This is a genomic window from Demequina sediminis, assembly GCF_039545075.1.
GTDB lineage: Bacteria > Actinomycetota > Actinomycetes > Actinomycetales > Demequinaceae > Demequina > Demequina sediminis.
In genome coordinates, this window is record NZ_BAABRR010000005.1 from 169,592 (window position 1) to 213,336 (window position 43,745).

Consider the following 43,745-nt stretch of genomic DNA (forward strand, 5'->3'; position numbering starts at 1 on the left):
GTGTTCCCGCCTCGCGCGCGATCGCACGCTGACCAGGGACGGCGCGTCAGGCGGCGTCGTCGGTGAGGCGCTGGCTGATGACCGTGGTGACGCCGTCGCCGCGCATCGTGACGCCGTACAGCGAGTCGGCGATCTCCATGGTGCGCTTCTGGTGCGTGATGACGATCAGCTGCGAGTCCTCCTGCAGCTCCTTGAAGATCTCGAGGAGGCGTCCCAGGTTGACGTCGTCGAGCGCCGCCTCGACCTCGTCCATCACGTAGAAGGGGCTGGGGCGCGCCTTGAAGATCGACACCAGCAGCGCGACCGCCGTGAGCGAGCGCTCGCCGCCTGACAGGAGGGACAAACGCTTGACCTTCTTGCCCGCGGGACGCGCCTCGACCTCGAGGCCCGTCTCCAGCATGTTCGAGGGGTCGGTGAGGACGATGCGTCCCTCGCCGCCGGGGAACAGGCGCGGGAAGATGCGCTCGAATTGGGCGGACGTGTCCGCGAAGGCCTGCGCGAAGATGGTCTCGACGCGCTCGTCGATCTCCTTGACGATCTGCAGGAGATCCTCGCGCGAGCGCTTGATGTCCGCGAGCTGGTCGGTGAGGAACTTGTGACGCTCCTCGAGCGCGGCGAACTCCTCGAGCGCGAGCGGGTTGACGCGCCCCAGCTGGTTCATCGCGCGCTCGGCCTGGCGCAGGCGCTTCTCCTGGGCCTCACGCACGTAGGGCGTCGTGCGGGGTTCGGCGCGATCGTCGGACGCGTCGTCGTTGCCCGTCTCGTCGTCCGTGCGGTCGTCGTCGACGACCGGCACCCCCACGTGGGGGCCGTACTCCTCGATGAGCCGGTCCGGATCCATCCCCAGCTCGTCGACCGCGCGCTGACGCAGCTGCTCGAGACGCACCTTCTGCTCGGCGCGCGCGACCTCGTCGCGGTGTGCGTCATCCGTGAGTCGCGAGTACTCCGTCGCGAGCTCCTCGACGGTGCGGCGCACCTCGGCCAGCCGACCCGTGCGCTCGGCGCGGTCGGCCTCGACGGCGGCCCTGGCATCGTCCGCGCGCTGCACCGACACGTCGATAAGGGCGAGGGCGTCGCGGCTGCCCGCGATCACCTCGCGCGCCGCGACGGCCTGGCGCTCTCGGCGAGCAGCGGCCTCCTCGGCGCGCACGCGCGCCTCGCGTTCGGCGACCGCGGCGCGCTCGAGGCTCTCGGCGCGGGCCGCGAGGGCGCGGGCGCGCTCCTCGCACGTGCGCAGCGCGAGACGGGCCTCGGTCTCCTTGGCACGGGCGACCCTTGCGGCAGCCTCGTCCTCGTCGCGCCGCTCCTGGGCCTGGCGCGTGTCCGCCTCGAACTGCTCGGGCTCGGCCTGCGCGGCCGCGAGGCGCTCGGTGAGGCTCGCGAGCTCCTCCGAGTCGATCTCCATGCGCCCGTGCGCCTGCTCGAGCTGGACCGCGTGGCGCTCGGCCTCCGCCTTCGCCGCGCGCGCCTGCGCCCCCAGCCGGCCGAGCTGCTCCGCGACCGCGGCCATGCGCGCATCAGCCTCGTTGAGGCGGGCGAGCGTGCGCTCGTGCGCTCCCCTGGTCTCCGCCTCGGCCTCCTCGGCGGCTCGCAGGCGCTCCTGCGTGCGCTCGACCTCGATCGCGGCGGCGTCGCGTCGCTCGCGCGCGTCGTCGAAGGCGGCCTGCACATGGATGATGCTGGGCGCGTCTCCTGCGCCCCCCGACGCGTGTCGTCCGCCCAGCAGGTCCCCGCGGCGCGTGACAGCCGTGACCTCGCGATGAGCGGAGACGAGCGCGCGCGCCGCGGCGAGGTCGTCGACCACGGCCACGCCCGAGACCAGCGCTTTCACCGCATCGACCAGGCCGGAGGGCCCGTCGACCAGGTCGGAGGCCCACGCCGCGCCGGCCGGAAGCTCGATGTCGGGGTTGTGCGCCGCCGCCGTCGCGTCGGCGACCACGAACCTGGCTCGCCCGGCGTCCTCGTCGCGCAGCCACCGGATCGCGTCGACCGCGTCCTCGACAGAGTCCGCGGCGAGGGCGTCCGCGAGCGGACCAAGCGCACCCGCGATGGCGTCCTCGGCATCGTCCCTCACGTCGATCAACGAGGCGACCGTCCCGCGCACGGACTTCACGCCGCTCGCGAGCAGGGCGCCTGCGCCGTCCTTGCGGACCAGCGACAGCTCGAGGGCCTCGCCGCGCGCGGCCCACGTGTCGCGCTCGCGCATGGCAGCGTGGAGCGCGTCCTTGAGCTCGGCGAGCACGGCCTTGGCGCGCTCCCACTCCTCGGTGGCGGCCTCGTGCTGAATATCGAGGTCGTCCTCGCCCGCCTCCACGGAGGCCACCGAGGTCTCGACGACCTGGAACTCGCCCGTGGCGTCGTGCGCACGCTTCTCCGCCGCGGCGAGCTGCTCCTGCAGGCGACCGATCTCCGCCTCCGTCGACTCGACGCGCGAGCGCTTGGCCGCAACCTGGCCGGCGAGGCGTGCGACGCCCTCGCGACGGTCCGCGACCGAGCGCAGCAGGTTCGCATGGTGACGGTCCGAGGCGAAGGCCTGGGTCTCGGCGTCCTTGCGCGCCTCGATCGCGGCCTCGAGCTCGAGTTCGGCGGCGGCGACCTCGGCATCGAGCTCGACGCGTGCGGCGCGAGCGCGCTCGACCTGCTCGTCGAGGTCGACAAGGTCAGTGGGCGGGGCGGCGTCGATGGCCGTGCCGAGCATCCGCACGCGCTCCTCGGCGAGCGTTGCGAGGTTGCGCAGCCGCTCGCGGATCGCGCTGAGGCGATAGAACGTGTCGTTGGCCTTGGTGAGCGCAGGGGTGGCCTCGGCGGACAGCCGCTCGAGTTCGGCGAGCTGCGCGCGCGCCTCGCCCAGCGCGCGATCCACGGCGGCGCGGCGCTCGAGCAGCGCGGTCTCGTCGGCGTGGTCCTTGTGCATCGACTCGGTGAGGGTCGCGAGGTCGTCCGCGAGGAGCCGCGAGCGCGCGTCGCGCACGTCGACTTGGATGCGCTGCGCCTGGCGCGCGACCTCGGCCTGCTTGCCCAGCGGCCCCAGCTGGCGCCGGATCTCACCCGTCAGGTCCTGGACGCGCGTGAGGTTGGCCTGCATCGAGTCGAGCTTGCGCAGCGCCTTGTCCTTGCGGCGGCGGTGCTTGAGGATGCCGGCGGCCTCCTCGATGAAGTGGCGGCGGTCCTCGGGGGTCGCGCGCAGGACGGCGTCGAGTTGGCCCTGACCCACGATCACGTGCATCTCGCGGCCGAGTCCCGAGTCGGACAGCAGGTCCTGGATGTCCATGAGACGGCACGGCGACCCGTTGATCGCATACTCCGAGCCGCCCGAGCGGAACAGCGTGCGGCTGATCGTGACCTCGGTGTAGTCGATCGGCAGCGCGCCGTCGGTGTTGTCGATCGTGAGCGAGACCTCGGCACGGCCCAGCGGCGCGCGCCCCGACGTGCCGGCGAAGATCACGTCGGCCATCTGCCCGCCGCGCAGCGTCTTGGCGCCCTGCTCACCCATGACCCACGCGAGCGCGTCCACCACGTTGGACTTGCCCGAGCCGTTCGGGCCCACGACGCACGTGACGCCCGGCTCGAACTCCAGCGTGGTCGCCGACGCGAAGGACTTGAATCCCCTCAGCGTCAGCGTCTTCAGATGCATGGGTGCGAGTGTAGGGGAATCACCTCAGCGGTCAGGTGAGGCACCGCCGAGGGGGAAGGGTGGGCGATCGTGTCTTGCGGACCCCGTGTGTGGCCCTCTAGGTTCCCACGCGGTCGAGCTCGGCGTCCTCGACCTCAGGGTGCTTGTCATGCGCGGTGGCGAGGAGCACCTGTCGCTTCGCGCCCCAGTAGTCCATGATCGCGAACAGCAGGCCGGAGACCACGAAGGTCATGTGGAGTCCGATCCTCCACGCAACGGACGTGTAATCGGCGTCCTCGCCCTTGCCGTCGATTGCCACGAAGTCCTTGAGGAGCAGGATCACCGAGATTGCGACCAGAGACCCGATGAGCTTCATCTTGAGGCCCGAGAAGTCGACGTGTCCCATCCACGACGGACGGTCCTCGTTGCCCTTCGCGGCCTCCATCTTCGACACGAAGTTCTCGTAACCGGCAAAGATCACGATCACGATGAGGTTGCCGAGTAGCGCGATGTCGATAAGAGACAGGATCGCGACAGTGATGTCGTCGGCTTCGGTCTCAAGGGAGAACTCGGCAATGAGGTGCCACAACTCGGTGAAGAACTTCACGCTCACGAGGCCAAGCCCCGCGATGAGACCGACATACATCGGGGCAAGGAGCCAACGGCTCGCAAAAAGGCCGCGTTCGAGGGCGTGCTCGAGGGACGTCATCATGGGGACTCTCTCTCCGGGACTGAAAGTGGCTGCTACGGCGTCAGATGCCGGGGAACCAGATGCCGATCTCACGCTCGGCGGACTCGGGTGAGTCGGAGCCGTGCACGATGTTGTGGATCACCGGCAGGTCCCACGTGCGCGCGAGGTCGCCTCGGATCGAGCCGGGAGGCGCGGTGGTGGGGTCGGTAGGGCCGGCGAGGACGCGGAATCCTTCGATCACGCGCTGGCCCTCGGCAACCACCGCGAGCACGGGGCCCGAGAGCATGAACTCGACCAGGGGGTCGTAGAAGGGCTTGCCGACATGCTCGGCGTAGTGCTCGGCGAGCAGTTCGGGGGTCGCCTTGCGCAGTTCGACGGCGACGAGCGTGTAGCCCTTCGCCTCGATCCGCCTCAGGACCTCCCCCGACAGGCCGCGCTTCACGCCATCGGGCTTGACCAGGATGAGGGTGCGTTCCGTCATGGCGGGAAGCCTAGCCTGCGCGCGCGCAGGGGTCTCCCCCGGTGGCCGGCGGTGGGTCCCTGGCTGGTTTGCGGCGGGTCCCTGGCTGGTCGACGGCGGGTCCGGCGCCCTCGCGCATCGCCTGGCGCGATTTCCGGCCCCGAATGGGCCTTGGCGCATCGCCTGGTGCGATTCTGGGGCTGAGTCGGGCCGGGTGTGGGCCGGGTCAGCCGGCATGACGCGGGGTGGAGCGTGGCGCGGGGTCGGCCGGGTCAGCCGGCATGGCGCAGGGTGGAGCGTGGAGCGGGGTGGGCCGGGTCAGCCGGCATGGCGCGGGGTGGAGCGTGGCGGGGCGGGCTGGGGTGAGTTCGATGGAGAAATCGCACTACGCGATGCGCGAGGCCCGTTTCGGTCCCGAATTCCGCAAGATCCTCTGCGCTAGGCCCACCACGGCCCCACCGCCGCCCACCACGGACCACCACGACCCACCAGGACCCCGCGGGATGCGTGACAGGATGGACCCGTGATCACGCTCGACGACTTCGACACGTTTCCCGACTTCCCCGTCGAGGGGATCCTCTTCTACGACATCTCGCCCATCCTGGCGAGCCCCGAGCGCTTCCGCGAGGCCTGCATCCAGCTGATGCCGCCCGCTGGCGCCCAGGTGGACGTCGTGGCAGGCGTGGACGCGCGCGGCTTCATCTTCGCTCCCGTGGTGGCACAGACCCTCGGGGTTGGCATGACCATGGTCCGCAAGAAGGGCAAGATGCCCGGCGTCGACCTGCTCGAGTCCTCCGCGAGCATCGAGTACGGCTCGACGGACCTCACGGTGAGCGCCGGCCCGATCGAGGGCCGCCACGTGCTCGTGATCGACGACGTCCTCGCGACCGGCGGCACCGCCCGCGCGGTCGCAGAGATGCTGACGCGCGGCGGCGCCGCCTCCGTGCGCTTCAGCTTCCTCATGGAGCTCGCCGGCCTCGACGGCCGCGCCGCTCTCGAGGGCTTCGAGGTGACCTCGGCGGTCGTGGTCTAAGAAGCCGCCGGGCGCGTCCGGCTCCGACGGCTAGCGCCGGTAGCCACCCGACCACCGCACCGCGAGCAGCACGAGCGGCACGAGGATGAGCGCCGCGAAGGACACCTCAAACGCGATGAACCCCTGGCTGATCTCCAGCGTGGGTGGGTCGAGCGAGCGTAGGTAGCCCGCGTGCGTCGCAATCCCGGTCACGAGGATCGCTCCCGACGCGACGATGATCCCGATCAGCAGCCACGGCGGAAGCTGGCTCGTACCAGGGTGCTCGCGCACGAACCGCGCCCACCGCGTGAGCGCGTAGAACACCGCGACGTTGAGCAGGATCAGCCCGGCGAACAGCAGCGCGTAGACCGCCGGCGACGGCCTGCCCTGGTCGGCGAACGCGTACAGCGAGGCATGCTCGAGCTGCCAGAAGATGAGCGCCAGGCCCAGCACTCCCAGCGCGAGCGCACCCCCCATGCGCCACAGGAAGCCGCTCACGCCTGCGCGTCCTCCGCAGCAGAGTCACCCGCGGTGGGCCCACCTTCAGCAGACCCCTCGGCGGCAACCCGCTCGGCGCGCTCACGGTCGATCCGCCCGCCCAGCCGCAAGCCCGTGATCCATAGCGCGAGGAACATCACGCCGATCACGGCAATGGTCGACTCGGCCAGCCCCGCGACGAGCATCGGTACCTGCAGGACCCAGCCCAGCCATCGTCCCCACCGGCGGCCCTGCTTGCCCGCCGCATAACCCAGCAAGATCACGAATCCCAGCCCGCCGCCCCACAGCAGCCAGGCCGGCAGGTCGAGTTCGCCCGCGCGGGTGAGGCCCCACAGGACCAATACGGCGAACAGCGCCGCGAGTGCCTGCAGCGCGAGCACCGCCTGCGTGAACACCAGCGTCGCGGAGCGCTGCGGCCGCGCGGTCATCGCGCGCGCCCCGATCCCTTGCGGCGGTCGGCGCCGGTCAGCACGCGCGCCTCGGCGACCAGCGTGATCGACCCCACCACGAGCACCCCCGCGCCCAGATCGTTGTCGCGCTCGGCGCGCTGCACTGCCGCGTCGAGCGCGTCGGGAACGGAGTCCGCGATCGTGACGCGGTCCTCCCCGAAGACCTCGGCGGCGAGACGCCCGAGGTCCTCCACGGGGATCGCTCGCGGAGAGGACGATGCCGTGACGACCACGTGATCGAGCGCGCCTTCCAGCGCGGCCAGGATTCCTTCCGCGTCCTTGTCCTCCAGGATCGCGACCACGCCGACGAGCGTCTCGAACGCGAACGACTCCTCGAGCGCGCTCACGAGGGCCTCGACACCGTGCGGATTGTGCGCGGCGTCGACGAGAATGAGCGGCGCGGTGCGCACCGCCTCGAGCCTGCCGGGCGACGTGACCTGCGCGAAGGCGGTCTCGACGGGCTCACCCTCGAGCGAGGCGGGCGCCCCGCCGTCCGCGAGCAAGAGCTCCACGGCCGCGAGCGCGAGCAGCGCGTTGTGCGCCTGGTACGGCCCGTAGAGCGGCAGGAACAGGTCCTCATAGGTCGCCGCGGCCGTGCGCAGCGAGACCATCTGTCCGCCCACTCCCGGCTGGCGGTCGACCACCTCGAGCTCGACTCCCTCGCGGAAGGCACGCGCGCCGCGCTCGGCGATCGCGGCGTCGAAGACGGGCGTGACGGACGCGGACTGCTCGGCGATGACCACCGCGGCGCCGTCCTTGATGATGCCGGCCTTCTCCGCCGCGATGTCCGCGAGCGAGTCGCCCAGCCACTGCTGGTGATCGAGGCCAACGGGCGTGATCACCGCGACGTCTCCGTCCGCGACGTTGGTCGCGTCCCACACGCCGCCCATCCCCACCTCGACCACGGCCACGTCGACGGGCGCGTCGGCGAACGCGGCGTAGGCGAGCACGACGAGCACCTCGAAGAAGCTCATGCGCGGGCCGCCGGCCTCCACGGAGCGCGCGTCCACCAGGTGAATCAGCGGCGCGACGTCGAGCCACAGCCTCACGAAGTCCTCGCGCGCGATTGGCTCGCCGTCGATCTGGATCCGCTCGCGCACCGTCGTCAGGTGCGGCGACGTGAACAGCCCGGTCCGCAGGCCGTGCTCGCGCACGAGCGACTCGGTCATGCGTGCCGTGGAGGTCTTGCCGTTGGTGCCCGTGAGGTGGATGACCTTGAAAGCGTGCTGGGGGTTGCCGAGCAGGTCGCAGGCCTCCCTCACGCGGTCGAGGGTCGGTTCGAAGTCGTGCTCGGGGTTGCGGGAGACGATGTGCGCGTAGATCTCGCGCTCGGCCTCCTCGAGGCTCATGCCACCGAGGTCAAGGTCGCTCATGGTGGCAAGTCTGTCACGGACCGGCGACGCGCCCCCTCATGTCAACCAGTTGACAACCGGCATGTCAACATGTTGACATGGACGCATGACCGAGCCCACCACCTTCCTCCTCCATCGCGTGGTCGCGGAACTCGACGCCTACGCCGACACCGTGCTGCGCCAGGACTACGGGGTCACCTTTGCGACCTTCAACTTCCTCGCCGCCGCCTCAACGCTGCCGGGGCTCGACGTCACGGCCCTCGCGCGCTGCGCCGGTATGTCGAAGGCGGCCGCGAGCAAGCGCCTCCCCACGCTCGTCAGGGACGGCATGCTGACCGCGAGCCCCGACCCTCACCACGGGCGCCGGCTGCGGATCGACCTCACGCCGCGCGCGCTCGCGCTGGTCGAGCACGCCACGGAGCGCCTCGAGCGTGAGTTCGCCGCGATGCTCGCCTCGCGCCCCGACCTCGACGAGTCCGTCCTGCGCGACCAGCTCGAGGGTCTCGCCCACGCACTGGAAACCCTGCCCGACCCCACCCCCACCTCAGGAGAGTCATGAGCACCATCGCCGTCGTCATCGGACACCCGCTCCCCGGCACACTCACCTCGCGCCTCGCGCACGCGTATGCCGAGGCCGCCCGCGCGCACGCTGACGTCACTGTGTTGGACCTCTCCCAGCACTCCTTCGCCCTTAACCCCGCCACCAGGGAGGATCTTCGCGCGCCCGGCGGCGGCATCGGCCACCTGGACGAGCCCGTCACCGCGATGATCGACGCCCTGCGCGACGCCGACCACCTCGCGTTCTTCTACCCGCAGTGGTGGGGCACCTATCCGGCGGTCTTCAAGGCGTTCGTCGATCGCGCGATTCTGAGCGGCGTCGCCTTCGAGTACCGCGACCGCCTGCCACGGCGACTGTGGACCGGCAAGACCGCGCGCCTCACCACGACGATGGACTCGCCGCGATGGTGGAATGCGATCATCTATCGCGACGCCATGATCGCCTCGATGCGGTGGGCGACCCTATGGTTCGTGGGCGTCAAGACCGTGGGCGTGCGCCGCCTTCCCGAGGTCAGGCGCGCCTCCGACGCGCGCCGCGAGCGCTGGATCACCCAGGCGGCACGCGACGGCGAGCGTGACGGCAGGCGCGTGGCGGCGCGCACGCGCGCTCGCACGCAGGGGAACGATGCCGGGGTCGCCTACGCGGAGACGGCGCCCGAGTTCCCCGCGTCCTCCGTCGGCTGAGGCTGAGCCGCGGCGACACCCGTGTCCTCGACAGGCGCCCCGTCCATCACGGCCTGAGCGTCCACCGTGCGCGGCAGGTGCGTCTCCTGGAGATGGCGGCGGGCCTCGGCCACGAGCGTGATGGACCCGGCCACGAGCACTCCCGCCTCGCCCGGAGCCTCAGACGCGAGGGTGGTCGCCATCTGAATCGCATCGGGCACGCTGGGGGCGACGCGCACGCGGTCCACGCCGAAGACCATGCGGGCCTTCTCCGCGAGCCGCTCGGCCTCCGCGGCGCGGTGCGAGCGCGTCTGGGTGATGACAACCTCATCCATCACGCCGGCGAGGCCCGCGAGGATGCCTTCCGCATCCTTGTCCGCGAGCACCGCCACGACACCGACGAGGCGGTCGAAGTCGAAGGTCTCGCGGAGGGTGTCCGCGAGCGCCGCGATCCCGTGCGGGTTGTGGGCCGCGTCGACGATCACGGTGGGCTCGGCGGACACCACCTCGAGCCGTCCCGGCGAGGTCGCGCCCGCGAAGCCGCGGGCAACGGCGGGCAGGTGGAGGGCGCGCGGCACGCCGGCGCCCAGGAACACCTCGCACGCGGAGAGCGCGATGAGCGCGTTCTGCGCCTGGAACTCGCCGTGCAGCGGCACGAAGACGTCGACGTAGTTGCGCGAGGCCGTGCGCAGCGTCATCACCTGACCACCTGGCACCACGCGGCGGTCCGAGACGGCCATGTGCGCGCCCTCCCAGAAGATCGATGCCTGGCGCTGAGCGGCCGCGGCGACGATCACCTGGGCGGCCTCGTCGCGCTGGAGCGCGCTCACCACGGTCGCGCCGGGCTTGATGATGCCGGACTTCTCGTGCGCGACGCCGGGCAGCCCGCCCGTGAAGTACTTGTCGTGGTCGAGCGCCATCGGGGTGAGCACCGCGACGCGCCCGTCGGCGACGTTGGTCGCGTCCCTGAGTCCGCCGATCCCCACCTCGAGCACCAGCACGTCCACCCGAGCGTCCGCATATGCGGCGAAGCCCAGCACGGTGAGCACCTCGAAGAAGCTCATGCGCGGGCCCCCGCGCTGAATCGAGGCCTGGTCGACAGCGTGAATCGCGGGCGACACCTGCTGCCACAGGCGCACGAGCGCGTCCTGCGCGAGCGGAGCGCCGTCGATCATGATGCGCTCGCGCAGCGTCGTGAGGTGCGGCGACGTGAACAGTCCCGTGCGCAGCCCGTGGGCGCGCAGCAGCGACTCGAGCATGCGGCTCGTCGAGGTCTTCCCGTTGGTGCCCGTCACATGGATGATGTCGAGCTCGCGCTGCGGGTCGCCAAGCAGCGACAGGGCCTGCGCGACTCGCAACAGCTTGGCCTGATGATCGGCCTCGGGGGTGCGGGCGAAGATGTGCGAGTCGATCTCGCGTTCGGCCTCGGAGAGGCTCAGTTCGGGGAAGACATCCGTTGTCACGAGGGTCAATTGTGCGGCACGAAATTGGGTGCTCGCGACACTTTGGTCACGCGTGTGCGGCGCCGATGCGCGATGGCAGGTTGAGCAGGCATCTTGCGCAGGTGGGAGGGCGGTCTGGGCGCGCCTGACGACACGCCGATGCGCGACACGCCGCGCGGTCCAGGCGCGCCGGCGGGAAGCGCTCTCGGGAGGCCCCGCGCGACGAGGCGGGCTACGGTGATGCGAGGAGGTCACCATGTCCGCACTCGTCATCTGTGGAGCCCCGGCAGCGGGCATGCCCGGCGCCCCATCGCGACTGGTCGACCCCGACTCCCCCGCGGTGCGCGCGACCGATTCGGGGCTCCTCAGGGGCGACGGGGTCTTCGAAACGGTCGGCATTCACGGGGGCCGCCTCCACGACCTTGAGCCGCACCTCGAGCGGCTCGCTCAGTCCGCGGCCATGCTCGACCTCCCCACGCCCGATCTGGGAGTCTTTCGCGAGGCCGTGGCCACCGCGGCGCACGCCCTGCTGGCGGACTTCGCGGAGCCTCCGGCCACCGCAATGTGCAAGATCGTCTACACCCGCGGCGAGGAACACGCGCCTCCGCCGGGACGCCCCACGGGCTTCGTGCTCGCGGAACCCTTTCCCGATGTCTCACACGACCGCGCCGAGGGAGTCTCGGCAGTGGTTCTCAACCGCGGCTACCCGCGCGGCGTAGGCGAGCAGGCGCCGTGGCTGCTCGCCGGGGCCAAGACACTGTCGTATGCCGTCAACATGGCGGCGCTGCGCCACGCTCACGCGCGCGGGGCCAAAGACGCAATCCTCGTCACGACGGACGGCTATGTGCTCGAGGCCCCGCGCTCGAGCGTGCTCGTCAGGGTGGGCCAGCGCGTCGTCACTCCCGCCGTCGAGGGCGGCCTGCTCCACGGCACCGCGCAGCGCGCGGCCTTCGCATCGCTCGAGGCGCACGGATTCGCGTGCGAGTACCGGGACGTGCACATCGAGGAGCTCACCGAGGCCGACTCGGTGTGGCTCACGGATTCGGTGCAGCTCATGCGGCCGGTGCGCGAGCTCGACAGGCGCGAGCTCCCCATCGACGCCGCGCTGACCGCGACGGTCAACGAGGACCTCCTCTCGCACCCCTGACGCACGGCGCTCGCCTCAGTTCCCCCACACCCCCGCGGCTCCGCCACACGCCCACACCCCCGCGGCTCCGCCACACGCCCACACCCCCGCGGCTCCGCCACACGCCCGCGCTCCGGAACCGCGCTGAGCGGGCCCTCGAGCCGCGACACGCCGCCGACACGCCGAGCGGCGTGTGGCGGAGCCGCGGAACGGTGTGGCGGAGCCGCGGGGCGGGCAGGGGGCCAGCCGCTCAGGCCTTACGCACCTCGACCGCGAGCTCTCCCTCGGTCACGGCGACCGACACCGCGAGCACCTCGCGCGCGATGAGCTCCCGGTGCGCCTCGACCGCCGCAACGCGCTCGGCGGGCACGGTGACCGCCAAGTCGATGCGGTCGGACACGTTGAGGCCCGCGTGCTTGCGCTCGTCCTGGATCGAGCGGATGAGGTCGCGCGCGAATCCCTCGGCCTCGAGCTCGGGCGTGATGTCGGTGTGGAGCAGCACGAAGCCGCCGCCTGCGAGCACCGACGCGGCAGGGGCATCGTCCCCCTCCCCGCCGATGACCGTCGCGAGCTCGTACTCCCCCTCGACCAGGGCGATCCCGCCCGACACGACCTCGCCGGAGGCGGACTCGGTCCAGTCGCCGGTCTTGGACCCGCGGATCGCGGCCTGGACGTCCTTGCCGATGCGCGGGCCGGCGGCGCGCGCGTTGACGGTGAGGCGGCGCTCGACCGGGTTGGCGCGCGTGAACGCCTCCTCCGTGACCAGCACGACCATCTTGACGTTCAGCTCCGACGCGATGAGCGACACGTAGGGCCGCAGCGCCTCCGGGTCCGCGACCGCGACCTCAAGCGCCATGAGCGGCTGACGCACGCGGATCTGGCGCGCCTTGCGCAGCGCGTGGGCCGCAGACACGACCTCGCGCACGCGATCCATGACGGCGCCCAGCGAGTCGTCGGCCCAGGCGGCACGCTCGACCGGGTAGTCGGTGAGGTGAACGGACCGCTCGCCAGTGAGCCCGCGGTAGATCTCCTCGGTGACCAGCGGCAGCAGCGGCGCGGACAGGCGCGACAGCGTCACCAGCACCGTATAGAGCGTGTCGAACGCGTCCGCGTCCTCGCCCCAGAAGCGGTCGCGCTGCGTGCGCACGTACCAGTTCGTGAGCAGGTCCATGAAGGAGCGCAGGGACTCGGACGCGCCGGGCACGTCGAACTCCTCCATCTGCGCCGTGACGTCGCGCACAAGCTCCGCGGTCTTGGCCAGCACGTACCTGTCCATCACGGGCAGGGACGCGACCCTGGCATCGTCCACCTCGCGACCCAGCACTCCCTCTCCCCCGCGGGCGGCGCCCGCGTAGAGCGTGAAGAAGTAGTAGGTCGACCACAGCGGGAGCAGCACCTGGCGGACGCCCTCGCGGATGCCCTCCTCCGTCACGATGAGGTTGCCGCCGCGCAGGATGGGCGAGCTCATGAGGAACCAGCGCATCGCGTCGGAGCCGTCGCGGTGGAACACCTCGTTGACGTCCGGGTAGTTCTGCAGCGACTTGGACATCTTGCGGCCGTCCGAGCCCAGCACGATGCCGTGCGAGACGCACGTCTTGAACGCGGGGCGGTCAAACAACGCGGTGGCGAGCACGTGCATGACGTAGAACCAGCCGCGGGTCTGCCCGATGTACTCCACGATGAAGTCGGCCGGGTGGTGCCCGTCGAACCACTCGTGGTTCTCGAACGGGTAGTGGACCTGCGCGAACGGCATCGAGCCCGAGTCGAACCACACGTCGAACACGTCCGCGATGCGGCGCATGGTCGAGCGCCCGGACGGGTCGTCGGGGTTGGGGCGCGTGAGCTCGTCGATGAAGGGACGATGCAGGTTGGGCTCTCCCTTGGCGTCGCGCGGGAGGCGGCCGAAGTCGCGCTCGAGCTCCTCGAGCGAGCCGTAGACGTCCGTCCTGGGGAACGCGGGATCGTCCGAGACCCACACGGGGATGGGCGTGCCGAAGTACCTGTTGCGCGAGATCGACCAGTCGCGCGCGCCCTCGAGCCACTTGCCGAACTGGCCGTGCTTGATGTGCTCGGGCACCCACGTGATGCCCTCGTTGAGCTCGACCATGCGGTCGCGGAACTCGCTCACGCGCACGAACCACGAGCCCACCGCGCGGTAGATGAGCGGGTTGCGGCAGCGCCAGCAGTGGGGGTAGCTGTGGTCGTAGGTCTCGTGGCGCAGGACGATTCCCGCCTCCTTGAGGTCCGCGATCACCTTGGGGTTGGCGTCGAAGACCTGCAGTCCCTCGTATTGGGGGAACTCGGCGGTGAAGCGGCCCTTCGCGTCGATCGGGATGACCGGCTCGATGCCCACCTCCTGGCACACCGCCATGTCGTCCTCACCGAAGGCGGGCGCGAGGTGCACGATTCCCGTGCCGTCCTCGGTCGACACGAACGCTGCAGCGATCACCTGGTGCACGTTGGCGTTCTCGGCAAAGTTCGCGAAGGGTGCCGTGTAGCGCATCCCCGCGAGGTCCGAGCCCAGCAGGGTTCCGACGATGCGCGCGTGGTCGGGTCCGGGCGTCTCGCCCTCGGGCGCCAGCGGGCCGAGCTCGCGCGCATACGCCGCGACGCGAGCCTTCGCGAGCACGATTCTGCGGCCCACGAACGCGGAGCCCTCCGCGGGCTCGACCACCACGTACTCGATGTCGGGGCCCACGGCCGCGGCCAGGTTCGACGGCAGGGTCCACGGCGTGGTGGTCCACACCACCAGCTCGGCGTTCTCGAGGTCGCCCTCGCCGCCGATCAGCGGGAACGCGACCGTGAGCGCGGGGTCCTGGCGCATCGCGTAGACGTCGTCGTCCATGCGCAGCTCGTGGTTCGACAGCGGGGTCTCGTCGCGCCAGCAATACGGCAGCACGCGGAAGCCCTCGTACGCGAGGCCCTTGTCGTACAGCGACTTGAAGGCCCAGATCACGGACTCCATGAACGTCACGTCGAGCGTCTTGTAGTCGTTCTCGAAGTCCACCCAGCGGGCCTGGCGCGTGACGTACGCCTCCCACTCCTTGGTGTACTTCAGCACCGAGCTCTCGCACGCCTCGTTGAAGGCCGCGATGCCCATCTCCTCGATCTGCGACTTGTCGGTGATGCCCAGCACGCGCTCCGCCTCGAGTTCCGCGGGAAGCCCGTGCGTGTCCCAGCCGAACCTGCGCTCGACGCGCTTGCCGCGCATCGTCTCGAAGCGAGGCACCACGTCCTTGGCGTAGCCCGTGAGGAGGTGGCCGTAGTGCGGCAGGCCGTTGGCGAACGGCGGGCCGTCGTAGAACACGAACTCGTTGTTGCCGTCCGCGGTCTGGGCGGGGCGCTGATCGATCGACGCCTGGAACGTGCCGTCCGCCTCCCAGTACGCGAGCACGTCGGTTTCGATCGAGGGGAAGTGCGGCGAGGGAGGGACCTCGGCGTGGGTGTCAACGTCGGAGGTGCGGTGCAGCGGGTATCGGGCGGTCATGCGGTCCTCGTGGCTGTCGATGCGGGCGGCGGGGCTGCGAGGACGCCCCGTCCGCAAGGACGATGCGCGGTACCACCCCGCTTGCCGCGGTCACCCTCGCGGGTGGACGGCCACTCAAGGACGCTGTGACGGGCTGCCCGTGCGGTTCTACTGAGGCTCGCGCCCGTTCTTCCGCAAGCTCGCCGGTGATGGCCGGGTCGATGCTGGTGTGGTCAGTGTACGCGAAGGGCCGGAAGCAATCCCAGCCCCGCGCGGTTGTTCACCACATGGCGGAGCAGCCGGACAAGCTCGAGATCCTCGACGTGCTGTGGGCGTCGGAGGCGGATGGCACGCGCCTCCCGGTCTTCAGGGACGATGCCGCGGGTCGCCTGCGCGCGTCAGAGCAGCATCGTGCCGCGGCCCTGGTGGACGCGCTGCCCACGCGCGGAGGGGCGCGCGGCGGGGTGCGCGGCGGGGTGCTGGACGAGGCCGCGGTGGACGACGCCTTCCTGGCGGTGCACCTCGAGCTCGCGCGGCTCAGCGAGTTCGTTCACGTGCCCCAGCGCATGGCGCAGTCGCTGCGCCCGGTGGTCGAGAGGCTGCGCGAGAGCGCCGAGGGGCCCGTGCGGGTGGTCGATCTGGGCTGCGGGATCGGCTACGACACGCGCATCCTCGCGGCGACGGGCGCGCTCGGACCCGGCGTCGAGTACGTGGGGCTCGACTTCAACGCGCTGCTCGTGGACGCCGCGCGGCGCCTCGCGCACCTCGAGGACATCGACGTGCGCTTCCTCGTGGGCGACGCGCTCGACCCCGAGCTATCGATGGAGGACCCCGACCGCACGCTGGTGGTGTCCTCGGGGGTGCTTCACCATCTGGGGCGCGACAACCTCGCCCCCTTCTTCGCGCAGACCGCCCGCTCGGGTGTGGCCGCGTTCGCTCACTTCGATGTGGATCCGGGGCCGTGGGCCAACGTGGGCGCCTGGGTGCTCCACCAGACCCGCATGCGTGAGCCGATTTCGAGGCACGACGGCTCGATGTCGATGCGCAGGGCATTCACCGCGAAGGAATTGCTCGCCCACGCGTCGCTCGGCGTGGGCGCGGCGTACGACCTCCGCTGCGACGAGGTCACCAACCTGTACCCGCGCCCCGAGCAGATCGTGCGGCCCATCATCGGGCTGCGGAGGGACCTGGGAGACGTGCCGTGAGAGAGATCATCGACGCCTTCGCGTGGACGGACGTCCTGGGTCTCGCGCTGCTCGCGATCGTGGTGCTCCAGCACGCGGGCACCGCCGGCATCCGCGCGTGCATGGGGCGCGACGGTCGCACGCGCCACCGCGCGATCGAGATCCAGGGCGCGCTGCGGGGCACCCTTGCGCTCGCGGTGTTGCTCACGCCCGTCGCGATCGTGTGGGCGCTCGACGCGTTCTCCTCGCCCGAGCGCTTCGCACTGTACATGCGCGCCAACGAGGCCATGCTCACGCTGTGGATCCCGATCACGGTGATCGCGCTCGTGAGCTTCCTGGTCGCACGCGTGTCGCCGTGGCAGGTGCGATCCAACGTGAACTCGATGGTGTTCAGCGTGCTCGAGCTCGCCCGGCCGGCCGTCGCGCTGGCCGGCATGGCGCTCGGAGTCCTCGCCACGCGCGACCTTCGCGTCGCGATCGTCGCCACGTTTGCCGTGCTCATGGGCATGCTCGTCTACCCACTCACGCGACGGTGGTGGTACGACCGCCCGGTGACGCTCGAGGACCTGGGCCCGGCCCCCGCATCGGCCCCTCAGTAGGCCCCGCGCATCGGACCTTTCGGGCGGACACTGAAGGTGCAGTCCCCGATGAAAGGAGCCGATCATGCTCGGCGACAGCACTGCAATGGCCTGCTTCTCGACCAACGACATCGAGAAGGCCAAGGAGTTCTACGGAGGGACGCTCGGCATCGCGGTCTCGATGGAGGAGGACGACAGCCTGGTCCTCGACTTCGCCGGCGACACCCACGTGCTGGTGTACCTCAAGGAGGATCACGTTCCCGCGTCACACACCGTCCTGCTGCTCTCCGTGGCGGACGTCGAGGCGGAGGCCGCGGACCTGAAGGCACGCGGCATCACGCTCGCGGACCTGCCGTACACGGACGCGGACGGCATCGCGCGCGACGAGTCCATGCCACCGACGGCGTGGTTCCAAGACCCCGCTGGTAACTGGGTGGCGGTGGGCCAGCTGCCGTCCTGACCCGACCGTCTCGCCCGTCGCGGCGAGGTCCGACGAGCCCTCGACACGCAGGTGGTTTCCCGGATGTCAACTTTTACAACCGTGGGCAGGCGTGCCTAACCTGTCTAGGTCATGAATGCCCGCCACCGTATCGTCGCGCTCGCGTGCGCCCTGCCGCTCGCGCTCGCGCTCGCAGCATGCTCGTCGAGCGCGGACTCCGAGCCCACCCCGAGCGCCGAGCGCATCGTCAGCGGATCGACGCCCACGGCGTCGGCGACGCCCGCTCCCACCCCCACCGCGATCGGCGGAGCGGCGACAGCGAGCGTCGTGGACCAGCGCGTCGTCACGACCAACCTCGAGGCGCCGTGGGACATCGAGGTGGTTGCGGACGGTTCGCTGCTCGTGACCGAGCGCGATACCGCGATCATCAAGCGCGTGCGGGCCGGCTTCGCGACGTCGCTCAACGGCCCGGGCGCCGATTCCTTGCGCTCGATGGTGAACGCAGGCGGCGAGGGCGGGCTGCTCGGCATCGCCGTGCTCCCCGGAGAGCCCTCGTACCTCTACGCCTACGTCACGCGCGAGTCGGACAACGCGGTCGTGCGCATGGAGCTCCACGATGACCTGCTGGGCCTGCCCACGGTGATCGTGGAGGGAATCCCCGCCGCGTCGAATCACAACGGCGGACGCATCGCGTTCGGGCCCGACGGCTACCTCTACGTGGCGACGGGCGACGCGGGGCGCACCGAGAGCGCGCCCGACACCTCCTCGCGCGCCGGCAAGATCCTGCGAGTCGTCGCGGACGGCGGCGAGAATGACGGCGCCGCGGCTCCCGACAACCCCAGCGGCAACCGCGTGTGGACGTCAGGGCACCGCAACGTCCAGGGACTCGCATGGGTCGCCGATGGGCGCATGTACGCGAGCGAGTTCGGTCAGGACACGTGGGACGAGCTCAACCTGATCGCGGCCGGGGCGAACTACGGATGGCCATCGAGCGAGGGCATGGAGGGCGCTGGAGCGGGGGCCGCGCCCGGCGCGACGGTCGATGGCCTCACGTACCCCGTCACGACCTGGGCGACGGACGATGCGTCGCCGTCGGGAATCGCCGCGACGCACGAGGCCGTGTACGTGGCCTCGTTGAGGGGCGAGAGGCTGTGGCGCGTGCCGTTGACCGCCGACGGCACGGGAGAACCCCACGTGATCCTCGACGGGCTCGGCCGCCTGCGCGACGTGGCCGTGGCGCCGGATGGCAGCCTCTACGTGCTCACCAACAACACCGACGGCCGCGGCACGCCCGGCGAGGGTGACGACCAGATCATCCGCATCACGGTCGAGTAGGTCTCGGCGGTCTCGGGCCGGTCGCTGCGGTCGCCCGCCGCGGGTCACCCTCCGCGGGTCACCCTCCGCGGGTCACCGCAGCGCGATCGAGGTCTGGGTCTGCAGCGCTCCCCCGTCGCGCTTGAGCGACCTCAGGAGCCGGTCAAGCCCCGCCATGTCCGGCACGCGGACGTGCAGGTGATAGTCGTAGGGCCCGGTCACGTGGGCCGCGTCGAGCACGGATCGCCGCGCCCGCGCCCACGCGAGGAACTCGTCGGAGTCCCGTCCGGGCGCGAGCCGCACGTCGACGAACGCCTCGACGCCGTCGGGCGTGGCCACGTCGTCGGCGAGGAGCGCGTGATAGCCGACGATCACGCCAGCGGCTTCGAGCCGCGCGACGCGGGCGGCGACCGCATTCGCGCTGAGGCCCACCTCGCGACCGATCCCGCTGTGCGGCGCCCTGCCATTCTGCACAAGAATGTCGAGAATTCTACTGTCCGTGGCGTCCACACCGCGATGTTAGCCCCAGTCACTGCGATTGTCTCCGCCGTGCGTGCGGGCGGCCGGGAGACTGCGCGAGTGAGTCTCGGAATCGCATTCGTGAGCGGGATCGTCGCAGGCCTGGCGATCGCGCTGCCCCTGGGTGCGATCGGCGTGCTGCTGGTCACCGAGGGCATGGACCGCGGTGTGAGGCGGGGCCTGCCCGCGGCACTAGGCGTCGCGACGGTGGATGCCCTGTACTGCACCGCGGCGATCATCGCGGGGAGCGTGGTCGCGCCCGTGACGGCCCAGCTGGGTGAATGGCCGCGCCTCGTCGGAGGGGCGGCGCTGGTGGTCCTGGCGATCGTGGGAGTGCGGCGCGCGGTGGTGTCCGACCCGGACACGGCGGCGGGAGCATCCGCCGGGGGTGGCGGCCCGACACGGAGGTTCGGGCTGTTCTTCGCCCTCACCCTCCTCAACCCGGCGACGGTCATCTACTTCGCCGCGTTGGTCTCGGGACTCACGGCGCTGCGGTCGTCGCCCGGCACGGCAGGCATGTTCGTCGCGGGAGTGGCCGCGGCATCGTTCGCGTGGCAGGCCGCATTGGTAGCCGTGGGGAGCGCCGTGCGCGCTCGCGTGAGTGGCCGCGCACGCCGGGTGACGGCCCTCGCGGGCAATGCGGTGGTGGGGGTGCTTGGCGTGGGGCTGGTCGTGGTCGCACTGGGCGCGGGCTGAGCAAGTGGGGATTGAGGGAAAGCAGGACGATGTCTTTGCCCTGATAGAAGGCCGATGCGAGGCTGAGGTGGATGAAGCCCTCCTCGTCGAGCGTGCGGCCCAGCGTGGAGACGGTGTACGGCTCCTCGGCGTCGGGATCCCAGGCCTCCGCCGTGGCGAGACGGTAGAGAGTCGGCAACTCGATCACTCGGCGATCGTGGTCTGGCATCGCGGAGGACGCGCGGTGTGTCTCGCGCGCGCTTGCGCATTTCATGCACGAAGCGACACTGATGCTCACAGGGTCCGCGCGGTGGGCCGCGGGTGCGTGGGGCGCCGGGAAGCGCTAGTTGTCGGAGGCGACCAGGCGAGCACGCGGGTGCAGCACCTCGATGCCCACACCGGGCGACGAGGTGTCGATCACGGTGTCGAACGCGATCCACGCACCGCCCGCCACCCGATACTCGCCCGTCCACGTGGTCGTGAGTGACACGGTCGCCTCGTCGAGCGCTCGCCCGTAGGCGTGCGTGACCGTCGCGTGAGGGTGCGGGGCTCCGGGGTCCGAGGTGGTCGTGGTCTCGCCGTCGCCCCAGTGCCACGTGTAGTTCGCGGGGGTGGCGCGGATGTCGACCTCGGCGCCGAGAAGGACGGCGGAATGCAGTTGCGGGGAGTCGTCCGCCATCGCGATGGTCGGCACCGTGGCGTAGACCCGACCGTCGCCGGGCTGGAGCGCGATGCGGGACGGCTCGGGCCGGAGCTCGGTCCACTCTCGCTCGACGAGGGCCAGGAGATCCGCCTCGGAGGGGCAGGTGTAAGACGTCACCGGCACCCACGGCCCCCAATTGCCGTCGGAATCCTGCTCGCGCATCCACAGCGGCAGGTTCGCCGTCATGCCAGCCGGACAAGTGAAACTAGTTGCAACTAGCGGTGAGCACGCCTCCACGTCACTCACGGGGGTTCCCGCTTCACACGCGGGCGCGCGCCAGAACTGCCTTGGAGGTCCGGTCACGGGCGCGGCGTCGGGATGGCCTCCACCATCCAACCACTCGCGGATGACGTCGATCCGCGCCGCACCGTCATCGACGCCCGCATCCACACCAATGCCTGGGCTCGGATCTGGTGAAGCCGTCATCGCGAGTGCCAGGAATAGTGGCCCCACACCTCGGACGACGGCACTCATCGCTCAGTTGATTCCGTGTGAACACCGTCTACGAGCCACACTCCGCCTGGGCGGACCAAGGTGATGATGATCTCGGTACTCACGGCCGGATTGGCCACGGTACTTTGCCCATCCCGGTCAACTCGCAGAAGTTCATCTACCGCGGCAGTAAGTTCAACAACCACTGCACCGTCTTCCGCAAGTGCCGCGCGGGTCAGGCTCTCATCGACGTGCACGGTACCGCCACGTGCCGTGGCTCCCTCTGCCCAGAGCGCTCTGAGATTGTCAGTCTGGCTGGCACAGTAGCCGCAGTTCTCAGTTGCAAGTCCGATCCACGCGTCAGCGCCTTCTCCCGACCATATGGTCCCTAAGAGCTCCGCATAGAACTGCGCCGTCGCCATCGCCCCAAACAGGTCGTCGCGCGCGGCCTCCTCGGGCATGAGGGCGAGCAGCTCCTCGTCGGTGAGCGCGGTAGCCGAGGGCGACGGGCTGGGCGAGGACGTCTCGGTGGGTGAGGGCGCGACCGTGGGCGCCTCCGTCACGATGGGCGCGGGATCTCCCGTGCACCCCGCGAGGCCGCCCGCGCCGCCGATGGCGAGCAGGCAGGCGACAAGCACCGTCTTCGCGTCGGCGAATCGTGCCGCACCCCCAGGGACGAACCGCATGAAACCGACAGTATCGGGCGAATCGCCCTGGCAGAAGGTCGAGCGGGAAACTTGTGGAGAAAGCCAGCGACCTAGGGACGCCGGCGAGCGACGCCAGGCACGAACTTGCCGGTCCGCTCCGCGTACTCCGCATAGCCCGGATACGTGCGCACCAGGAACATCTCCTCGACGCGGGTCTTCGCGTCGAAGAACACCGCGAGCACCAGCGCGAACGCGTAGGTCCACACCTTGCCAGACCCGAGCGCGAGCCCCAACGCGATCACCAGGATCGCGGCGTACATCGGATGCCGGACGTACCCGTAGATCCCGCCTGCGGCGAGTCCCGCACCGTTGGGCGTGGGCAACGGCGTGAGCGCCCGTCCCAGGTCCTTGCCCGCCCAGAACATGCCCAGGCCGCCCAACAACACGAGCGTGGTGCCCGCCCACCACGAGCCGCGAATCGTGGGCCCGTCGAGAAACGCGGACGCCCCGACACCCAGGAAGATCACACCCTGCAACGCGACGAGCACCAGCCCAAGCAGGCGACCCTGAGAGCTCTGTGACATCGCGTCAGGCTACCTCGCGCGCCGCGCCTCGGCGGCCGACTCGCGCGCGCGAGCCACCCCCGAAACCTCCGGCTGGTGCGCGTCGATCCATCCGTCGACCCTCTCCCACCACGTGTAGAGCCAGGCCTCGCGCTCCTCGCGATCCGCGGGAATCTCACTCGGGTCCGCGGTCCAGCCCTTGAGCACGATCCTCTTGTCGACCGGGAGCTCCCGCCACACGTCCGCGACGGTCGACAGCCTCTCGAGGCCCGTGTGTGCGACGACGATGACCACCGCATCGGGGCGCGCCTCCATCGCCGCGAGCACGCCGCCGGGATGGGGCGGCATCACGTGAGGCATCGCCTCGGCGCGATCGGCGAGCTCGGCGTGACCCGCCTCGCGCAACGCGGCGATGCGTCGCTCGCGCCTGCGCGGCGTCGCGTTCGCGCCCTCGGGAAAGATCACTAGGGCGCCCGAGCCGTCGAGTTCGCGCGCGAGCCCCGCGACGGCCTCGGTCCCGCCGGGCGCCCCGGGTCGACGCACGCCCCGCGGCGAGATGAACCGCGAGGGAATCCTGTTGAGCAGGATGTCGATCGCCGGGTCCCACTGCAGCGTGTCCTTGAGCACGATCGCGGGCTCTCGCGAGAAGCGGTTGAGCAACGCGTCGACGATCACGAAGGAGTCCCCCGGACCCGCGTGACGGCACACGACGATGATCGGCCGCCCCTGTGCGATCGCATCGAGGTCCGCGTCCTGCACCTCGATCTCCAGCCGGAGCGTCCACCGGACCTGGAAGAACAGGAGGCGGAGCATCGTCCTCGCGACCGCATAGTGGTGCCGCTCCGACGCCTCCGACCGAATCCTGAACCCGAACCCGTGCCACACCCACAGTGCCGCGAGCACCACCACCGCAGCGGCGTCCCACAACAGATAGAAGCCCGCCAGCCAGATCACGCGCGTGACGCGCATCCGACCGGGCAGCGCGAAGCTCACGATCGCCGCGACCGCGACCGCGAGCCACGCCGCGAACGGCAGCCACACGAACGCGAGCAGCACGATCCCCGGCGCAAGCACCGCTCGCCTCACCCACACGGGTGGCAGCCGCCACCACCGCGCGCTCACGCGCCCAACCCGCGCTCGGCGAGATACGCCGCGGTCGCATCGCGCGCCGCCTCGATGCGCGCATGCGTGCGGTCGAGTCGCCGATACGCACCCACCTTGTGATCGCCCGGCTGGCGCCCGCCATACGGCAGCACGTGCAGATCCACGTGCGCGGGCACGGCCGCACGCTCGCGCTGGAAGCGATGTCGCCGCGAGACCTCGAATGCGACGCGCCCGACGTCGGCCGGCGTGCGCGGCACCGCGAGTGGCTCCTCGATGCGACCCACCTGCAGCACGTAGATCGTGGTCGCGCCGCGCGCGACCGCCTCGCCGAGCGGGATCGAGTTGACCACGCCGCCATCGATGAAGTGCTCATCGCCGATCCTCTGCGGGGGCAGCGCCGCGGGCACGGACGCGGAGGCGATCACGGCGTCCACGAGCGGACCCGAGTCGAACCAATGCTCGGCCGCGCGCTCGATGCTCGCGGCGCACACCGCGAGCGGCACCACGAGATCCTCGAACCGCGTCTCCTCCCCCAGCATGTCCGCGATGAGCGTGCGCAGCGCGCCGGGGTCGTTGAGGTGCGTGCGCGACTTCGCGAGGCGGCGCAGCTGGCGCGGAAAGGACTCGCCGTAGACGGCGCCCGCGGTGGGGGACGCCCACGCGCGCTCGAGCCGGTCCACCACCGCGGGAGTGGGGTCCTGCGCGACCGCGGCGCCGTTGATGGCCCCGATCGACGTTCCCACCACGAGAGAGGGGACGATGCCCGCGTCGAGGAGGGCGCGCAGCATCCCCACCTCGGTGGCTCCCCTGACGCCCCCACCACCCAGCACGAATGCGACCGTCATGTGCCCAGGCTAGAGGGGACGATGCCCGGGCGGGCCCTCCCTGGAGGCGGACATCCCCACCCGTCCCCCGGCATCGGCGCTCCGAACGCCAGTCATGATCACCCTCACGATCGTGGGACTCGTCTCCGGCATCATCACCACGATCCAGGACGGCGCCGTGGTGGGCGGGCATCGTGGTGGGTGGGCATCGTGGTGGGCGGGCATCGTGGTGACGAGCGCACGCATGGGACCGATCGTCGCGGAGGCCGCACTCTAGCCCTCGCGCGTCCGACTCGCGAAGACAGCCGCCCGGGGCCAAACTGAGGTATGGCCGAGATTCTGCTCTTCCACCACGCACTGGGGCTCACGGACGGGCTCCTCGCCTTCGCCGATCGCCTCCGTGCCGAGGGGCACACGGTCCACTGCCCCGACTGCTATGCGGGTGCGACCTTCGACGACGTCGACGAGGGCGTCTCGTTCGCCCAGTCGATCGGTCACGACGCCCTGGGCGAGGCCGCACACTCGGCGGCGCGCATGCACCGCACCGCGGACGTCACGATCGGCTTCTCGCTCGGCACGATGCAGGCCCAGATGCTCGCCCAGGACCGGCGCCGCTTCCGCGGTTGCCTGCTGGTGGGCGGCGCCCTCCCGCCCTCCGCACTCGGCGGCGTGTGGCGCCACAAGGTCGCGCTGCAGGTCCACGTCGCCGACCCCGACGAGTGGGTCGAGCCGCACGAGGTCGACGCGCTGCTCTATCACGCCCCGCACGCCCGGCTGTATCGCTATGCGGGCAAGGGACACCTGTTCATGGACCGCTCGACCGCGGAGTACGACGCTGACGCCGCCGACCTCTTCGAGGAGCGCGCGACGCATTGGCTCCAGGAGCTCGACTCGAACCAGCGGTCGCGCCAGCACGCGTAGCCCCGCGAACTGCGGCCAGGCCAGGCCCGGCCCGGCGCGCCGCGGCGTCAGGCGCTGCGCAGCCTCTTCTTGATGCGCTCGAGTGCCTGTTCGATCGCGGCCTCGCGCTCGGCGCGCGTGCGCGCGCGTCCCGCGGCGGGCGCCTCCGCGACCACGGCATCGTCCCTGCGCGGCGGCCACGGCATCCAGCGGGCGCCGTGGCGCTCGCGCTGGCTCAGCTTGACGGCCTCGAGATCCTCCTTGGTGGCGGCGTGGCGCGGGGTGGTCGAGGCGCGCGCGCCCCACTCCCCCACCATCGAGATCTCGATGCCCTCGGACCACGAGTAGCGCTCCTGGTAGCGACCCTCGACGACGGCGAATACCAGGTGCTCGAGCTCCTCGGCGCAGTACGTGAGGTCCTCGTCGCACGCGTCGCACCCGCACGGCGGCGAGCTCTCGAGGCCCGCGGCACCCATCGCGACCACGACGCTCGGGAACGTGGTCTCCGCGATGACCAGCGGGGCGGAAAGGTGGTGGCGCGGCACGAGCGTGACGGCCCGCGCGATCCGCACCTGGCCGTGCTCGTAGCGGCGCAGGGCGTCGGGGGCGTCGTCGGGGAGGCCCTCCGTGAGGTGGACGTCGACGTCGTACGTGCGCTCGAGGTGCTCGGCGAGGGCGCGGGCCACGTCAATGAGCGGCGCGAACCGCTCGGGGTGCCGGGTCAGCGAGTACGTCCGCTCCGGAGGTCCGGAGGTTCCCCACCGCGCGCCGTAGGGAATCGGATTCCCGTCGGGGTCGGTGAAGCTCAGCTCCGCGAGGGTGGGCCTGACATACACGTGGCCCAGGGTACCCGCCGGGGCTCAGCGCGGGGTGAGCGGCTCCGTGACGTCGGCGATCCTGGCGTCGAGGATCTCGACCAACTGCGTCGGATCGAGCGTCGCGGCCACGCCGTGCGCGCCGGCGCCGATCGACACGGGCCCCTCGCGCGACACGATGAGCGCGTCCGCGATGACGGGCCACGCGCGTCCGGTCGCGGGGTCGGGTAGTGCACCGAAGGGCGTGATCGTGCCGCGCTCGTACCCGGTGACCTCGCGCGCGACGTCCTTGTCCGGCATCGACAGGCGGCTCACGCCCAGCAGGGCGCGCAGCTTGGGCCAGCTGATCTCGCGATCCCCCGGCACCAGGACCAGCAGGTACTCGCCCTCGGCGCGGCGCACCACGATGGTCTTGAGAATCTGACGCGGCTCGACGCCCCTGACCTCGGCAGCCTCATCGAGGGAGCGCACGGGTCCGTGCACCGTGACCTGATGGTCGACGCCGGTCGCCGCGAGCGCGGTAGTCGCCGGCGTGGAGGGGGCGGGCGCGGCGGTGGCGGGCGTGGAGGGGGCGGGCGCGGCGGAGGGCTCGGTCATGTTTCCTCGAACGCTCGCCGACCCGCCGCGCTTCCCCGCTCAGTCGCCGACGTAGCGGATGCCGCGCGCGTCGGGGCCCACGGGCGAGACGAACGCGAGCCGCGCGATGCCGCGCACCGCGGAGACGAACCACTCCGCGATCATCTCGTCGGCCTCGCCCTCGACGCCCGAAAAGGCGACCACGAGCCCGTGGCGCACGATCCCTCCCGGGTAGACGATGTCCCCCGCCGTGTAGAGGTGGGGGTGCTCCATGCGCAGGCGCGACGTGTCGAGACCCGTGCGCTCCGCGACGCGTGCCTTCGCGAGCGCGTACTCGTACGTCTTGTCCTCGGTGTCGCCGATGCTTCCGTGCCAGAACAGCGTCGCGTCCCTGGTCGCCGGGTCGAGCACGATGAGATTGCCCGTCGCGGCGCGGATCACGCCGGTCGCGGCGGCCCGTTCGATCGCGGGGGTCACCAGGTCCCATGCCTGGGAACACAGCTCTGGGGTGAGTCCGGCGAACATCGGTGGTCCTTCCTCGAGGGGTCGACTCCACCGTAGCGGTGCGACGTCCTCGGCACCGCCGCGCGCGTGGGACGATGAAGGAGAACGTTATCCCTGCATCGTCGCGATTGGCCCGCAGTGACTCTCACGCCCGACTCCGCCGCGCCCGGCGACAACCTGCCCACCCCCGAACTCCACACCGCCGTGGTCGCCTATCCGGTCGCGGGCGAGGGTGCGATCCTGCCGGAGCCCACCGCGGGCGCGACCGAAGGCGCACCCCCGGTCCCCCACCGGCGCGCGCTCGCCGCGCTCACGGTGCTCGCGTTCGCGGCCTTCGCATTCGTGACCGCCGAGGTGCTGCCGCTCGGGCTCATGGGGCCGATGGCGGAGGGGCTCGGCGTCGCGGAGTCGACGGTCGGGCTGCTCATCACGATCCAGGCGCTGACGATCGTCGTGGGATCCGTCCCGCTTGCCGCCGCGGCCAAGCGCCTCACTCCCCGCACCGCGCTGCTCATCGCGCTCGGCGTATTCCTCGCGGGACTACTCATCGCTGCGACCGCGGGGACGTTCGCCCAGCTCGCGCTCGGCCGCGGCATCTCCGCGATCGCACACGCGCTGTTCTGGGCCGTCGTGACACCGGCGGCGGCAGGAATGTTCCCCCCGCAGGTGCGCGGGCGCATGGTGTCACGCCTGCTGCTGGGCGGCTCCGGCGCGGGAGTGATCGGGCTACCCGCCTCGACCTGGCTCGCGCAGCAGGCGTCGTGGAGCACGCCCTACTGGGTCATCGCGGGTTCCGCGGCCGTGCTGCTCGTCGCCCTCGCGGTGCTCATGCCCGGCTTCCGCGCTGAGGAGGGCACCGCCGCCCGCGGCGAGCTCCCCTCCCGCGCGATGTTCGCGCGCGTGCTCATCGCGATCGCCCTCGCGGTGGGGTCGATGGCCGTCACGTGGACGTACATCACCCCGTTCCTCGAGCGGGTCGCGGGCTTCTCGACGGCCTCGGTGCCGGCGCTGCTCGCGCTCGGCGGCGTGGTCGGCACGCTCACCACCGCGTTCGTGGGCCGCTATCTCGACCGCTGGCCGGTGAGGTCGGCGGTCGTGGGCCTCGCGTTGCTCGTGACGATGTTCGCCGGGCTCGCGGTCGCGGGAAGCTCGGTGCCCGTCACCCTCGCGATGCTCGTGCTGCAGGGCTTCAGCTGGTCGATCGTGGTCGCGTCTCACCTCAACTGGGGGATGCGTCACGCGCCGGGACGCACCGACGTCCTCATGGCGCTCTATCAGTCGCTCTACAACGTCGGCAACATGCTCGGCCCGCTCGCGGGAGGGGCGATCCTCGCTCGCCACGGCGCCGCGTGGCTGCCCGCGGCAAGCGTCGCGCTGTCCGGCGCGGCGTTCGTGGTGGTGCTGACGGTCAAGCCGTGGGGACTGCTCGGGAGGATGCGTGCGGCGCGCCGCGCGGTCAGTCCTGCGCGGGAAGCGCGACGGACCCGACCGTGACCAGGGCGGGCGACTCGATCATGTCGGCGAAGTAGCCGCCCGGGGCGGAGACGCCCTGGATCACCGGCTGGTCGCCCATCGCAAAGGTCGGGGCGACGGTGCCCACGTAGAACGACGTGAACGAGTCCACTGCGTTCTGCACCACTCCACCGGCGATCACGGCCCACAGGAGCGCCACGATCGCGCCCCCCACCACGGCCTGAACCGCGACATCCAGCCACGGGAAGCGCTGCGCGGCCGCGGCATCGGCCGGCCGGGGTGCCCTCACCGGCACGCGACGATGCGGCGCGAGTACGCCGATGCGCCCGGCGGTCCACGTCGATGCCGAAATGTGCGGAACTGTCACGATTTGCCCCTCCTCCATCACACGCCACATGCCTGTCTTGCGCAACCGGTACGCGGTGTCAGTTATTCCAACCACTAGTAAAGACGCATCCAAGCGTCATTCCGTTGGGTAAAGCGCGCCCCTATTTATGGGGGCACCCAATCGGTGCGAACCATCCTTTTTCGGATGGACTGGTGCAATTCGGGCATCTCGGGTGTACGGTCACTAGCGAGCGGCTCGGTCGAGGGATCACCACACCGCTCAGTCCATGGGGGGATTCACCCGCCCGCCGCCCGGTTCGCCGGGCGGGCGGACGGGCTTGGCACTGCCAGCCCGGGGTGACGTCAGGAGGGGGAGCCTGACATGACCGTAGACGTCGCGACGCGGGCTGTGTTCCGCGGTTCGGATTCGACGAATCGAGCGAAGGGACTCGGACGCTGGCGGCGTTCGGTGAGCATCGGCGCCATCCTGGCGTTGCTCGTGCCCGTGGGACTGGTCGCGGCATCCGCCCCGGCCACCGCGGCCGCGACGCCCGTGCTGAGGATCAACGCCGGTGGCCCCGCCGTCGAGGCGACGGACGACGGCCCCGCCTGGGTCGAGGACAGCGGCGCCGCGCCGTCTGCCTCGTCGAATGCGGACGCCTCCGGCTCTGTCGCGATCTCGTCGGGGTCCGCCGTCTCGGCGCCCGACGGGGTCCCCGCGATCCTGTTCGAGACCGCGCGTGCCGACGGCGCCACGGGCGACCCCATGACGTGGTCGCTTGCGGCGGATCCCGGCGCGTATGAGCTGCGCCTGTACTTCGCCGAGGTCGACCCCGGCGCCCAGTCGCCCGGCGCCCGCGTCATCGACGTCGAGGTCGAGGGCATGCCGATGCTCCTGGGGCACGACACCTTCGCCGCCGTCGGCGGCAACGCCGGCCTGGTCCGCACCTTCAGGGTGACCAGCGACGGCAGCGTCGACGTGGCCTTCCTGCCGGTCGCCGGCGCGCCCACGGTCGCGGCCCTCGAGTTGGTCGCCCTGGGGGACGATGCCCTCGCGGCCACTCCCTCCGGCTTCGGCTTTGGCGACGTGGCGGTGGGCGAGAGCGCCACGACCACGGTCATGCTCTCTGCGGTGGGCACGGGACCGGTCGACGTCGCGTCGATCTCGGCCTCGGGAGACTTCAGCGTCGACACCTCGGGCCCGCTCACGGTGGACGCGTCCGGCTCCGTCGCGGTCGAGGTCACCTTCGCCCCGTCCGCCGAGGGTCTCGCGACCGGCGAGGTCACGCTCGACAACGACGGCGAGGGCGGCGCGTTGGCAATCGCGCTGACGGGCACCGGCACGCCGGGAGCGGTGGAACCGGAGCCCTCCGTGACGCCCGAGCCCTCGGTGACTCCGGAACCGTCGGTCACCCCGGAACCGACCGTCTCGCCCGAGCCGAGCGTGACGCCGTCGCCCGACCCGAGCATCGTCCCTTCTCCCGAGCCGGAGCCCGAGCAGCCCATCGCTCCCCTGCTCGCGGCCGACGCCTACTCGCTTCAGGTGAGTTCCGTCTCAAACCGCGCGGGAGCGCTGCCGCTCGACGGCGCGACCGTGAGCGGCAACGCCTACGTGTTCACGGGGCCCGACACGGACGTCTCGCAGGTGAGGTTCTGGCTCGACAACACCGCGATGAGTGGGACGCCGTATCGGCTCGAGCGCGGGGCGCCGTTCGACTTCGCCGGCTCGGTGGGCAACGGCACCACGGCGCACCCGTGGGACACCACCCCGCTCGCTGATGGCACCCACACGATCTCCGCGCGGCTCACGCTGACCGACGGCACGAACGTGGTGCACCACGCGACGTTCACGCTCGACAACGGGATCGAGGAGCCCGAGGAGCCGCCGTACAGCATCCAGTACTCGACGAGCGCAAACCGCTCCGCACCCGAGCCCCTTGACGGCGCCACGGTGGGCGGCTCGGTCTACGCGTTCACCGCTCCCGACACCCTCGTGTCGTCGGTGAGGTTCTGGCTCGACAACCCGTCGATGACGGGCAGCCCCACCAAGACCGAGACGGGGGCGCCGTACGACTTCCGCGGCTCGGCGGGCAACGGCTCGACCGCGCTGCCGTGGGACACCACCACGGTGACGGACGGCCTCCACACCATCACCGCGCGCCTCACGCACCCGGACGGCACCACCACGGTGACCACGGCATCGTTCACGGTGGACAACGGCGTGGGTGAGCCCGAGCCCACGGTGTACGACATCCTGCACTCGACCCATGCGGACCGCGGCACGCCCGCGACGCTCAACGGGGCAACCATCAGCGGCGACTCGTTCATCTTCACGGGTCCCGACACCGGGGTCACGTCCGTGCAGTTCTGGCTCGACAACACCGCGATGAGCGGCACGCCGACCAAGAATGAGGGCAGGGCTCCATTCGACTTCGCGGGATCCGCAGGCACCGGCGCGACCGCGCTGCCGTGGGACTCGACGACCACGACCGACGGCTCGCACACGCTCACGGCGCGGCTCAACCACCCTGACGGCACCTTCACCGTGGTGCACTCGGCGTTCACGGTCGACAACGGGGTGGGCGAGCCCGACCCCGACGCGGTGACGCTGATGTACAGCACCAGCGCGGACCGCTCCGCGGCGACCGAGCTCACCGGCAAGTCCGTGTTCGGGGACATCTACGTCTTCACCGCGCCGGATGCGGGGGTGAGCCAGGTGCAGTTCTGGCTCGACAACGTCGCGATGACGGGCAACCCGACCTTCACGGAGGGCAAAGCGCCCTTCGACTTCAGGGGCGGCACGGTCGCAACCGCGACGCCGTGGGACACGCGTTCGCTGCTCGACGGACCCCACACCATCACCGCGCTCATCACGATGTCGGATGGCACCACGACGACCACCACGGCGACGTTCGGCATCCACAACGCGCAGGACACGTGCTCGCCGCTCGCGTGCGAGGAGTATCTGGTCGATACCCCGTATGGCCTCGACTTCTCCGAGGAGATGGGCAAGATCGTCGACAAGAACGGCGTCGGCACCGGCTTCACCTACGTGCAGCCCACGTCGCGCGGCACGGGCTACATCCCCGAGAACCTCGAGCTCGACCTGCTCGCGGGCGACCTCGCGGTGACCACCACCGCCGGGCTGCACTATCAGTCGGCCAACGCGCTCGACAACGCGCTCGGGGTCGGCATCGACGCCCCCAGCCAGGTCTCGGTGCTGTCGACCACGATCGCCAACGTGCCCGCGGGCACGGGCAGCTACGAGCAGGCCGGACTGTGGTTCGGCATCTCGCAGGACGACTACGTGAAGGTCACGATCCAGTCCAAGCCGAACGGCACCTTCATCGAGTTCCTCGAGGAGAACGCCGGGGTGCGCGACCAGCAGGTCGAGGCTCTCCAGAACGGCGCCGTGGGACAGAACGTGTACCTGCAGCTCACGATCGACCCGTACATGCGGACCATCCAGGCCGGGTACCGGATCGGGGCGGGCTCGCTCATCAGCACCTCGGCGTTCTACGTGCCGCCGGAGTACTTCAGCTTCGACGCCGCGGGAATCGACCCGAGGATCGGCACGCGCTCGTTCGGCGGCATCATCGCGAGCCACCGCAACGCGGCCGCGCCGATGACCTACCACTTCGCGGACTTCGCCCTCGAGGAGTCGACCCAGCCCATCAACACGGGCACGGTCGCGTTCTCCCGCACGTCTCACGCGGTGGACTTCCCGTCCTCGATGGCGTGGGGCCCCGACAACCGGTTGTACGTGTCCGAGATGTTCGGCGGTCTGCACGCGCTCACCTACGACGCGAACTGGAACGTCATCGCGGACGAGGAGTTCGACGCGATCGAGCCTGCGCTCACGCTGGGCGTCGCCGTCGACCCCGACAGCACGCCCGAGGACGTGGTCCTGTGGGTCGCGCACTCGTCGCCCTCGATCAACGACGGCGCGCCCAACTCGAGCACGGTGTCGCGCCTCTCCGGTCCGGGGCTGACAGTCCGCGAGGACGTCATCACGGGCCTGCCGAGGGCGCAGGCGAACCACGCGATCAACTCGATCGAGTTCGCGCCGGACGGGCGGCTTTTCATCGCTCTCGGTGGCAACACCGGGTCCGGCGCGGCCAACGGGGCGGAGTCCGAGTTCGGGCTGCGCGCCGAGCAGCCGCTCTCCGCGGCGATCCTCGCGGCGGACGTCAAGGCGGCCGGCTTCAGCGGCCAGTGTGCGACTCCCCTGGCGGAGGACTATGCGGACCGCAGCCACCCGGACCTCTTCGAGATCCCGGCCACGTGTGACGTCGAGGTGTACGCGAGCGGGGTGCGCAACACCTACGACCTCGTGCACCACAGCAACGGTCACATCTACGCGCCCGACAACGGGCTGGGAGTGACGGGCACCTACCCGTCGAGCCCGCTCACGCCGTGCACGGACTTCATTGCCGCGACCGACGTGCCGCTGTACAACCCCGGCACGCAGGCCGACCTTCTCAACCTCATCGAGGAGGGCAAGTACTACGGCCACCCGAACCCTTACCGCAACGAGTGCGTGTTCAAGACGGGCGCGCAGCAGGGCGTCGGCACCCCGGCCAACTACGAGCCGCCGCTGTACAGCTTCGGCAACAACAGGTCCGTCAACGGCATCATCGAGTACGACGGCGCGCAGTTCTGCGGCTCGATGAACGGCGACCTGCTCACCGCGAGCTACTCGATCGGCGACTCGATCCACCGCGTCACGCTGTCCGAGGACGGGCTGTCGGTGCTCGGGTCGAATGTGATCCTCACGGGCTTCGACGACCCCTTGCCGCTCGCGATGGGACCGGACGGCGTGTTCTTCGTCGGCGAGTTCGGCGGCGCGAAGGTCACGGCACTCGTGCCCGAGAACATCGGCTGCTGGCAGGACGCGGAGCCGCTGCCCACGACCATCCTCGACGCTGGCGGCGGCGCCGTGGGCGACACGATGTACGTGGTCGGAGGCAAGAACGACACCGGCCACCAGTCCGAGGTCTACGCCTACGACACCGTCGCACGCACCTGGACCGAGGTAGCGCCGCTGCCGGGCGCCGCAGTCGAGAACCCGGCGATCGCGTCGGTCGGAGGCAAGCTCTACGCCTTCGGCGGCTCGACGGCACCGTTCTCCGGCGCCGTGTCGAATGCGGCGTCGTTCGACCCCGCAACCGGCGCGTGGACCTCGCTGCCGCCCATGCCGACGGCCCGCGGAGGTGCGGGAGCGGCGGTGGTCGACGGCAAGATCTACGTGGTGGGAGGCATGGACGCAAGCGGAACGTCTCTCGCGACGGTCGAGATCTTCGACCCCGCGACCGGCTCGTGGAGCCCCGGACCCTCGCTCACGACGCGGCGCGACAACCCCGGCGTCGCGGCTCTCGACGGCCAGGTCTACGTGGTGGGCGGCCGCGCCCGCAACGCGGACGGCTCGTCGGACGTGGTGCAGATGAACACGATGGAAATCCTCAACCCGGCCACCGGGGTGTGGACCGCCGGACCGTCGATGCCCACCGCGCGGCGCTCGCTGGGGGTCGGCACGGCGGACGGCAAGCTCCAGGTGATGGGCGGAGAGCAGTCGTCCGACGGGTCCGCCTTCGCGGCGAACGAGGAGTACGACCCGGTCACCAACTCCTGGCGGCCGATCGTCCCGCTCATCCAGGGCCGTCACGGCATGGCCGTCGCGACCATCAACGACCAGGTGCACGCCGTGGGCGGCGCGATGGTCACCGGATCCGCGTGGAGCTTCACCCACACGGTGTTCCAATACGACTAGTCCCCGGACGTCGGTGCGCCCACACCAGCAGACCCACCGGGCGTGCCGAGCGAATGGCCGCCGCGCTCTCCCTCAGCAGCGCGGCGGCCTTTCGCTGTCCCCGTAGATGGAAACCGAGCCCACCCAGCCCTCCACCCCACCCGCGCCCAGCCCTCCACCCCACCCGCACCCAGCCCCCCACCCCACCCGCGCGCTATGGGACGCCCATTGTCGGTTTCCGCGATTCGCTGCGCCCTGTGGGACATCCATGGTCGCTTGGCGGAGCATCCGGACACCTCTCCCGCCTGTTTCAGCGTTCCCTGAAACAGCGCATAGGCCACCGGTCTCCTCCGCGCGGCAGCGGTCTCACCCCCACGGTCGCCCTCCACCACGCTCGCCCACCCACCACGCCCCACCCCCACCGCAAGCGTTGTCACCCCCGCCCGCTACCCTCCGAACATGCGCCTTCTCCACACGAGTGACTGGCACATCGGCCGCACGTTCCACGGGCACTCGACGGACGAGCACCTGAGCCTGGTGCTCGATGCCTTGGCGCGCGCGGTGGCGGAGCACGCGATCGACGCGGTGATCGTCGCCGGCGACATCTTCGACTCGTCGACCCCTAAGGCGGACGCCTTCACCCTGCTTAACAGGGCGGTCGGCGCGATCCGCAACGCGGGCGCCACGGTCATCCTGACCTCGGGCAATCACGACGGTCCGGCCCGGCTCGGCCACATGGCGGAGTTCGCGGCGCACGGCGGCGTGCACCTCCGCACGCAGCTGAGCCGCCTCGCGGAGCCCGTGACCCTGAGCGACACCCACGGCGACCTCTTGATCTACGGCATCCCGTACGTCCACCCCGAGTTCCTGCGCGCCGCGTACCCGGCCTTCACCGGCGGCACGCATGCCGAGGCGCTCGCCTTCGCGATGGACCTCATCAGGGAGGACGCCGCTGCGAGGTCGGGCTCACAGCCGCCGCGCTACGTGGTCGCGTCCCACTGCTTCTGCTCGGGCGAGGGCGCCGTCACGCACGACACCACCGAGGACTCGGGCCGCGCCGAGGAGCGCGACATCTCCCGCGGCGGCCTCAACATCGTGCCGCCGAGCGTCTTCGCGGGCGCGACCTACACGGCCCTCGGCCACATTCACTCCCGCGCGACCCTCACCCCCTCCGTCCGCTACAGCGGCGCGCCGCTGCGCTTCAGCTTCGGCGAGATCAGCGGCGCCAAGGGCGCGTGGATCGTGGACATCGGCGCACCCGGGGGCGCCCCAGGCGGCGCCCCAGAAACCACGCCCGACATCACCTGGCTCGACCTCCCGGTGCCGCGCCGCGCGGTCCGCCTCACGGGCGCGCTCGAGCACCTCCTCGCGGACCCCTCCCACGCTCATGCGGAGGACGCGTGGGTCGAGGTGATCCTCACCGATGACCAGCTCCCGCGCGAGGCCATGCGCGCCCTCCAGGGCCGCTTCCCGCACGCGGTGACCCTCACGCATCGTCCCTCCACGCGCCACGACCACGGCGACACCACCTACGCGGAGCGCGTCGAGGGGCGCAGCGACCTCGAGATCGTCGACGAGTTCTTGGGCTACGTCCGCAACGGCGCCGCGCTCAGCGCCCCCGAGCGCGCGCTCGTCACCGACGCGCTGGGGGCACTCGAGGCGCGGGAGTCCGCGCGATGAGGCTCACGCGGCTCGCGCTCGAGGGGTTCGGCCCGTACCTGCGCGCTCAGGAGATCGACTTCGCGGCCTTCGACGCCGACGGCCTGTTCGCGATCACCGGCAAGACCGGCGCGGGCAAGTCGACCATCCTGGATGCGATCTGCTTCGCGCTCTACGACCGCGTCCCGCGCTACGACAAGGCCGAGCCCGTCCTGCGCAGCCACTTCTGCGGCGAGGACGACCCGACCGAGGTCACGCTCGACTACGAGCTCGGGACGCGCCGCTATCGCGTGTGGCGCTCGCCCGCGTACGCGCGCGCCAAGAAGCGCGGCAGCGGCACCACCGTCAAGCCCGCCGAGGCCAAGCTCTACGCGTGGCGCGACGGCGACTGGGAGATCCTCGCGGCACGGCCCGTCGAGGTTGCCGAGCTCATCGCCACCACGGTTCCCCTCACCGCGGCGCAGTTCCTGCAGGTGATCCTCCTGGCACAGGGCCGGTTCGCCGAGTTCCTGCGCGCGGACACCTCGGAGCGCCGCGCGGTGCTGAGGTCGCTGTTCGGCACGCAGCGCTTCGAGGATCTCGAGCTCACGATCCGCGAGGCGGCCAAGGAGGCGGAGGCGAGCGTGACCGCTGCCGATGCGCAGCTCGGCGCGCTGGTCGATCGCGCGGCCGGGGTCGCCGGGGTGGACGCCCCGCCCGCGGCCGCACGGGACGCGTTCTGGGACGATGCCCTGGCCGCGGCCGCCTCGACGGCCACCCAGGCGTCGCTCGAGCGGGCGGCGGCGAGCGAACGGGCGGAGGAGGCGGCGCTCGCGCTGTCGGCGGCTCGTGCGGTCGAGGAGGCGCGGGCGCGCCTGACGAGGGCGCGGGAGACGATGCTCGACCTCGCCTCGCGCGCCCAAGAGCACGCCGCGCGGGAGGCGCGGCTGTCGCTCGCGCGCCGTGCCGTGCCGGTCGTGGGTCCGCTCGCCGCGGTGACACGCGCCGAGGCGACCGAGGCCGAGTCCCGCGCCGCGCTCGAGAGGGCGCGCGAGGTCGCGGCGGCCGATGCCGCGGCAGGGCTGGCATGGCCCGTCACCGCAAGCGCGGCCGGCGCGGGCAGCGAGACCGCCGGGGCCGCGGGCACGCTGGTCGAGGCCGGCGAGGACGCGCTGCGCGACCGGGCGAGCGAGCTGTCGAGGGAGATCGGAGAGATGGCGGCCGCGGTGACGGCCGAGGAGTCCCTTCCCGCGCTCGAGACCGCGCGTGCCACTGCGCTCGAGGCGGTGGAGCAGGCCGAGTCCGCGCGGGCGGCCACGCACAGGGCGCTCGCGGAGCTCCCGGCACGCGAGGCGGAGCTGGGCGAGGCGAAGACCGCAGCCTCCGCGGCGGCGGCACGGGTTCAGGACCTCGAGGACGCGGTGGAGCGCGCCGAGAAGGCGGTCGCGGCCCACGCCGAACTCGCGGAGGTGGCGGCCGCGCTGGCGACCGCGACCGAGGAAGTCGCCCGCGCGGCGGCCGCGCACCAGGAGGCGGCCGCGGAGCATGCGCGGCTCGCGCTCGGCAGGCTGCGATCACAGGCCGCCCACCTCGCCGCCGATCTCTCGCCCGGCGAGCCGTGCCCGGTATGCGGAGGCACCGACCACCCCTCCCCCGCCCAGCCCTCCGACGACCACGTCACGGACGCGCAGGTCGAGGCGGCCTTCGCCCAGATCGCGCCGCGCGAGCAGCGACTCGCGGCGGCGAGGGAACGCCACTCCGAACTCGACCGCCTGCTCGCGGCCGCGCGTGAGCGGGCCGGCGAGGGAGACGCGGCGGCCGCCGAGGCCGCGCTCGTGGAGGCACGCGCGGCGCACGCGGCGGCCGTGGAGGCCGCGGCCGAGCGAGACCGGCTGGCCGCGGAGCTCGATGCGCTGGGCGCGCGCAAGACGGAACTCACCCGCGCGCTGGAGACGCAGGCCGAGGCTCTCGAAAAGGCACAGGCTCGAGCCACCGAAACGGCGACCGCACTGGACGGCGCCCGGACACGGGCAAGCCGACACCCCGAGGGCTTCGCGAGCGCGACCGCCTACGCCAGCGCGTTGAGATCCGCCAAGTCCCTCGTGGAGACGATGGCCGGCGCAACCTCGGCCGCCGAGGACGCCGCTGCGACCCTCGCCCGCGCGCGAGAAGAGCTCGCCGCGAACCTCGACGCCGCGGGATTCGCGACCGCGAACGAGGCCCGCGAGGCCGCGCTCGACCCGCGCGAGCTCGCCACGCTCGCACAAGACGTGGACGACTACCGCGAGGCGCGCGCCAAGGCCGAGGCCGTGGTCGCGGAGCTGTCCGAGCGGGAGCTCCCCGACGAGCCCGCGGACCTCGATGCGCTGTCGCATGCGGCCGCCGAGTCCGCCCGATCACGCGACGCGGCGATCGAGGCGGCGACGGGCGCGGCGGCTCGACTGGCGACACTCGAGCAGCTCCGGGCCGAATACGAGGCCCGCGGTGAGGAGTCGGCCGCCGCGCGCGCCGAGCGAGACGTGGTCGCGGTGCTCGCGGACTCCCTCGAGGGCAAGGCCCCCAACGAGCGCCGGCTGCGGCTCGAGAGCTTCGTACTCGCGTCCAAGCTCGAGAGGATCGTCGCGGCGGCGAACGCGCGCCTCGAGACCATGTCGAGCGGCCAGTACCGCCTCGAGCACGACGATCAGGCGCAGTATCGCGGCAAGGAGACGGGCCTCGCCCTGCGCATCGCGGACTCCCACACGGGCCAGTCCCGCTCGACGCGCTCGCTGAGCGGCGGGGAGACGTTCCTCGCCTCGCTCGCCCTCGCGCTCGGCCTTGCCGAGACCGTCACCGCGGAGGCGGGCGGCATCGAGTTGGGGACGCTGTTCATCGACGAGGGATTCGGCTCACTGGACGGCGACACCCTCGAGATCGCGATGTCCACGCTCGAGGACCTGCGCGACTCGGGCCGCACGGTGGGGCTCATCTCGCACGTCGAGGCGATGCACGATGCCATCCCCGCACGCCTCGAGGTCGAGAAGGCGGCGGACGGGTCAAGCCGCGTGCGCACCAGGGTCGGGTTGCAGGAGGTCGGGCTGCACACGGGAGGGGTGGCGGCCGGGTAGAGCAGCGCGCGGCGAGCGTCCCGTCCGGCCCCACCGCCGCTCCCATCCCGACTGCGACGGCCACGAGCGCAGCCGGGAGCGCCGCCTCGAGCGCGAGCACTGCCACCATCTCGAGCACGAGCTGACGCTGGCCGTGGTCTTCGACCACGGCGCGCCGGCCGGGGTGCACCTCGATGACCTTGGCAATGGTTCCTAGGCACATGACTGTTCTCCTTCGGCGGATTGAGCGAGAAGCACCAGTTCCGCGAGTTCGGCCGATGCCGCGGTCACCGCGGCGTCCACGGCCGCCTCGACCTGGGGAGACGGGGGCCCGGGGGCGAAGGTTGCCGCCTCGACGGCGATCACCACGACGTGCCGCGGGAGGGTGCCGAGCGTGCGCGAGAGCTCGACCGCGCCCGCGAGACCGAAAGCGTGGCTGCCGCCGCGACCCGCCGCGACGGACCCGTCGTGGATGGGTAGACCGGGAATGCGCATGTCGCCCATGACACGCCTCCACGATCGACGGAGGCCGCAATTGCGGGCGCGGATGAGACCTTGGTCCGGGTGATGCCAGGTAGTGGGGTGCGCGAGGATTTAGGGTGGCACCAGGCGTAGTCGGAGGCGGCACATGAGTCGGAGCGAGGGCGGCGGGCGCAGCGCGCTGGAGCGCATGCAACGCACCACGTACTTCGCCACGGGCCTGGCCGCCGCGCTCTTCACCGTGCTGTTGTCGCCGGGGCCCAACGGCGCTCTCGCGCAGATGGACCAGCTCCGGGCTCCGTTCGGGCTGTACACGGTCGTGGTGGGCGCGGCCATTCCGGCGAGTTACGCGGTGCTCGCCTTCGTGGTGAGCATACGGACGATGCGCGTGCTGGTGACCGCATGCGCCGCCGGCTTCGTACTCGCGCAGCTGCTGTGGATTCCGGCGATGACGGGCGAGGTGCTCGCCGACGGCGCGGCGCCCTGGCTGCAGGGGTACGGCGCGATTCACGCGACCATGCTCGCTGTCGCGTGGAACCGGCCAGCGGTGTGGGTCTTTCCGGTGATGCAGTGGCCGCTGGTCGCGACGGTCGAGTACCTCGCGAGCGGGGGCAACCTCGAGCAGTCGGTGCTTGACGGGATGGGCGCGATGGTGACGTCCCTGGTGCTTGCCGGCGCGGGCGCCGGGGTCGTGACGGCGGCGGCGCGCCAGGACCTGGAGGCCGAGCGGGCGCGCGCGCAGGCGGCGCACGAGGCCTCGCTGCGCACCGGCGAGCGCGAGCAGGCGCGCATCAACGCGCTGGTGCACGACGACATCATGTCGGTGCTGCTCGCGGCGGTGCGCACGCCGGTGTCGGCCGGTGCGGCTGCCGGGTCGCTGGCTCCCTCGCCCGCGGTGTCGGAGCAGGCACGTAAGGCGCTCTCGGCGGTGGCCGCGATCCGCGGCTCGCGCTCGCGCGAGGCGCCCTATCCCCCGCACGAGCTCGAGGCGGTGCTGCGCGTCACGGCCAACGAGGTGTCCGAGGACATCGTGATGAGCTCCCGCGTCTCCACCGATGCCCCGGTTCCGGCCGCCGTGGTGGCCGCCCTCGCGGAGGCGACGGGTGAGGCGCTGCGCAACAGTGTGATTCATGCGGGTGGGCCAGATGACGCCGTGGTGCGGTCTTTGGATGTCGCGATCCGCGACGGCGAGGTGTGGGTGAGCGTGAGCGATGACGGCCGCGGCTTCACGCCCAAGACGGTGCCCGCGCGCAGGCTCGGGCTCGCGGTGAGCATTCACGGTCGGATGAACGCGCTGCCGGGTGGCGGCGCGCGGGTGACCTCGGCTCCGGGGGCGGGCACCACCGTTGAGTTGTGGTGGCGTGCGGAGGACGGGCGATGAGTCTGAGCGGGTCGGGAGCGGCCGATGCTCGGGGGGCCGGGGTGCGCGGCGCCGGGGTTCGCGGCACCGCCGAGCGCGCGACCGGCGCGGACATCAGCGAACTGCTGGGCCTGCACACGCGCGGCGCTCGGCTGATCCTCGCCGTGTACGTCGCGTCGAATCTCGCGTTCGCCGCCAGCACCGCGTACGTGCTCGACCATCCGTGGGCATCGTTCCTGGCGGTGGGGCTGGTCACCGTGGGCGGCATCGTGGTGACGCGGCCACAGCCGGACCCGTTCGCGCTCCGGCTCACGCTCGTGGTGCTCGCGATCGTGGTCGTGTCCTCCCTGCTGGTCTCGTACGCGCTGCCCGACGAGGGCACGCTGGGCCGCGCGACGTGGCACCTGGGGGCGAACACCTGGTTGCTGTGGTTCCTCATCCTGCGGCGGCGGATTCTCCTGGCGTGGTGCGGTGGGATCGGGATGCTCGCGGTGACGGTCGTGTGGGCGGCGGTCGCGGGGCGCGGCGCCCTCGCGGGGCTGCTGCTCGCGAGCCCGCAGGTGCTGCTGCTTGCGATCGCGACGCTGTTCGGCAGCGCGCTGAGGAGGTCGGCGGCACGGATCAACGCGCTCGCACAGCGCTCGGTGGACGCCGCGGCGGCGGCGGGCGCGGTGGAGGCGGCACGCCGCATTCAGGACCAGCGGGCCGACGAGCTCGCGGAGGTCGCCGTGCCCGCCCTCACCGCGATCGCGTCGGGCGAGCCGCTGACGGAGGCGATGCGCCGGGACATCGTGCACGTCGAGGCGCAGTTGCGGGACTCCGTGAGGGGGCGCGCGCTGGCCATGCCGCCGATCGTCGAGGCGGCGAAGCGGGCGCGCGAACGTGGAGTAAACGTCACGCTGCTCGACGACCGCGGCGCGGCGCTGTCCGGGGCACAGATGCTCACGATCATGGGCGCCACGCAGCGCGCGCTCGACGCTGCGCGGGGCGGCACGGTGACGGTGCGGCTGCTGCCGGTGGGACGCGACGACCTCCTGACGATCGTCGCGCAAGACGAGGAGTCGACCGAGCGCGTCGCGGTGCCCGCGGCTGCGGTGGGTGGCGAGTAGGCGCTGGCGGGTGGCCGGTCGCGGTCACCGTCGCGGTCGCGGCCACCGGCGCGGGGCCGCTCACCCGGCCGCCGTCTTCATCCTCCCCAGCGCCGCGGCCTCCTCGGTGATGTCGATTCCCACGGGACACCACGCGATGCATCGGCCGCAGCCCACGCAGCCGAGCATTCCGAACTGGTCCTCCCACGTCGCGAGTTTGTGCGTGATCCACTGCCGGTAGCGCGCCTTCACGTCCGCACGGAGGGGGCCGCCGTGGATGTAGCTGAAGTTCTCCGAGAAGCACGAGTCCCACACGCGGTGCCGCTCACCCGAGGTGCCGGCGAGGTCGCTCGTGTCCTCAACCGTGGTGCAGAAGCACGTGGGACACACGAGGGTGCAGTTGGTGCACGCCAGGCAACGGCTCGCGACGTCCTCCCAGCGCGGGCTCTCGGCTGAGGCGATCAGGACGTCGTGGATGGTCGCGGTGTCGATGGCGCGGCTCTGGCGGGCGGCCGCGGCGTCCGTGACGGCGATCGCGTCCGCCCTGTCCGGTTCCGTGCCCTCGCGCGCGGCGATCGCGTCCGCCACCTCGCGACCCCGCTCCGTACCGATCTCCACGATGAACCGGTGCCGCTCCGGCATGCCCGGATCGACCTCGGTGAGGAGGAGGTCGTATGCGGCCTCGCCGGTTTCGTTGGTTGTCGCGGCCGGGCGGGGGCCGGTGCCCATCGAGGCGCAGAAGCATGTCGCGGCCGGCTCGCCGCACGCGACCGCGACCGTGAAGGTGCCTTCGCGACGCGAGACATAGTGCGCATCGGTGAACCGGCGGTTGGCCAGGACGCGATCATGGACCTCAACGGCGCGCAGGTCGCAACTGCGCACGCCGAGGAGTGCGACGGGTTGCTGATCCGGGGCGTCGCGCTCGACTGTGAAGTGGCCGCCGTCTGCGGCGTCACGCCGTCCCCGCCAGATCACCTCCTCCGCCGGGAAAAACACGGGCTTGGTGGACTGCGCAGGGTCAGCGAAGCCGAAGTACGCGCCGTCGTCCCGCTGTCGCAGCCGATAGCGGCCGGGCTCCTGTTCGTCGCCGACACCCCGCGGCAGGTCCGCGGCCGCGGCAATGTCCGCCGTGACGATCGCATCGCCGCGGACGGTCGGCCCGACCAGGCGGTAGCCGCGGTTCTGCAGCTCGACGATGAGTGCGTCGAGGCCGGACGGTTCGAGGATCCTGATGGCATCCATGACACGCCTCCGCATTCGACGGAATGCCGGGATCTGGTGCGCGTCAGGGACCTTGGTCCGGGACGATGTGGGCTGCTTCGCTGATTTCGGACAGCGGAGTTGGTGGTTTCTCTTACGCTGCCAGGGCTGGCTGTCGGTAACTGTAGTGGACCTCGTCGGGGCGCTGGTAGCCGAGTGCGGAGTGGCGTCGGCGGC

37 protein-coding genes are annotated in these 43,745 nt (G+C 71.4%); 17 read left to right on the forward strand and 20 right to left on the reverse strand.

All coding sequences use genetic code 11. From position 1 onward, the window contains the following. Nucleotides 1-46 precede the first annotated feature (46 nt). From smc to ndk, 3 genes are all read right to left on the reverse strand, one after another. The gene (smc, locus tag ABEA62_RS06385) at nucleotides 47-3,634 is read right to left on the reverse strand and encodes a chromosome segregation protein SMC (protein WP_286216455.1); all 3,588 of its coding nucleotides are present in this window, start codon (nucleotides 3,632-3,634) and stop codon (nucleotides 47-49) included. A 97-nt stretch (nucleotides 3,635-3,731) separates the two neighbouring features. Further along, the gene (locus ABEA62_RS06390) at nucleotides 3,732-4,325 is read right to left on the reverse strand and encodes a TIGR00645 family protein (protein ID WP_345379159.1); all 594 of its coding nucleotides are present in this window, start codon (nucleotides 4,323-4,325) and stop codon (nucleotides 3,732-3,734) included. A gap of 40 nt (nucleotides 4,326-4,365) precedes the next feature. Continuing rightward, nucleotides 4,366-4,785: a nucleoside-diphosphate kinase gene (gene ndk / locus ABEA62_RS06395; RefSeq protein ID WP_286216457.1), complete on the reverse strand. Its 420-nt coding sequence runs from the start codon at nucleotides 4,783-4,785 to the stop codon at nucleotides 4,366-4,368. Between the two features lie 502 nt (nucleotides 4,786-5,287). Between ndk and ABEA62_RS06400 the strand changes: the two genes are divergently transcribed. Next, nucleotides 5,288-5,797, forward strand: coding sequence for an adenine phosphoribosyltransferase (locus ABEA62_RS06400; protein ID WP_286216459.1), 510 nt, complete (start codon nucleotides 5,288-5,290; stop codon nucleotides 5,795-5,797). Nucleotides 5,798-5,827: 30 nt separating this feature from the next. On the opposite strand, the gene ABEA62_RS06405 is transcribed toward ABEA62_RS06400, so the two are convergent. Genes ABEA62_RS06405 through ABEA62_RS06415 form a run of 3 tightly spaced genes read right to left on the reverse strand, consistent with a single transcriptional unit; the run spans nucleotide 5,828 to nucleotide 8,096 of the window. Next, nucleotides 5,828-6,274: a hypothetical protein gene (locus ABEA62_RS06405; protein WP_345379164.1), complete on the reverse strand. Its 447-nt coding sequence runs from the start codon at nucleotides 6,272-6,274 to the stop codon at nucleotides 5,828-5,830. Then, on the reverse strand, nucleotides 6,271-6,702 hold the full coding sequence (locus ABEA62_RS06410) for a DUF4233 domain-containing protein (protein WP_286216462.1): 432 nt from the start codon (nucleotides 6,700-6,702) through the stop codon (nucleotides 6,271-6,273). Before ABEA62_RS06410 ends, ABEA62_RS06405 begins: the two co-directional genes overlap by 4 nt. Continuing rightward, nucleotides 6,699-8,096: a bifunctional folylpolyglutamate synthase/dihydrofolate synthase gene (locus ABEA62_RS06415; protein ID WP_286216464.1), complete on the reverse strand. Its 1,398-nt coding sequence runs from the start codon at nucleotides 8,094-8,096 to the stop codon at nucleotides 6,699-6,701. Before ABEA62_RS06415 ends, ABEA62_RS06410 begins: the two co-directional genes overlap by 4 nt. 85 nt (nucleotides 8,097-8,181) lie before the next feature. Between ABEA62_RS06415 and ABEA62_RS06420 the strand changes: the two genes are divergently transcribed. Continuing rightward, nucleotides 8,182-8,634, forward strand: coding sequence for a MarR family winged helix-turn-helix transcriptional regulator (locus ABEA62_RS06420; protein ID WP_286216465.1), 453 nt, complete (start codon nucleotides 8,182-8,184; stop codon nucleotides 8,632-8,634). After that, nucleotides 8,631-9,317, forward strand: a complete 687-nt coding sequence (locus tag ABEA62_RS06425; RefSeq protein WP_286216466.1) for an NAD(P)H-dependent oxidoreductase — start codon at nucleotides 8,631-8,633, stop codon at nucleotides 9,315-9,317. The genes ABEA62_RS06420 and ABEA62_RS06425 overlap by 4 nt, the downstream gene beginning before the upstream one ends. Here the strand turns inward: ABEA62_RS06425 and ABEA62_RS06430 are convergent. Beyond that, the gene (locus ABEA62_RS06430; protein WP_286216467.1) at nucleotides 9,272-10,759 is read right to left on the reverse strand and encodes a bifunctional folylpolyglutamate synthase/dihydrofolate synthase; all 1,488 of its coding nucleotides are present in this window, start codon (nucleotides 10,757-10,759) and stop codon (nucleotides 9,272-9,274) included. The two genes, ABEA62_RS06425 and ABEA62_RS06430, sit on opposite strands and share 46 nt — an antisense overlap. Before the next feature lie 235 nt (nucleotides 10,760-10,994). Here ABEA62_RS06430 and ABEA62_RS06435 point away from each other — a divergent pair, with 235 nt between their 5' ends. Then, nucleotides 10,995-11,885, forward strand: a complete 891-nt coding sequence (locus tag ABEA62_RS06435; protein ID WP_345379169.1) for an aminotransferase class IV — start codon at nucleotides 10,995-10,997, stop codon at nucleotides 11,883-11,885. Nucleotides 11,886-12,114: 229 nt separating this feature from the next. Here ABEA62_RS06435 and ileS read toward each other — a convergent pair whose 3' ends face one another. Continuing rightward, on the reverse strand, nucleotides 12,115-15,351 hold the full coding sequence (gene ileS, locus ABEA62_RS06440; RefSeq protein ID WP_345379171.1) for an isoleucine--tRNA ligase: 3,237 nt from the start codon (nucleotides 15,349-15,351) through the stop codon (nucleotides 12,115-12,117). Between the two features lie 266 nt (nucleotides 15,352-15,617). Here ileS and ABEA62_RS06445 point away from each other — a divergent pair, with 266 nt between their 5' ends. The 4 genes from ABEA62_RS06445 to ABEA62_RS06460 all read left to right on the forward strand — a co-directional run bounded on the left by ABEA62_RS06445 (nucleotide 15,618) and on the right by ABEA62_RS06460 (nucleotide 18,866). Beyond that, the gene (locus tag ABEA62_RS06445) at nucleotides 15,618-16,535 is read left to right on the forward strand and encodes a class I SAM-dependent methyltransferase (protein ID WP_286216469.1); all 918 of its coding nucleotides are present in this window, start codon (nucleotides 15,618-15,620) and stop codon (nucleotides 16,533-16,535) included. Next, a complete protein-coding gene (locus tag ABEA62_RS06450; RefSeq protein ID WP_286216470.1) occupies nucleotides 16,532-17,113 on the forward strand; it encodes a hypothetical protein in 582 nt (193 codons plus the stop codon). The genes ABEA62_RS06445 and ABEA62_RS06450 overlap by 4 nt, the downstream gene beginning before the upstream one ends. A gap of 64 nt (nucleotides 17,114-17,177) precedes the next feature. Further along, nucleotides 17,178-17,552 carry a VOC family protein gene (locus tag ABEA62_RS06455; protein WP_286216471.1) on the forward strand — a complete coding sequence of 125 codons (375 nt, stop codon included), beginning with the start codon at nucleotides 17,178-17,180 and terminating at the stop codon, nucleotides 17,550-17,552. Nucleotides 17,553-17,663: 111 nt separating this feature from the next. After that, entirely contained in the window at nucleotides 17,664-18,866 is a 1,203-nt protein-coding gene (locus tag ABEA62_RS06460; protein WP_286216472.1) for a PQQ-dependent sugar dehydrogenase, read from the forward strand. 72 nt (nucleotides 18,867-18,938) lie between these two features. Here ABEA62_RS06460 and ABEA62_RS06465 read toward each other — a convergent pair whose 3' ends face one another. Beyond that, a complete protein-coding gene (locus ABEA62_RS06465) occupies nucleotides 18,939-19,355 on the reverse strand; it encodes an Lrp/AsnC family transcriptional regulator (protein ID WP_286216473.1) in 417 nt (138 codons plus the stop codon). Between the two features lie 69 nt (nucleotides 19,356-19,424). On the opposite strand from ABEA62_RS06465, the gene ABEA62_RS06470 reads away from it, so the two are divergent. Next, on the forward strand, nucleotides 19,425-20,060 hold the full coding sequence (locus ABEA62_RS06470) for a LysE family translocator (RefSeq protein WP_286216474.1): 636 nt from the start codon (nucleotides 19,425-19,427) through the stop codon (nucleotides 20,058-20,060). 322 nt (nucleotides 20,061-20,382) lie between these two features. Here ABEA62_RS06470 and ABEA62_RS06475 read toward each other — a convergent pair whose 3' ends face one another. From ABEA62_RS06475 to ABEA62_RS06495, 5 genes are all read right to left on the reverse strand, one after another. After that, entirely contained in the window at nucleotides 20,383-20,928 is a 546-nt protein-coding gene (locus ABEA62_RS06475) for a hypothetical protein (RefSeq protein WP_286216475.1), read from the reverse strand. Between the two features lie 284 nt (nucleotides 20,929-21,212). Then, nucleotides 21,213-21,860: a hypothetical protein gene (locus tag ABEA62_RS06480; RefSeq protein WP_286216476.1), complete on the reverse strand. Its 648-nt coding sequence runs from the start codon at nucleotides 21,858-21,860 to the stop codon at nucleotides 21,213-21,215. 71 nt (nucleotides 21,861-21,931) lie between these two features. Continuing rightward, nucleotides 21,932-22,405: a methyltransferase family protein gene (locus ABEA62_RS06485; protein WP_286216477.1), complete on the reverse strand. Its 474-nt coding sequence runs from the start codon at nucleotides 22,403-22,405 to the stop codon at nucleotides 21,932-21,934. A gap of 9 nt (nucleotides 22,406-22,414) precedes the next feature. Continuing rightward, the gene (locus ABEA62_RS06490; RefSeq protein WP_286216479.1) at nucleotides 22,415-23,506 is read right to left on the reverse strand and encodes a 1-acyl-sn-glycerol-3-phosphate acyltransferase; all 1,092 of its coding nucleotides are present in this window, start codon (nucleotides 23,504-23,506) and stop codon (nucleotides 22,415-22,417) included. Further along, the gene (locus ABEA62_RS06495; RefSeq protein ID WP_286216480.1) at nucleotides 23,503-24,333 is read right to left on the reverse strand and encodes a patatin-like phospholipase family protein; all 831 of its coding nucleotides are present in this window, start codon (nucleotides 24,331-24,333) and stop codon (nucleotides 23,503-23,505) included. Before ABEA62_RS06495 ends, ABEA62_RS06490 begins: the two co-directional genes overlap by 4 nt. A 94-nt stretch (nucleotides 24,334-24,427) precedes the next feature. On the opposite strand from ABEA62_RS06495, the gene ABEA62_RS06500 reads away from it, so the two are divergent. Both ABEA62_RS06500 and ABEA62_RS06505 read left to right on the forward strand, forming a co-directional pair. Further along, nucleotides 24,428-24,589: a hypothetical protein gene (locus ABEA62_RS06500; RefSeq protein ID WP_286216483.1), complete on the forward strand. Its 162-nt coding sequence runs from the start codon at nucleotides 24,428-24,430 to the stop codon at nucleotides 24,587-24,589. A 50-nt stretch (nucleotides 24,590-24,639) separates the two neighbouring features. Beyond that, nucleotides 24,640-25,233: a dienelactone hydrolase family protein gene (locus ABEA62_RS06505; protein WP_286216484.1), complete on the forward strand. Its 594-nt coding sequence runs from the start codon at nucleotides 24,640-24,642 to the stop codon at nucleotides 25,231-25,233. A 47-nt stretch (nucleotides 25,234-25,280) separates the two neighbouring features. Here ABEA62_RS06505 and ABEA62_RS06510 read toward each other — a convergent pair whose 3' ends face one another. From ABEA62_RS06510 to ABEA62_RS06520, 3 genes are read right to left on the reverse strand one after another with little or no spacing between them, the layout of a single operon-like run. After that, nucleotides 25,281-26,048 (reverse strand): DUF6226 family protein, encoded by a 768-nt coding sequence (locus ABEA62_RS06510; RefSeq protein ID WP_286216485.1) that lies wholly within the window; start codon nucleotides 26,046-26,048, stop codon nucleotides 25,281-25,283. 24 nt (nucleotides 26,049-26,072) lie between these two features. Beyond that, complete coding sequence (locus ABEA62_RS06515; RefSeq protein ID WP_286216486.1) at nucleotides 26,073-26,624, reverse strand: aminoacyl-tRNA deacylase; 552 nt, start codon at nucleotides 26,622-26,624, stop codon at nucleotides 26,073-26,075. Nucleotides 26,625-26,663: 39 nt separating this feature from the next. Further along, on the reverse strand, nucleotides 26,664-27,128 hold the full coding sequence (locus ABEA62_RS06520; protein ID WP_286216487.1) for a hypothetical protein: 465 nt from the start codon (nucleotides 27,126-27,128) through the stop codon (nucleotides 26,664-26,666). Nucleotides 27,129-27,245: 117 nt separating this feature from the next. Here ABEA62_RS06520 and ABEA62_RS06525 point away from each other — a divergent pair, with 117 nt between their 5' ends. Then, entirely contained in the window at nucleotides 27,246-28,601 is a 1,356-nt protein-coding gene (locus ABEA62_RS06525) for an MFS transporter (RefSeq protein WP_345379188.1), read from the forward strand. Here the strand turns inward: ABEA62_RS06525 and ABEA62_RS06530 are convergent. Then, a complete protein-coding gene (locus ABEA62_RS06530; RefSeq protein ID WP_286216490.1) occupies nucleotides 28,564-28,947 on the reverse strand; it encodes a hypothetical protein in 384 nt (127 codons plus the stop codon). The genes ABEA62_RS06525 and ABEA62_RS06530 overlap by 38 nt on opposite strands. A gap of 429 nt (nucleotides 28,948-29,376) precedes the next feature. Here ABEA62_RS06530 and ABEA62_RS06535 point away from each other — a divergent pair, with 429 nt between their 5' ends. From ABEA62_RS06535 to ABEA62_RS06545, 3 genes are all read left to right on the forward strand, one after another. Next, entirely contained in the window at nucleotides 29,377-34,677 is a 5,301-nt protein-coding gene (locus ABEA62_RS06535) for a Kelch repeat-containing protein (protein ID WP_345379190.1), read from the forward strand. 438 nt (nucleotides 34,678-35,115) lie between these two features. Further along, nucleotides 35,116-36,336: an exonuclease SbcCD subunit D gene (locus ABEA62_RS06540; protein WP_286216493.1), complete on the forward strand. Its 1,221-nt coding sequence runs from the start codon at nucleotides 35,116-35,118 to the stop codon at nucleotides 36,334-36,336. Then, entirely contained in the window at nucleotides 36,333-39,401 is a 3,069-nt protein-coding gene (locus tag ABEA62_RS06545; protein WP_345379193.1) for an AAA family ATPase, read from the forward strand. Before ABEA62_RS06540 ends, ABEA62_RS06545 begins: the two co-directional genes overlap by 4 nt. 192 nt (nucleotides 39,402-39,593) lie before the next feature. On the opposite strand, the gene ABEA62_RS06550 is transcribed toward ABEA62_RS06545, so the two are convergent. After that, entirely contained in the window at nucleotides 39,594-39,884 is a 291-nt protein-coding gene (locus ABEA62_RS06550) for a hypothetical protein (protein WP_286216496.1), read from the reverse strand. A 124-nt stretch (nucleotides 39,885-40,008) separates the two neighbouring features. Here ABEA62_RS06550 and ABEA62_RS06555 point away from each other — a divergent pair, with 124 nt between their 5' ends. Further along, nucleotides 40,009-41,241, forward strand: a complete 1,233-nt coding sequence (locus ABEA62_RS06555) for an ATP-binding protein (protein WP_286216497.1) — start codon at nucleotides 40,009-40,011, stop codon at nucleotides 41,239-41,241. Next, a complete protein-coding gene (locus ABEA62_RS06560) occupies nucleotides 41,238-42,329 on the forward strand; it encodes a hypothetical protein (RefSeq protein WP_345379196.1) in 1,092 nt (363 codons plus the stop codon). Before ABEA62_RS06555 ends, ABEA62_RS06560 begins: the two co-directional genes overlap by 4 nt. A gap of 60 nt (nucleotides 42,330-42,389) precedes the next feature. Here the strand turns inward: ABEA62_RS06560 and ABEA62_RS06565 are convergent, their stop codons facing one another. Further along, a complete protein-coding gene (locus ABEA62_RS06565) occupies nucleotides 42,390-43,550 on the reverse strand; it encodes a 4Fe-4S dicluster domain-containing protein (RefSeq protein ID WP_286216501.1) in 1,161 nt (386 codons plus the stop codon). Nucleotides 43,551-43,745: the final 195 nt, after the last annotated feature.

Excerpts from the sequence above, each read along its gene's own strand:
- smc (WP_286216455.1), bottom strand. The coding sequence starts at position 3,634 with ATGCATCTGAAGACGCTGACGCTGAGGGGATTCAAGTCCTTCGCGTCG.
- ABEA62_RS06540 (WP_286216493.1), top strand. The coding sequence starts at position 35,116 with ATGCGCCTTCTCCACACGAGTGACTGGCACATCGGCCGCACGTTCCAC.
- ABEA62_RS06425 (WP_286216466.1), top strand. The coding sequence starts at position 8,631 with ATGAGCACCATCGCCGTCGTCATCGGACACCCGCTCCCCGGCACACTC.
- ABEA62_RS06555 (WP_286216497.1), top strand. The coding sequence starts at position 40,009 with ATGAGTCGGAGCGAGGGCGGCGGGCGCAGCGCGCTGGAGCGCATGCAA.
- ABEA62_RS06500 (WP_286216483.1), top strand. The coding sequence starts at position 24,428 with ATGATCACCCTCACGATCGTGGGACTCGTCTCCGGCATCATCACCACG.
- ABEA62_RS06545 (WP_345379193.1), top strand. The coding sequence starts at position 36,333 with ATGAGGCTCACGCGGCTCGCGCTCGAGGGGTTCGGCCCGTACCTGCGC.
- ABEA62_RS06480 (WP_286216476.1), bottom strand. The coding sequence starts at position 21,860 with ATGCGGTTCGTCCCTGGGGGTGCGGCACGATTCGCCGACGCGAAGACG.
- ABEA62_RS06560 (WP_345379196.1), top strand. The coding sequence starts at position 41,238 with ATGAGTCTGAGCGGGTCGGGAGCGGCCGATGCTCGGGGGGCCGGGGTG.
- ABEA62_RS06455 (WP_286216471.1), top strand. The coding sequence starts at position 17,178 with ATGCTCGGCGACAGCACTGCAATGGCCTGCTTCTCGACCAACGACATC.
- ABEA62_RS06485 (WP_286216477.1), bottom strand. The coding sequence starts at position 22,405 with ATGTCACAGAGCTCTCAGGGTCGCCTGCTTGGGCTGGTGCTCGTCGCG.
- ABEA62_RS06460 (WP_286216472.1), top strand. The coding sequence starts at position 17,664 with ATGAATGCCCGCCACCGTATCGTCGCGCTCGCGTGCGCCCTGCCGCTC.
- ABEA62_RS06390 (WP_345379159.1), bottom strand. The coding sequence starts at position 4,325 with ATGATGACGTCCCTCGAGCACGCCCTCGAACGCGGCCTTTTTGCGAGC.
- ndk (WP_286216457.1), bottom strand. The coding sequence starts at position 4,785 with ATGACGGAACGCACCCTCATCCTGGTCAAGCCCGATGGCGTGAAGCGC.
- ABEA62_RS06475 (WP_286216475.1), bottom strand. The coding sequence starts at position 20,928 with ATGACGGCGAACCTGCCGCTGTGGATGCGCGAGCAGGATTCCGACGGC.
- ABEA62_RS06565 (WP_286216501.1), bottom strand. The coding sequence starts at position 43,550 with ATGGATGCCATCAGGATCCTCGAACCGTCCGGCCTCGACGCACTCATC.
- ABEA62_RS06495 (WP_286216480.1), bottom strand. The coding sequence starts at position 24,333 with ATGACGGTCGCATTCGTGCTGGGTGGTGGGGGCGTCAGGGGAGCCACC.
- ABEA62_RS06410 (WP_286216462.1), bottom strand. The coding sequence starts at position 6,702 with ATGACCGCGCGGCCGCAGCGCTCCGCGACGCTGGTGTTCACGCAGGCG.
- ileS (WP_345379171.1), bottom strand. The coding sequence starts at position 15,351 with ATGACCGCCCGATACCCGCTGCACCGCACCTCCGACGTTGACACCCAC.
- ABEA62_RS06420 (WP_286216465.1), top strand. The coding sequence starts at position 8,182 with ATGACCGAGCCCACCACCTTCCTCCTCCATCGCGTGGTCGCGGAACTC.
- ABEA62_RS06515 (WP_286216486.1), bottom strand. The coding sequence starts at position 26,624 with ATGACCGAGCCCTCCGCCGCGCCCGCCCCCTCCACGCCCGCCACCGCC.
- ABEA62_RS06435 (WP_345379169.1), top strand. The coding sequence starts at position 10,995 with ATGTCCGCACTCGTCATCTGTGGAGCCCCGGCAGCGGGCATGCCCGGC.
- ABEA62_RS06445 (WP_286216469.1), top strand. The coding sequence starts at position 15,618 with ATGGCGGAGCAGCCGGACAAGCTCGAGATCCTCGACGTGCTGTGGGCG.
- ABEA62_RS06505 (WP_286216484.1), top strand. The coding sequence starts at position 24,640 with ATGGCCGAGATTCTGCTCTTCCACCACGCACTGGGGCTCACGGACGGG.
- ABEA62_RS06415 (WP_286216464.1), bottom strand. The coding sequence starts at position 8,096 with ATGAGCGACCTTGACCTCGGTGGCATGAGCCTCGAGGAGGCCGAGCGC.
- ABEA62_RS06520 (WP_286216487.1), bottom strand. The coding sequence starts at position 27,128 with ATGTTCGCCGGACTCACCCCAGAGCTGTGTTCCCAGGCATGGGACCTG.
- ABEA62_RS06550 (WP_286216496.1), bottom strand. The coding sequence starts at position 39,884 with ATGGGCGACATGCGCATTCCCGGTCTACCCATCCACGACGGGTCCGTC.